At 59.9% G+C, this 57,443-nt stretch carries 49 protein-coding genes (1 of these 49 running past the window's edge); 18 read left to right on the top strand and 31 right to left on the bottom strand.

The features are described from left to right. The 3 genes from AACY50_RS12280 to AACY50_RS12270 all read right to left on the bottom strand — a co-directional run. Positions 1 to 237, bottom strand: partial view of a response regulator transcription factor gene (locus tag AACY50_RS12280; protein ID WP_339431224.1) — the start only. 423 nt of this gene lie to the left of the window's left edge; only the first 237 of its 660 coding nucleotides appear in the window; its start codon is at positions 235 to 237; its stop codon lies beyond the left edge, outside the window. Next, positions 234 to 1,127, bottom strand: coding sequence for a sensor histidine kinase (locus tag AACY50_RS12275; protein WP_339431275.1), 894 nt, complete (start codon positions 1,125 to 1,127; stop codon positions 234 to 236). Before AACY50_RS12275 ends, AACY50_RS12280 begins: the two co-directional genes overlap by 4 nt. 475 nt (positions 1,128 to 1,602) lie before the next feature. Further along, on the bottom strand, positions 1,603 to 2,073 hold the full coding sequence (locus AACY50_RS12270; protein WP_339431225.1) for a hypothetical protein: 471 nt from the start codon (positions 2,071 to 2,073) through the stop codon (positions 1,603 to 1,605). 453 nt (positions 2,074 to 2,526) lie between these two features. On the opposite strand from AACY50_RS12270, the gene AACY50_RS12265 reads away from it, so the two are divergent. After that, positions 2,527 to 3,462 (top strand): chemotaxis protein CheV, encoded by a 936-nt coding sequence (locus AACY50_RS12265; RefSeq protein ID WP_339431226.1) that lies wholly within the window; start codon positions 2,527 to 2,529, stop codon positions 3,460 to 3,462. Between the two features lie 91 nt (positions 3,463 to 3,553). Further along, positions 3,554 to 4,360, top strand: coding sequence for an MOSC domain-containing protein (locus AACY50_RS12260; protein ID WP_339495688.1), 807 nt, complete (start codon positions 3,554 to 3,556; stop codon positions 4,358 to 4,360). Between the two features lie 74 nt (positions 4,361 to 4,434). Here the strand turns inward: AACY50_RS12260 and ppnP are convergent, their stop codons facing one another. The 8 genes from ppnP to AACY50_RS12220 form a co-directional block, all read right to left on the bottom strand. Then, positions 4,435 to 4,719 (bottom strand): pyrimidine/purine nucleoside phosphorylase, encoded by a 285-nt coding sequence (gene ppnP, locus AACY50_RS12255; RefSeq protein ID WP_221729165.1) that lies wholly within the window; start codon positions 4,717 to 4,719, stop codon positions 4,435 to 4,437. A 71-nt stretch (positions 4,720 to 4,790) separates the two neighbouring features. Continuing rightward, positions 4,791 to 5,333: an exonuclease domain-containing protein gene (locus AACY50_RS12250; RefSeq protein WP_339431228.1), complete on the bottom strand. Its 543-nt coding sequence runs from the start codon at positions 5,331 to 5,333 to the stop codon at positions 4,791 to 4,793. Between the two features lie 70 nt (positions 5,334 to 5,403). Further along, a complete protein-coding gene (locus tag AACY50_RS12245) occupies positions 5,404 to 7,365 on the bottom strand; it encodes an acetyl/propionyl/methylcrotonyl-CoA carboxylase subunit alpha (protein ID WP_339538616.1) in 1,962 nt (653 codons plus the stop codon). Between the two features lie 52 nt (positions 7,366 to 7,417). Then, positions 7,418 to 8,215: an enoyl-CoA hydratase/isomerase family protein gene (locus AACY50_RS12240; protein ID WP_339538615.1), complete on the bottom strand. Its 798-nt coding sequence runs from the start codon at positions 8,213 to 8,215 to the stop codon at positions 7,418 to 7,420. Continuing rightward, positions 8,212 to 9,369, bottom strand: a complete 1,158-nt coding sequence (gene atuD, locus AACY50_RS12235; RefSeq protein WP_339538614.1) for a citronellyl-CoA dehydrogenase — start codon at positions 9,367 to 9,369, stop codon at positions 8,212 to 8,214. Before atuD ends, AACY50_RS12240 begins: the two co-directional genes overlap by 4 nt. A 30-nt stretch (positions 9,370 to 9,399) precedes the next feature. Then, the gene (gene atuC, locus AACY50_RS12230; RefSeq protein ID WP_339431232.1) at positions 9,400 to 11,016 is read right to left on the bottom strand and encodes a geranyl-CoA carboxylase subunit beta; all 1,617 of its coding nucleotides are present in this window, start codon (positions 11,014 to 11,016) and stop codon (positions 9,400 to 9,402) included. A 3-nt stretch (positions 11,017 to 11,019) separates the two neighbouring features. Then, positions 11,020 to 11,889: an SDR family oxidoreductase gene (locus tag AACY50_RS12225; RefSeq protein ID WP_339431233.1), complete on the bottom strand. Its 870-nt coding sequence runs from the start codon at positions 11,887 to 11,889 to the stop codon at positions 11,020 to 11,022. Positions 11,890 to 11,901: 12 nt separating this feature from the next. Then, entirely contained in the window at positions 11,902 to 13,692 is a 1,791-nt protein-coding gene (locus tag AACY50_RS12220; protein ID WP_339538613.1) for an acyclic terpene utilization AtuA family protein, read from the bottom strand. Positions 13,693 to 13,876: 184 nt separating this feature from the next. Here AACY50_RS12220 and AACY50_RS12215 point away from each other — a divergent pair, with 184 nt between their 5' ends. The 3 genes from AACY50_RS12215 to AACY50_RS12205 all read left to right on the top strand — a co-directional run bounded on the left by AACY50_RS12215 (position 13,877) and on the right by AACY50_RS12205 (position 16,490). After that, positions 13,877 to 14,500: a TetR/AcrR family transcriptional regulator gene (locus tag AACY50_RS12215; protein WP_221729157.1), complete on the top strand. Its 624-nt coding sequence runs from the start codon at positions 13,877 to 13,879 to the stop codon at positions 14,498 to 14,500. 92 nt (positions 14,501 to 14,592) lie between these two features. After that, positions 14,593 to 15,390 (top strand): substrate-binding periplasmic protein, encoded by a 798-nt coding sequence (locus AACY50_RS12210; RefSeq protein ID WP_339538612.1) that lies wholly within the window; start codon positions 14,593 to 14,595, stop codon positions 15,388 to 15,390. A gap of 86 nt (positions 15,391 to 15,476) precedes the next feature. Next, entirely contained in the window at positions 15,477 to 16,490 is a 1,014-nt protein-coding gene (locus AACY50_RS12205; RefSeq protein ID WP_339495689.1) for a GNAT family N-acetyltransferase, read from the top strand. Positions 16,491 to 16,627: 137 nt separating this feature from the next. Here the strand turns inward: AACY50_RS12205 and AACY50_RS12200 are convergent, their stop codons facing one another. Beyond that, complete coding sequence (locus AACY50_RS12200; RefSeq protein ID WP_339431237.1) at positions 16,628 to 17,182, bottom strand: RNA polymerase factor sigma-70; 555 nt, start codon at positions 17,180 to 17,182, stop codon at positions 16,628 to 16,630. 366 nt (positions 17,183 to 17,548) lie between these two features. Here AACY50_RS12200 and AACY50_RS12195 point away from each other — a divergent pair, with 366 nt between their 5' ends. Both AACY50_RS12195 and AACY50_RS12190 read left to right on the top strand, forming a co-directional pair. Further along, complete coding sequence (locus AACY50_RS12195) at positions 17,549 to 30,547, top strand: non-ribosomal peptide synthetase (RefSeq protein ID WP_339538611.1); 12,999 nt, start codon at positions 17,549 to 17,551, stop codon at positions 30,545 to 30,547. 121 nt (positions 30,548 to 30,668) lie between these two features. Then, positions 30,669 to 31,484, top strand: a complete 816-nt coding sequence (locus AACY50_RS12190; protein WP_339431239.1) for an alpha/beta fold hydrolase — start codon at positions 30,669 to 30,671, stop codon at positions 31,482 to 31,484. A 108-nt stretch (positions 31,485 to 31,592) separates the two neighbouring features. Here AACY50_RS12190 and dsbG read toward each other — a convergent pair whose 3' ends face one another. The 5 genes from dsbG to AACY50_RS12165 all read right to left on the bottom strand — a co-directional run bounded on the left by dsbG (position 31,593) and on the right by AACY50_RS12165 (position 36,494). Further along, on the bottom strand, positions 31,593 to 32,363 hold the full coding sequence (dsbG, locus tag AACY50_RS12185) for a thiol:disulfide interchange protein DsbG (protein WP_221729151.1): 771 nt from the start codon (positions 32,361 to 32,363) through the stop codon (positions 31,593 to 31,595). Continuing rightward, positions 32,339 to 33,208, bottom strand: a complete 870-nt coding sequence (locus AACY50_RS12180) for a TlpA disulfide reductase family protein (protein WP_339538610.1) — start codon at positions 33,206 to 33,208, stop codon at positions 32,339 to 32,341. The genes dsbG and AACY50_RS12180 overlap by 25 nt, the downstream gene beginning before the upstream one ends. After that, complete coding sequence (dsbD, locus tag AACY50_RS12175) at positions 33,208 to 34,941, bottom strand: protein-disulfide reductase DsbD (protein ID WP_339464779.1); 1,734 nt, start codon at positions 34,939 to 34,941, stop codon at positions 33,208 to 33,210. The genes AACY50_RS12180 and dsbD overlap by 1 nt, the downstream gene beginning before the upstream one ends. 91 nt (positions 34,942 to 35,032) lie before the next feature. Further along, positions 35,033 to 35,725, bottom strand: a complete 693-nt coding sequence (locus AACY50_RS12170) for a hypothetical protein (protein WP_339431242.1) — start codon at positions 35,723 to 35,725, stop codon at positions 35,033 to 35,035. 76 nt (positions 35,726 to 35,801) lie between these two features. After that, positions 35,802 to 36,494, bottom strand: a complete 693-nt coding sequence (locus AACY50_RS12165) for a hypothetical protein (RefSeq protein WP_339431243.1) — start codon at positions 36,492 to 36,494, stop codon at positions 35,802 to 35,804. A 270-nt stretch (positions 36,495 to 36,764) separates the two neighbouring features. On the opposite strand from AACY50_RS12165, the gene AACY50_RS12160 reads away from it, so the two are divergent. The 5 genes from AACY50_RS12160 (at position 36,765) to AACY50_RS12140 (ending at position 41,246) form a co-directional block, all read left to right on the top strand. Further along, on the top strand, positions 36,765 to 37,445 hold the full coding sequence (locus AACY50_RS12160) for a response regulator (protein WP_221729146.1): 681 nt from the start codon (positions 36,765 to 36,767) through the stop codon (positions 37,443 to 37,445). Next, complete coding sequence (locus AACY50_RS12155; protein ID WP_339431244.1) at positions 37,445 to 38,767, top strand: ATP-binding protein; 1,323 nt, start codon at positions 37,445 to 37,447, stop codon at positions 38,765 to 38,767. The genes AACY50_RS12160 and AACY50_RS12155 overlap by 1 nt, the downstream gene beginning before the upstream one ends. 129 nt (positions 38,768 to 38,896) lie before the next feature. Continuing rightward, positions 38,897 to 39,382: a GNAT family N-acetyltransferase gene (locus AACY50_RS12150; protein ID WP_339431245.1), complete on the top strand. Its 486-nt coding sequence runs from the start codon at positions 38,897 to 38,899 to the stop codon at positions 39,380 to 39,382. A gap of 143 nt (positions 39,383 to 39,525) precedes the next feature. Further along, complete coding sequence (locus AACY50_RS12145; RefSeq protein WP_339495694.1) at positions 39,526 to 40,938, top strand: aspartate aminotransferase family protein; 1,413 nt, start codon at positions 39,526 to 39,528, stop codon at positions 40,936 to 40,938. Between the two features lie 83 nt (positions 40,939 to 41,021). After that, entirely contained in the window at positions 41,022 to 41,246 is a 225-nt protein-coding gene (locus AACY50_RS12140; protein ID WP_221729142.1) for an MbtH family protein, read from the top strand. Between the two features lie 82 nt (positions 41,247 to 41,328). On the opposite strand, the gene AACY50_RS12135 is transcribed toward AACY50_RS12140, so the two are convergent. The 10 genes from AACY50_RS12135 to soxR form a co-directional block, all read right to left on the bottom strand. After that, complete coding sequence (locus AACY50_RS12135) at positions 41,329 to 42,243, bottom strand: metal ABC transporter substrate-binding protein (protein ID WP_339538609.1); 915 nt, start codon at positions 42,241 to 42,243, stop codon at positions 41,329 to 41,331. Beyond that, on the bottom strand, positions 42,244 to 43,143 hold the full coding sequence (locus AACY50_RS12130; RefSeq protein WP_339431248.1) for a metal ABC transporter permease: 900 nt from the start codon (positions 43,141 to 43,143) through the stop codon (positions 42,244 to 42,246). Further along, positions 43,143 to 43,922 (bottom strand): metal ABC transporter ATP-binding protein, encoded by a 780-nt coding sequence (locus AACY50_RS12125; protein ID WP_339431249.1) that lies wholly within the window; start codon positions 43,920 to 43,922, stop codon positions 43,143 to 43,145. The genes AACY50_RS12130 and AACY50_RS12125 overlap by 1 nt, the downstream gene beginning before the upstream one ends. Then, the gene (locus AACY50_RS12120; protein WP_339431250.1) at positions 43,919 to 44,848 is read right to left on the bottom strand and encodes a metal ABC transporter substrate-binding protein; all 930 of its coding nucleotides are present in this window, start codon (positions 44,846 to 44,848) and stop codon (positions 43,919 to 43,921) included. Before AACY50_RS12120 ends, AACY50_RS12125 begins: the two co-directional genes overlap by 4 nt. A gap of 35 nt (positions 44,849 to 44,883) precedes the next feature. After that, positions 44,884 to 45,459, bottom strand: coding sequence for a DUF6162 family protein (locus AACY50_RS12115; protein WP_339464773.1), 576 nt, complete (start codon positions 45,457 to 45,459; stop codon positions 44,884 to 44,886). Continuing rightward, the gene (locus tag AACY50_RS12110) at positions 45,456 to 45,797 is read right to left on the bottom strand and encodes a hypothetical protein (RefSeq protein ID WP_339431252.1); all 342 of its coding nucleotides are present in this window, start codon (positions 45,795 to 45,797) and stop codon (positions 45,456 to 45,458) included. Before AACY50_RS12110 ends, AACY50_RS12115 begins: the two co-directional genes overlap by 4 nt. Next, entirely contained in the window at positions 45,794 to 46,336 is a 543-nt protein-coding gene (locus AACY50_RS12105; RefSeq protein WP_339431253.1) for a thiamine pyrophosphate-binding protein, read from the bottom strand. Before AACY50_RS12105 ends, AACY50_RS12110 begins: the two co-directional genes overlap by 4 nt. Continuing rightward, positions 46,333 to 47,532, bottom strand: a complete 1,200-nt coding sequence (locus tag AACY50_RS12100) for a PepSY-associated TM helix domain-containing protein (protein WP_339538608.1) — start codon at positions 47,530 to 47,532, stop codon at positions 46,333 to 46,335. The genes AACY50_RS12105 and AACY50_RS12100 overlap by 4 nt, the downstream gene beginning before the upstream one ends. A 294-nt stretch (positions 47,533 to 47,826) precedes the next feature. Next, positions 47,827 to 48,285: a VOC family protein gene (locus AACY50_RS12095; protein WP_339431255.1), complete on the bottom strand. Its 459-nt coding sequence runs from the start codon at positions 48,283 to 48,285 to the stop codon at positions 47,827 to 47,829. A gap of 119 nt (positions 48,286 to 48,404) precedes the next feature. Continuing rightward, on the bottom strand, positions 48,405 to 48,851 hold the full coding sequence (gene soxR / locus AACY50_RS12090) for a redox-sensitive transcriptional activator SoxR (RefSeq protein WP_339431256.1): 447 nt from the start codon (positions 48,849 to 48,851) through the stop codon (positions 48,405 to 48,407). A 93-nt stretch (positions 48,852 to 48,944) separates the two neighbouring features. On the opposite strand from soxR, the gene AACY50_RS12085 reads away from it, so the two are divergent. The 5 genes from AACY50_RS12085 (at position 48,945) to AACY50_RS12065 (ending at position 53,669) form a co-directional block, all read left to right on the top strand. After that, the gene (locus AACY50_RS12085; protein ID WP_339431257.1) at positions 48,945 to 49,310 is read left to right on the top strand and encodes an antibiotic biosynthesis monooxygenase; all 366 of its coding nucleotides are present in this window, start codon (positions 48,945 to 48,947) and stop codon (positions 49,308 to 49,310) included. A gap of 137 nt (positions 49,311 to 49,447) precedes the next feature. Next, positions 49,448 to 49,717: a hypothetical protein gene (locus tag AACY50_RS12080; RefSeq protein ID WP_339431258.1), complete on the top strand. Its 270-nt coding sequence runs from the start codon at positions 49,448 to 49,450 to the stop codon at positions 49,715 to 49,717. A gap of 101 nt (positions 49,718 to 49,818) precedes the next feature. Continuing rightward, positions 49,819 to 50,433 carry a LysE family translocator gene (locus AACY50_RS12075; RefSeq protein ID WP_339431259.1) on the top strand — a complete coding sequence of 205 codons (615 nt, stop codon included), beginning with the start codon at positions 49,819 to 49,821 and terminating at the stop codon, positions 50,431 to 50,433. Positions 50,434 to 50,638: 205 nt separating this feature from the next. Then, the gene (locus AACY50_RS12070) at positions 50,639 to 51,805 is read left to right on the top strand and encodes an aminotransferase class V-fold PLP-dependent enzyme (protein ID WP_339431260.1); all 1,167 of its coding nucleotides are present in this window, start codon (positions 50,639 to 50,641) and stop codon (positions 51,803 to 51,805) included. A gap of 55 nt (positions 51,806 to 51,860) precedes the next feature. Continuing rightward, entirely contained in the window at positions 51,861 to 53,669 is a 1,809-nt protein-coding gene (locus AACY50_RS12065; RefSeq protein ID WP_339538607.1) for an aminopeptidase P family protein, read from the top strand. A 48-nt stretch (positions 53,670 to 53,717) separates the two neighbouring features. Here AACY50_RS12065 and AACY50_RS12060 read toward each other — a convergent pair whose 3' ends face one another. Together AACY50_RS12060 and AACY50_RS12055 are read right to left on the bottom strand one after the other, a co-directional pair. After that, a complete protein-coding gene (locus AACY50_RS12060) occupies positions 53,718 to 54,314 on the bottom strand; it encodes a 2-hydroxychromene-2-carboxylate isomerase (protein ID WP_339538633.1) in 597 nt (198 codons plus the stop codon). 35 nt (positions 54,315 to 54,349) lie between these two features. Continuing rightward, positions 54,350 to 55,078: an SDR family oxidoreductase gene (locus AACY50_RS12055; protein WP_339538606.1), complete on the bottom strand. Its 729-nt coding sequence runs from the start codon at positions 55,076 to 55,078 to the stop codon at positions 54,350 to 54,352. 90 nt (positions 55,079 to 55,168) lie between these two features. On the opposite strand from AACY50_RS12055, the gene AACY50_RS12050 reads away from it, so the two are divergent. Further along, the gene (locus AACY50_RS12050; RefSeq protein WP_339431263.1) at positions 55,169 to 55,732 is read left to right on the top strand and encodes a TetR/AcrR family transcriptional regulator; all 564 of its coding nucleotides are present in this window, start codon (positions 55,169 to 55,171) and stop codon (positions 55,730 to 55,732) included. Position 55,733: 1 nt separating this feature from the next. On the opposite strand, the gene AACY50_RS12045 is transcribed toward AACY50_RS12050, so the two are convergent. Both AACY50_RS12045 and rhtA read right to left on the bottom strand, forming a co-directional pair. After that, a complete protein-coding gene (locus AACY50_RS12045; RefSeq protein ID WP_339431264.1) occupies positions 55,734 to 56,015 on the bottom strand; it encodes a hypothetical protein in 282 nt (93 codons plus the stop codon). A 172-nt stretch (positions 56,016 to 56,187) separates the two neighbouring features. After that, on the bottom strand, positions 56,188 to 57,075 hold the full coding sequence (rhtA, locus tag AACY50_RS12040; protein ID WP_339431265.1) for a threonine/homoserine exporter RhtA: 888 nt from the start codon (positions 57,073 to 57,075) through the stop codon (positions 56,188 to 56,190). Between the last annotated feature and the right edge of the window lie 368 nt (positions 57,076 to 57,443).

The raw sequence follows: 57,443 nt of genomic DNA, 5'->3' as shown, positions 1-57,443 counted from the left end.
CACTTTGCTCTGCGCACGCACGCGCTTTAACCGTTGCAAAGCTTCCAGCCCGCCGGTTTCTTTCATGGAAATATCCAGCAGCACGATATCGGGACTCAGTTGCTCGACCATTTCGAGCAATTGCGAGCCGTCATTGGCCTCGCCAATCACCGCGTAACCGGGAATATCCAGCACCAGAGCGCGCACGCCGGCCCTGATCAGCGAGTGGTCATCCACCAGAAGTAAGTTGCAAGTCAACGCATAACCTTATTCGTACTGGCCCGTTCGAGTGCACGGGGGGCCCAGGGGAAAAGTGCTTCGATTCGAGTGCCTTTGCCGGGCTCACTGATAACGTTCAGGGTGCCACCCAATTGCTCGATCCGTTCGGCCATCCCGGCCATGCCTCGCTGTCCTTCACGACCTGGATTGGCGGCAGGGGCAAATCCCCGTCCGTCATCGCTGATCAGCAACGTCAGGCCCTTTGGCAGGCGTTGCACGCGTATCACCAGATTTTTCGCCTGCGCGTGACGCAGGATATTGGTCACCGCCTCCTGGGTGATGCGAAAGGCGGCGACCGCCATTTCTTCCGGGATGCCGTTAAGGCGCTGCTGGCAATCGAGGCTCCAGTGCACGCTTGTATGAGTCAATGTCTTGAGCAGATGTGCTCTCAGGCTGGCTTCAAGGCCAAGGCTGGTCAATTGGCGAGGATTGAGAATGGCCGAAACATCGCGCACCTTGTTGAGCGTTTCCTCAAGGGTTTCGCACAGTGCGGTGCATTGGTCCTGCAAGTCTTCCGGCATCCGCCGTTTGAGCCAGTCGCTCTGCAGCTTGGCGGCGGTCAGCAATTGGCCGATATCATCGTGCAGCTCGCGGCTAAGGCGGTGGCGCTCGTTTTCCTGGACTTCGAGCAGGCGGTCGGCGAGCTCCTGCGGCTGGAATTTGATTGATTTGCGTGACAGCCGATATTGCACCCAGACACAGGTGGTAGCCGCGACCTCAAGCAACAACAGTCCGAGGCCAATGTGTGCGGAAAAGCCATAGGTCAACAGGCTGCCAAGTGTGGCCGCGACACAAAGGATGAGTGTGAACCGGCGGGCGTTTTCCCGAGAGGGTGGCCATGTGGTGATTGACTTGAGACTGGCGTACATAACGGATGGAGCCAATGGATGTTCGCTGCGGGTAGACCGGCCGGTGGCTGGCGGGTCTCTGTCTGAAAATGCTGTCAATTATGTTATTGATTTCAACGCGGTTCAGTGATCGTGTTTGGCTGCCAACTTCGCTGGAGTGCCTATAGGTGGAGTCACTGTGCCATTAACTTGAGAGCAACTAATGGGCGGCATAATACCACTTAAGATACCGTTGGTCGCGCTTGCTATATATGTCCGAGAAGTCAGGAATATGTGTGGTGTCGGGCACAATTGCCATAATGGGAAAAGTCAATCTATTGTGTTCAATAGATATCTGCGTGCCTGAAGTTGAGTTTCAACACACAGGTAAACCCTGAGCCCAGCCGGAAATATCCATGGCTGTCAGGTGTGATGATTTAATTCGATTTGTCGCTGACAGGCATGAACTATTCAATCACGACATTTGGCGGCCTCTTCAGTCATGGCGTGCGCCGGATCAGGCCTGTCGCTCCGAAAAGGCCAGGAGGGGCAAACGTTTGGCGGTGGGGGCTGGCTGAAACCGAGTTTGACCGACTTGAAAGGCGAAGGCATCGATCAGCGAGGCCTGTTCACTTTTATCGAGGCTCAGTTGTCCGGTGCTCTGATCGACCAGTTCAAGTTGCCAGGCCATCAGCGTGAAGCAATCTTTCAAGGCAACCAGGGCCTGTTCGTGCAGGTCGACGTGGTCCTGCACCGGGTTGAGCAAGTCGTAAATGTGCCGTGAGAACTCGGAAATAGCCTCAAGCGCCAGGGCCTCAGCCCTGCTTGCAAGCTTGAGCAGCGTGCTGAGCATGCAGTCGATGGCGTCCTTGTCGTTGCTGATCAGTTGTAGATGGCTGAGGCATTCTTCGGACTTGGCCAGGAGTGTTTCGGCCTCGACCAGAAATTCGGGGAAGCGTTGCGCCCACTCTTTACGGTCGATCGGCATGCTTATCTCCACAACGTCATGTCTGGTGAGGGAGTGCCGTGTGTGACGACGATCATGAATCGTCGGGAGATCGCGCCCAGACGTGCAGGTGCACAGACTGAGAGGTTCCAGAGGGGTTGTTGCCACTGAACTGCGATCGCACACAATAGCCTGACTCCGTTCATGCAATGAGAATGGCGTCACATTAATGGCTATTGGATATTGCGAATATCAGGTTGATCCTGATTGTTACTAGGGGAATCCCTTAGGCGCGGGAACCTACAGTGCAAACCGAGGTCGCGCCGCAAAGAATGTAGCAGATGAAAATCACGGCGCCAGTAAAGCATGATGTTAATGTGACATCAATGGTGCGTTATGGCATTTTGATGGTGAATTTTGCGGGAATCAAGATTCGTCATAGACCGCCGATAACCCCTTTTAGTGAATTCATCAGAACAAGCCCAGGAGTCATTGATGGCCGGCATTCTCGACACGGTAGACCAACGCACGCAACTGGTGGGTGAGAATCGCCTGGAAATTCTCATGTTCCGGCTGGCCGGGCGCCAATTGTTCGCGATCAACGTGTTCAAGGTTCAGGAAGTGCTGCAACTGCCAAAGCTGACCCTGATGCCTCAGCGTCACCCGTTCGTCTGCGGCGTGGTCAACCTGCGTGGGCAGACGTTGCCGGTGATCGACCTGTCGCAAGCAATCGGTATGCGTCCACTGGTACCTGGTCCGAACAGCACCATCATCGTTACCGAGTACAACCGTTCGGTGCAGGCATTCCTCGTTGGTGGTGTGGATCGCATCGTCAACATGAACTGGGAAGCCATTTTGCCGCCGCCGACCAGTGCTGGCCGTCAACACTATCTGACGGCGATCAGCAAAGTCGACGATCAACTGGTGGAAATCATCGATGTCGAGAAAGTGCTTGCCGAGATCGTCCCGTACAACGCCAAGGTCTCGCGTGACAAACTCGACGATCCGGTGCTGGAACGCGCCCGTGATCGCGAAGTCCTGTTGGTGGACGACTCCAACGTGGCGCTCTCGCAATTGCGTGACACCCTCGGCCAGCTCGGCGTGAAAATGCACATTGCCAGCGATGGTCTGAAGGCACTGAACATGCTCAAGGCTTGGGCGGATACCGGCGTGAACATGACGGACAAACTGCTGATGGTATTCACCGATGCGGAAATGCCGGAGATGGACGGCTATCGCCTGACCACCGAAATTCGTAACGATCCACGTCTGCGTGGTCTGTATGTGGTGTTGCACACCTCGTTGTCCGGCAGTTTCAACGAATCGATGGTGAAGAAGGTTGGCTGCGACAATTTCCTCTCCAAGTTCCAGCCGGACAAGCTGGTCGACGTGGTACGCCAGCGTCTGATGCTCGACGAAGTGCCAGCGTGATGGATCTGTTCGAAGGCTGACCTCTCGTCAGCCTTTGATTCGCGGGTGAAGCTCGTATAGGGTGGCGTTTTTGCCCACAAGGGAGTTGGCCATGCTGCGTCTGAGCGCGCTTTATCGTTACCCGTTGAAATCCGGCAAGGCCGAGGTTCTGCAAGGGATCAGCCTGGACAAGCTGGGACTGGAGGGCGATCGACGCTGGATGTTGGTCGACGAAGCCAGCGGCCGTTTCCTGACCCAACGCGCCGAAGCGAAAATGAGCCAGCTGTCCGCGCTTTGGAATGCTCAGGGTGGTCTCACCTTGAGCGCGCCTGAGTATGCTTCAATCGACATCACCTTGCCTGCCAGCGATGCGCAGTTACGTGGCGTGACCATCTGGCGCGACACGTTGCGTGTGCCGGATGCCGGTGACGAAGCGGCAAATTGGGTCAGCGAATTCATCGGTAAACCGACCCGTCTGGTGCAAGTACCGCTGGACCGGGCACGCACGACTCAGGCCGGTTTTGGCAAGGACGACGACCAAGTCGCCTTCGCCGATGGTTTTCCACTGTTGCTGATCGGTGAAGCCTCGTTGCAACACCTGTCGAAACAGGTCGGGCGGCCGTTGGAAATGCTGCGTTTCCGGCCGAATCTGGTGATCGAAGGCAGCGAGGCGTACGCCGAAGACAGCTGGAAGCGTATCCGTATCGGCGATGTCGAATTGCGCGTGGTCAAGTCATGCTCGCGTTGCATTCTGACCACGATTGATCCGCAGACCGGCGAGCGCAGCGCTGATCGTGAACCGCTGGCGACCCTGCAGAAAACCCGTGCCCAGGCCGACGGTGCGATGTTCGGTCAGAATCTGGTCAACGACGGCAATGGTCGTCTGGAAGTCGGGATGGCGGTAGAAATTCTCGAGTAATCGATGCCAGAACGAAAAATGCCCGTGTCCTTGGACACGGGCATTTTTTTTTATCGCGCATGAACCCGCTGGGTTTAGCCGCGGTATTCGCACAGGTAAGCGGTGTCGACCGCGACTTTCAGCTGGAATTTGCTGTTGGCCGGCACGTTGAACTGGCTTCCGGCGGCGAAGGTTTCCCAGTTGTTGCTGTCCGGCAGTTTGACGGTCAGTGCGCCAGACACTACGTGCATGATTTCACGCTGGCTGGTGCCGAATTCGTATTCGCCCGGGGCCATGACGCCGATGGTCGCCGGACCTTCAGCGGTGCCAAAGGCGATCGACTTGACGGTGCCGTCGAAGTACTCGTTGACTTTAAACATGGGCGATTCCTCGAAAAGGGCTAAAAAGTGAGGCGGCCAGTATGCACAAGGCTTTTAACGCCGTCACGCCCCTAAAGCGGCAGAACCAGCGGCAGCAGGCGCGCGGTGTTGCGTGCATCCTCCAGCGCTCGGTGTTGCTGACCACTGAACTGCATCCCGGCCAGTTGCAGCGCACCATTGAGGCCCAGCGGCCGCTCCAGGCGCCGGGCCTTGGCGAAGCGTTGCTTGAGGTTCATGTGCGGCACCCGGCTTAAGGCGCTGTCGAATTGCAGCCGCTGCCATTCCTGAAGTAGTTGTTTGCGGTCGTAATCGCCCCAGCTCACCCAGCCTTCGAGGCGCGTCTGATGCTGACCGAGCCAGCGTTCGAAGGCCGGCCAAACCTCGGTCAACGGCAGCGCCGCGTCGATATTGGCTTGAGTGATGTGTGTGAGTTCGCGACAGAACGGCGTCAGCAAGGGCCGTCGCGTCGGTTTGACGAAGCGCTGGAAGTGATCCTGCTCGCGTCCGGTACGATCAACCAGCGTGGCGCCGATCTCGATAATTTCCATTTCGGTGACCGGCCAGCCACCCTCGTCGGTGGTGGCTTCCAGATCTATGACCAGCCAGTGAGGCATCGCAGGGTTCCTGATTTCCGCGTCCTGATTCATCAGAGCGTAGTCAAACCCTGCGTTTGCGCCTGGCGACTCACTCCACTTGCAACAGGATCTGACGATTTTTTACCTGATCGCCGACCTTGACCTGCACCCGCTTGAGCACGCCGTCAATGCCGGCCTTGAGCGGGTGCTCCATTTTCATTGCCTCCAGCACCACCAGCAACTGACCTTTGCTGACTGCGCTGCCTTCGCTGACCAGTACGTCGACGATGGCGCCGTCCATCGGTGCTTTTAGCGTGCCGGAGTTGACGCTGGTCTGACTGCCGATGACCGCGTGAGTTCGATTCTCAAGGTGCAGGTTGCCGGGATGGGTGAACAGCCAGAGTCGCTCAGCATTGAGCCGATAGGCGTGTCGCTGGCGCAAACCGTCGATCTCCAGCGTCAACGCCAGCGGCGTGTGGTCGATGATTTTGAGTTCCAGGGTCTGTTGCGCCACTAGCACCTGGAAGGTGTTTTGCCCGCGCGGGAGTAGTTGCAGCATCCAGTCCTGCGAATCGAGCCCGAGGCGATAGTGCAGCGGCACATTGGCATTGTTGCGCCAACCCGCCAATGCCGTGCGGTGGAGGCGGGCGCCTGCCTGATAGAACAGCACCGCGGCGATTGCCAGTTGTTCGGCACTGGGCACATAGCTGTGCAGGCTTTCGTGATCCGAAAAGTGCTGGGCAATGAACGCCGTGCTGAACGCACCCCTGACAAATTGCGCCTGCTGCAGCAGGCTGACCAGCAAACGCTGATTGCTTTGCACACCCAGCAACACCGTGTCCTGCACGGCACGCAACAGTTTGCGCCGCGCCTCTTCGCGGGTGGCACCGTGGGCAATCAGTTTGCCGAGCATCGGGTCGTAGAACGGGCTGATCGTTTGACCTTCGAGCAGGCCATGATCGATGCGTGCGCCGTGCAAAAGCGCTGGCTCCCAGGCTTCAATGCGCCCGGTTTGCGGCACAAAGTCCTGTGCCGGGTCTTCGGCATAGAGCCGCACTTCCATGGCATGGCCATTGAGTTGCACCTGATCCTGAGTCAACGGCAGTGGCTGTCCTTCGGCGACCAACAGTTGCCAGGCGACCAGGTCCAGCCCGGTAACCAACTCAGTCACCGGGTGCTCCACTTGCAGGCGCGTGTTCATTTCCAGGAAGTAGAATTGCCCGCGGGCATCGAGCAGAAACTCCACGGTACCGGCGCCGACGTAGTTCACTGCACGTCCGGCCTTGAGCGCGGCCTCACCCATGGCCTGGCGCAGTTCGGCGGTCATCACCGGGCAGGGTGCTTCTTCGATGACTTTCTGATGACGACGCTGGATCGAGCAGTCGCGTTCGCCAAGGTAGATAAGGTTGCCGTGCTGATCGCCGAACAGTTGCACTTCAACGTGGCGCGGTTCGATCAGCGCTTGTTCGAGGATCAATTCGTCACTGCCGAATCCGTTCAACGCTTCCGAACGTGCGGTACGCAATTGCGCCGGCAATTGCGACGCGTTGTGCACCAGACGCATGCCGCGTCCGCCTCCGCCTGCGCTGGCTTTGATCATCAATGGATAGCCGATGCGTTCGGCTTCGCGCAGCAATGTGCTGTCGTCCTGTTCTGCACCTTGGTAGCCGGCGATGCACGGCACGCCGGCTTCGAGCATGGCGATTTTCGACAGACGTTTGCTGCCCATCAGTTCGATGGCGTCGGCACTTGGTCCGATGAAGGTCAAACCAGCCTGTTCGCAGGCGCGGGCGAATGCGGCGTTTTCCGAAAGAAAACCATAGCCGGGGTGGACGGCATCGGCGCCGCTGCGGCGGGCGGCATCGAGAATGGCCGGGATGTTCAGGTAGGACTGCTGCACTGGCGCCGGGCCGATGGGCACGGCTTGATCAGCCATTTTTACGTGCAGCGCATCGGCGTCGGCTTCACTGAACACCGCGACGGTGCGATAGCCCAGGGCCTGTGCGGTGCGCTGGATACGGCAGGCGATTTCACCGCGGTTGGCGATCAGGATTTTCTGAATGGCGGGCATGGGCTGTTCCCTCGAAAGTTGCGGTGTATGTGCTGGCCTGCTCGCGAAGCTTTTAGGTGGCCCACCCGGGTTTGCGTTTTTGCATGAACGCCATGGTGCCCTCGATGCCTTCAGTACTCGTCACCGCTTCGCTGAACCACTGCGCCGCTTCATCGAGTAATTCACTTGACGGTTGCCCGGCACTGGCCAGCAGCAATTTCTTCGTCGCAGCATTCGCCTCCGGCGCGCAACACAGGACATGCTGCAGCACCTCATCCAGGCGCTCGGCCAGGGCCTGCGCATCCTGCTCGACAAAATGCACCAGCCCCAAACGGCGTGCCTGATGGCCGTCGAAACGTGCTGCTGTCAGCGCCAGTCGACGGGTTTCAGTCAGGCCGATGCGTTGCAATACAAACGGTGCGATCTGCGAGGGGATCAGGCCCAGGCTGGTTTCCGGCAAACCGAATTGCGCTTGGTGATCGGCAATCGCGATATCGCTGACACACGCCAGTCCGAAACCGCCGCCCATCACGGCGCCTTGCAGCACGCAAATCAGCACTTGCGGCGCGTGTTGTGCTTCTTCCAGCAATGCCCCGAACGCACGGTTCAAGTGGCGGTAGGCATCTGCACCCTGAGTGCGGGCGTTGGCCATGTCCTTGATGTCGCCGCCTGCACAAAAATGTCCACCGGCCCCACTGAGCACCAAGGCTCGAATGGCACGCTCATCGCGAACCGCCGCCAGCACCGCGCGCAGTTCGGCGACCATCTGCAGGCTCATTGCATTGCGGCTTTGCGGGCGATTGAGGGTGACGTGCAGTACGCCGCCGTGCCGCTCCAATAGCAGTGTCTGGCAATCGGGCAGGGGGCTCATCTCTTTTTCCCCGGCAGGATGCCCATCAGTTTGCAGATGATCCCCAGCATGATTTCGTCGGCGCCGCCGCCAATCGACACCAGCCGCACATCGCGGTAAGCGCGGGCCACCGGGTTATCCCACATGAAACCCATGCCGCCCCAATATTGCAGGCAACTGTCGCTGACTTCGCGACCCAGACGCCCGGCCTTGAGCTTGGCCATCGAGGCCAGGCGCGTGACGTCCTGGCCTTTGATGTATTGCTCGGTGGCCTGATAGACCAGTGCCCGCAGGCATTCGATTTCGGTCTGCAATTCGGCGAGGCGAAAGTGGATGACCTGATTGTCGATCAGGGCGTTGCCGAAGGTTTTGCGCTCCTTGCAGTACTCGATGGTGCTGTCGACGCAGTATTCCAGGCCCTTGAGCATGTTCGCCGCACCGAACAGACGTTCTTCCTGAAACTGCAGCATCTGCATCATGAAGCCGGCGCCTTCATGGCCGATGCGGTTGCGCTGCGGGATGCGCACGTTGTCGAAAAACACCTGAGCGGTTTCCGAGCTGCGCATGCCGAGTTTGTCCAGATGCGAACTGAGACTGATCCCGGGTGTGTTCATCGGCACCATGATCAGCGATTTGTTGATGTGCGGCTTGTCGTCGGAGGTATTGGCCAGCAGACAGATGAAATCAGCGCTTGGTGAGTTGGTGATCCACATTTTGCTGCCGTTGATCACGTAGTCGTCGCCATCCTTGCGGGCGTTGGTTTTCAGCCCGGCGACGTCGGAGCCAGCGCCCACTTCCGAGACACCGATACAGCCGACCTGCTCGCCGCTGATGGCCGGGCGCAGGAATGCTTCACGCAGTTCATCGGAGCCGAAGCGGGCCAGCGCCGGGGTGCACATGTCGGTCTGCACGCCGATCGACATCGGAATGCCACCGCAGTGAATGGTGCCGAACTCTTCGGCGGCGACAATCGAATAGCTGTAATCAAGGCCCATGCCGCCGAATTTTTCCGGTTTGGAAATCCCCAGCAAGCCCAGATCGCCTGCCTTGCGGAAAATGTCGTGGATCGGAAAGCGTCCGGCCTTTTCCCATTCGTCGACATGTGGATTGATCTCGTGCTCGACGAATTGGCGGACGGTGCGGCGCAGTGCTTCGTGTTCCGGGGTGAAGATCATTTTTATTGTTCTCCGTAAGATCCGTGGCGATCAGAACCGGCTGACGCCGAAGCTGTTGGGTTGCAGGGCGCGGAGGTCGGCTTCGTGGCAAATATCCAGCAAGTAGCCCAGCAGGGTGCGCGTATCGCGGGGGTCGATCAGCCCGTCGTCCCACAGGTTGGCGCTGCCGTAGAGGGCGGTGGATTGGCTGTCGAGTTTCTGTGCGGTGGCCTGTTCGAGCATGTCGAGCATTTTCGGATCAGGCGTCAGGCCGTCCTTGAGCTGCTTGGCTTGGGTGACGATGCGCAGGACTTTACCCGCCTGAGCCCCACCCATCACGGCCGTGCGGCTGTTGGGCCAGGCGAAAATGAAGCGCGGATCGAGACCGCGCCCGCACATCGCGTAGTTGCCGGCGCCGTAGGAGCCGCCCACGACAATCGTCAGTTTAGGCACCCTGGCATTGGCCACGGCTTGAATGAGTTTCGAGCCGTGTTTGATCACGCCTTGCTGCTCCGACTCGGTGCCGACCATGAAGCCTGTGGTGTTGTGGAAGAACAGCAGCGGTGTCTGGCTCTGATCGCACAGTTGAATGAATTGCGCCGCTTTGCTCGCGCCGTTGGGGGTGATCGGGCCGTTGTTGCCGATGAACCCGCAGGCGCGCCCCTGAATTTTCAATTGGCCGCAAAGGGTTTGCTGATCGAATTCGCCTTTGAATTCGAGGAAGCAGGATTCGTCAGCGATGCGCGCGATGATTTCGCGCACGTCGTAGGGCTTTTTCGGGTCGTCCGGTATCAGCCCCAGCAACTCGTCGATGGGGTAGAGCGGCTCTTTATATTGCGGTTCCGGCAACCACGGCAGTTGCTCGTTCCACGGCAGCATGCGCAGGATTTCGCGCACCTGGCGTACCCCGTCGGCATCGTTTTCGGCCAGGTATTCGGCAGTCCCGGCAACTTGCGCGTGCATCTCGGCGCCGCCCAATTCTTCATCCGTGGCCACCTCGCCTGTGGCGGCTTTAAGCAAAGGGGGGCCGGCAAGAAACAGCTTGGCCTTGCCGCGCACCACCACCACGTAATCCGACAACCCCGGTTGGTACGCGCCGCCAGCCGTGGCCGAGCCGTGTACGACGGTAATCTGCGGTAAACCCATGGCCGACATCCGCGCCTGATTGGCAAAACTGCGTGCGCCTTCGACGAAAATCTCCGCGGCATAATTGAGGTTGGCGCCACCGCTTTCGGCGAGGGTGATGACCGGCAGTTTGTTCTCCTGAGCGATCTGTTGCAGGCGCAGGGATTTTTTCAGACCGCTGGGTGAGATCGTGCCGCCCTTGATCGCACTGTTGTTCGCCACCACCAGCGCACGAATGCCAGACACGTAACCGATGCCGGCAATCAAGCCGCCACCGGCCGCGCTGCCATCCTTGTCGTCGTGCAGTTTGTAACCGGCGAGGCTGGCCAGTTCGAGAAACGGCGCGCCGGGGTCGAGCAGCAGGTTCAGGCGTTCTCGGGGCAGCAGTTGGCCGCGCTTGTCGAATTTCGGCTTGGCTTCGGCGGCCTTGTTCAACAGGTTCTGTTCCAGTTGCTGGACGTGTTCGATGGCGGCGAGCATTGCTGCGCGGTTGCGGGCGAATGCCTCGCTGTGCGGGTCGAGTTGGGACTGGATCTGCGCCATGGCTTACTCCTTGTCCTGCAAAACGTCGGGAAGGTAAGCGCGGTGGAAACCGTTGAATGAGTCACTGTGGGTCGCCTTGTGCAACGGCCATGCACGGCAGCCGATGCTGGCGGCACCATCGATTTTCAGCGTGCTGCCACTGATGAATGCCGCTGCCGGGCTTAGCAGAAACACAATCGCCGCGCTGACTTCCGATTCGGTGCCGATGCGCTTGAGCGGCACATGTTCACGCAGGGTCGGGATCACCGCTTTGAACGCCCCTTCGTAGGTGTCCATGCCACTGGAGGCGATCCAGCCCGGCGCGACCGCGTTGACTCGCACCCCGGCGTATCCCCACTCGAAGGCGGCAGTTTTGGTGAAGTTGTCCATGCCTGAACGCGCGGCGCCCGAGTGGCCCATGCCGGGCATGCCGCCCCACATGTCGGCGAGCATGTTGACGATGTTGCCACCGTGTTTGCTCATCGACTGGTTGAACACTTCCCGGGCCATCAGGAAACCGCCGACCAGATTGGTGCGTAGCACGGTTTCGAAACCTTTCTGATTGATCGACGCCAGCGGTGACGGGTACTGACCGCCGGCATTGTTGACCAAACCGTGGATCGGCCCGTGCTCGGCGATCAGCACCTTGACCAATTCCTTCACCGCCTCTTCATCGCGAATATCGCAAGCCTTGCAGTGTGCACGGCCACCGTCCTCGGCGATTTCGGCGGCCACCTTCTGCAGCTTTTCAGGTTTGCGTCCGACCAGCAGCACCTTGGCACCGAGCGCCGCCAGTTCATGGGCGGTGCAGCGACCGATGCCGCTGCCGCCGCCAGTGACGATGATGGTTTGGCCGCTGAACAGATCGGCTCTGAAAATCGACGCGTAAGCCATGCAAACAATCCTCTAGTCGAGCTGTTCGGCGATGCTCTGCGGCACCGGGATCTGGATTTCCAGCAGTTGCTGGGCGAAGGCTTTGCCTTGCGGATCGATACGCAGACTGGCCACGCCACCGCCGCCGAGAGCGTTTTCCAGGAGAAAATTCAAACTGTGGGTGCCCGGCAGGTACCAGCGTTCGACCCGACCGTGGAGCGGGTCGAGGACGTGGCTCATCCAGTCGACGATGACCGCTGGGGTCAGCGCTTCAGCGATCCATGGCAGGTATTCAGGCTTGCGCGGCATCACACCGATGTTGCTGTGGTTGCCCTTGTCGCCAGAGCGCGCCACGGCGAGTTTCACCAACGCGACGCTGGCGTCGGCGCGGCCCTCAGGTTTTGGTGGTTGATCGGCGATGGGCAGGTTCTGGCTGTCGAGAGCAATCAATGCGGGCAGGGCGCAGGGGTGTCGCTCACCGGCCTGGTCGATTTGCAGGGTGCAGGCACTTTTATCGATCAGGAACGAGAACAGACGAATGACCGGGTACACCGTCGGCCGGCCACCGACGATGCCGGTGAGCCCCGGCGCCATGCCCGTGGCAGCCTGGGCGATCTCCCGGGAGAACAGGATCAGCGCTTGCTTGTTCGGATGGCGTACAGCCAGTTTGATCACCACCTCTCGCGTGTCGCGACGCTGGCCATGGGGGCCATAAGTGGCTTCACTGCCGAGCAGTTCGAGGCTGGTTTCGCTGTAGGGCATCCAGCCACGCTGGCTGAACATCTGCGCAGTCTTGTCGATAATGGCCTGACCGATGCGGCGTGCCTTTGCCACCGCGTCAATGCCGGCGATCAGGCAACTGGCGGTGCAGCGAAAACCGTCCGGGTACGTGGCACTGACTTTGTATTTGTCACTGGGCGGCAGGCCTTTGGCACCCTGTACATGCACCCCGTTTTTGCCCTGCTGCTGTAGTTTGACCTGACTGAAATTGCAGACCACATCGGGCAACAGATACGCCTGTGGATCGCCGATTTCATAGAGCAACTGTTCGCCGACGGTCAGCGGCGTGACCAGTCCGCCGGAGCCCTCGGGCTTGCTGACGATGAATTGGCTGTCGGCGCTGACCTCTACGATCGGGAAGCCGATGTGCTCGTAATCCGGAACATCGCGCCAATCGGTGAAATTACCGCCGGTACATTGCGCACCGCATTCGATGATATGCCCGGCCAGCGCGGCTTGGGCGAGTTTGTCGTAGTCATGCCACGACCAGCCGAACTCGTGCACCAGCGCTGCACTGACCACGGCACTGTCGACCACCCGCCCGGTGATGACGATGTCGGCGCCCAGGCGCAGTGCCTCGACAATGCCCGGTGCGCCGAGGTAGGCGTTGGTCGACACGCACATTGGTGGCAGCGGGGCGCCGCTGAACATCTCGGTGATGCCTTGGCCGGTGAGTGACTTGAGTTGCGGTTGCAGGTCATCGCCCAGCAGCACGGCGATTTTCAGCGCAGTGCCAGCCTTGTCACAGGCGGCTTGCAGGGCGGCGGCGCAAGCCAGCGGGTTGACCCCGCCGGCATTACTGATGACACGGATTTTCTGCTCGGCCAGTTGCGGCAGTAGCGGCGTCAGCACGTCGATGAAGTCGCTGGCGAATCCGGTCTGTGGGTCTTTCATGCGTGCGCCAGCCATGATCGACAGGGTGATCTCGGCCAGGTAATCGAACACCAGATAATCCAGGCGTCCTCCTGCCACAAGCTGAGCGGCGGCGGTCGACGTGTCACCCCAGAAGGCACTGGCGCATCCGATGCGGACGGTGGTTGGCATTTTTATCTCCGACTCAGGAACCTGCGACAGAAGTGTCTGGAGGCTACCAAGCAAGCGCTTGGTTTGTAAACACTTGAAACTATCTTCTGCCCGAGCGCTTGCTTGGTCGTCGCCAGCGGCTTAAATTGCGCGCAACCCTGCGGTTTCAGGGGGCAACAGACTGATCGACTGTAGGAGAGAACGGGTGGACGAGCAAAAAGCCCTCAGGGTCATGCGCGAATTGGTCGATGCAGGCCAGTTGACCGACCCGGACAGCGCTCGCGGCAAACTGCTGCAGGTGGCGGCTCATCTGTTCCGCAATAAAGGCTATGAACGCACCACGGTGCGCGATCTGGCCGGCGCGGTGGGGATTCAGTCGGGCAGCATTTTTCATCACTTCAAAAGCAAAGATGAAATTCTCCGTGCCGTGATGGAAGAAACCATTCGTTACAACACCGCGTTGATGCGCGCAGCGCTCGCCGAAGCGACCAGCGTGCGTGAGCGGGTGTTGGCGCTGATCCGTTGCGAGTTGCAGTCGATCATGGGCGGCAGCGGCGAAGCGATGGCGGTGCTGGTCTATGAATGGCGCTCTTTGTCCGAGGAAGGTCAGGCCAAGGTTCTCGCGTTGCGCGATGTCTATGAAGACATCTGGCTGCAAGTGCTCGGTGAGGCCAAGGACGCCGGGTTTATCCGCGGCGATGTTTTTATTACCCGACGTTTCCTCACTGGCGCACTGTCCTGGACGACCACTTGGTTTCGCGCGGGTGGCAGTTTGAGCCTTGATCAGTTGGCGGATGAAGCCCTGATTCTGGTCCTCGAAGAGCGTTGAGGCGCTTTCTATCCGTCCGGGAAACTGGCTAACTGGGCAAAACCGCCTAGCTTGAATGCATTGATCGATATTTTTTCGGGGAGTGGGGTGTTTTGAAGTTTTCGCCAATTCGGACAGTCGCGGGGTTAGCGCTCGCAGTGCTGGCTGCACTATGGGTATTGCCCGCTCAGGCAGCGCAATTGGTTCGGGTCGGCGCGGCGCATTTTCCGCCTTACACCGTTCGCCCGGAAAACGGTGCCGATACCGGTCTGTTACCCCAGTTGGTTGAGGCGCTTAATCGCCTGCAAAGCGACTATCAGTTCGTGCTTGTGCCGACGTCGATTCCCCGACGTTTCGGCGATTTCAAGCAAGGCCGGATCGACATGGCAATCTTCGAGAACCCTGATTGGGGCTGGAAGGAGATTCCCCACACCGACGTCGACATGGGCCTTGAAGATGCCGAGATCTTCGTCGCGCAGCGCGAGGAGGGTCGCCAGCAGAACTACTTTGCCGACCTCACCGGCAAACGCCTGGCGTTGTTCAGTGGTTATCACTACGAATTTGCCAACTTCAACGCCGACCAAAAATTCCTCACGCAGCATTTCAACGCCACGCTCACCTATTCCCACGACAGCAACCTGCTGATGGTGCTGCGCGGGCGGGCGGATATCGCGCTGGTGACCCGCTCCTATTTGAGTGATTACCTGCTGCGTAACGAAAAGGTGCGCGATGAGTTGTTGGTGTCGCAACGCATTGATCAGGTCTATCACCACTACGCCATTCTTCGCCCGACCGCGCCGATCAGTGGCGAAGCGTTCGGCAAGCTGCTACAGGGTTTGCGCGACAACGGCGAGATGCTGAAGATTTTCCAGCCGTACCAGATTGCCGTGGTGCCAGTGCCTCATCACTGAGGCACTGATTGACCTCCAAACCTAAATTTCCCCTCTTGGCTCACGTTCCATCGTTTAACTGTCAACGATTACCGTGAGCCCGACCCATGTCCAATCTGAATGACCTGACTGCCCTGGCCTTGCCATCGGGCAGCCAATTGGTAGCCGATGCAACCGAAAGCCGTCTGAGCCTGAGTCTGGACGGGCAACCGTTGATTCGCCTGCGTCTGGATCGCGAGGCCAAGGGGCCGATCCAGATCGATGAGCGTTTTGCCCTGCCGCCAGGCCAGGCGCTGTGGGCTGCCTGTTACTGGCTGTTCGCGCGGGACCCGCAGTGCCAGCAATTGACTTGGCAACTGGATCAGCCACCGACGCAGGCCTTGCTCAGCGGTTTGCTGGTGAGCACCGACGTGGCGGGTGAATACCGCTGCGAACGCACGCTGTTCTGGCAACTGCCGCAACCGTGGCTCGGCGCTTCGCTGACTGGCAGCTATCCGCAGCAAATGGTTGTCAGCGCTGGCAAGCGCCATCCGTTGCGACCGGTGAAGCCGCGCGGCGAGGTTTATCGGCGTTTTGATGCGCGTCTGGGCGCTTGGATTTCCCTGCGTACCGTCGAAATCGAAGCAGACCTGCCGCGCTTCAATCGCTGGCAGAACAGTCCGCGGGTGGCCAGTTTCTGGCAGGAAGAGGGCAGCCTTGAACAGCATCGCGACTACCTGACCAAGCTTGACACCGACCCGCACACCCTGACCCTGATCGGTTGTTTCGATGATCAGCCGTTTGCCTATTTCGAAGCCTATTGGGCCAAGGAGGATCGCATTGCACCGTTCTACGACGCGGACAATTACGATCGCGGCATTCACATGCTGGTAGGGGAGGAAGATCACCGTGGCCCGCACAAAGTGGCGAGTTGGTTATCGGCGCTGGTGCATTACCTGTTTCTCGATGATCCGCGCACTCAACGGGTGGTCGCTGAACCCCGTGCAGACAACGCGAAGATGATCGGCCATATGCAGAACCAGTGCTTTCATTGCGAGAAAGAGTTCGACTTCCCGCACAAACGCGCAGCGCTGATGATTCTGGGGCGTGAGCGGTTTTTTGATCGGTGCACATTGGCTTGATGATCGGGCCTCAGGATCTGAGTGATCCAGAGGCCGCCTTCGTGAGCAGGCTCGCGTCCACATGGGTTTGATGAACAAGACAAATCCAGTATGGAAGCTAGCCTGCTCGCGATTGGGAGCGCTGAAAACTCTGCGGGTTAGCGACGACCCACCGCCACGGCATCCCGACGACTGCCCGAGACCTTGCGGCAGTGCACCAGCGCATCACGAATCATGAAGTTGACCAGGGTCGGCGAAACGCCGAGTTCCTTGGCGATGTCCTTTTGCGGCACACCGTGCAAGCGGTACATCTCGAACGCATAGCGAGTGCGGCTGGGCAGCTCGGTCAGGGCGTCGGCGATGTGTTCCAGGGTCGAGAAGTTGATGTGCGAGATTTCTGGCGAAGCACCCTGAATGACTACGTTCAGCCCTTCCTCTTCAGGGCCGGAATACTTCTGCTCCAACGCCTGTTTGCGGTAGTGATCGATGGCCAGGTTGCGCACGATCTGGAACAGGTAGCTCAGTTGAGCCTTGATCGACGAGGTGATCTGTGGCGCCGATTGCAGTCGGAAAAACGCATCCTGCACCACGTCTTCGGCCCGCGATCGGCAGCCGGTAATGCGCGCTGCAATTTTGACCAGAATCAGTCGGTTGTCGACAAAGGCCTGAAGTAGCGGTGAATCGCACCTGCCTGTGGATACTTGTTCCGTCATGGAAATCACCTTGCTGCCAATAGGTTAGTGGGGCGCCTGGGGGAGGGGCGTCCTACACATCGAGCGACAAATTATGTTGAATGATAATGATTGTCAATTGAGAAAGAGAATTAATGATCCATGAGGGTGCGGTCTGGGAGGTGCGACACGCCGCCGCACCCCGGCGCCATTGGCTAGCCCGCTTGGCGACTAATTATTTCAAGACGTCGTCCGTTCTCATTGGTGAATGGTTGCGGGGTCACCACCCCGGCCAGACAGTATTCCCATGCCTTGCGTGGTCGGCGTAGACCGCGCCCTGCATGCCCTCGAAGGGCGTGACGCAGCAACCCGATTCCACTAGCAAGCCGAATTCAGGCAGGACACCCAATGACCGACGCGTTCGAACTCCCTAGCACCCTGGTCCACGCCCTCCAGCGCCGCGCGGCCCTGACGCCGGATCGACTGGCCTTGCGTTTTCTCGCCGAAAACGAAGAGCAGGCTGTGGTGCTCAGTTATCGCGAACTCGATCAGCGTGCACGCAGCATTGCTGCCGCGTTGCAGGCCGAAGCCGGGTTCGGTGATCGTGCGGTACTGTTGTTTCCCAGCGGCCCGGATTACGTCGCGGCGTTCTTTGGTTGTCTGTACGCGGGGGTGATCGCGGTACCGGCCTATCCACCGGAGTCTGCCCGTCGTCACCATCAGGCGCGATTGCTGTCGATCATCGCCGACGCCGAACCGCGTCTGTTGCTGACCAGCGCAGATCTGCGTGACGCCTTGCAGCAGATCGAAGGGGCGCCGCCGTTGCTGTGCGTCGACACCCTCGACAACACTCTGGCCGAGCGTTGGGTTGAACCGACCCTGTCGCCGGATCACATCGCCTTCCTGCAATACACCTCCGGCTCCACCGCGTTGCCCAAAGGCGTGCAAGTCAGTCACGGCAATCTGGTGGCCAACGAATTGCTGATCCGACACGGTTTTGGCATCGACGTGAACCCCGACGACGTGATCGTCAGTTGGCTGCCGCTGTACCACGACATGGGGCTGATTGGCGGTTTGCTCCAGCCGATTTTCAGCGGTGTGCCGTGCATCCTGATGTCGCCGGCGTACTTCCTCGGCCGGCCGTTGCGCTGGCTCGAAGCGATCAGCCAATACGGCGGCACCATCAGCGGCGGGCCGGATTTCGCTTACCGCTTGTGCAGCGAACGGGTCAGCGAATCGGCGCTTGAGCGTCTCGACCTGAGCCGCTGGCGTGTGGCGTATTCCGGCTCCGAGCCGATCCGCCTCGACACCCTGCAACGTTTCGCCGAAAAGTTCACCGTGTGCGGTTTCAGTGAAGACAGTTTCATGGCCTCGTACGGCCTGGCCGAAGCCACACTGTTTGTCGCCGGCACACCGCGCGGCACGGGCATTGCTGCGCTGCGCGTGGACGATCAGGCGCTGGCACAAAACCGCGCCGAGCCGGGTGACGGCAGCCCGATCATGAGTTGTGGCATCAGTCAGCCGGAACATGCGGTGCTGATCGTCGACCCCGCCCGTCTTGAAGCACTTGCCGATAACGCCGTCGGTGAAGTCTGGGCGGCCGGCCCGAGCATTGCTCAGGGCTATTGGCGCAACCCCGAGGCCAGTGCCAAGACCTTCGTTCAGCACGCCGGTCGCACCTGGCTGCGCACGGGTGACCTGGGTTTCATCCGCGACGGTGAGCTGTTCATCACCGGTCGTTTGAAAGACATGCTGATCGTGCGCGGTCACAACCTGTATCCGCAGGACATTGAGCAAATCGTCGAGCGCGAAGTGGAAGTGGTGCGCAAGGGGCGCGTGGCCGCGTTTGCGGTCAGCCAGGATGGCGAAGAGGGCATCGGCATTGCCGCAGAAATCAGCCGCAGCGTGCAGAAAGTCCTGGCGCCCGAAGCGCTGATCAACGCGATTCGCCAAGCGGTGGCCGAGGCTTGTCAGCAAGCACCGAGCGTGGTGGTGCTGCTCAATCCGGGCGCGTTGCCGAAGACGTCCAGCGGCAAACTTCAGCGCTCGGCCTGCCGCCTTCGTCTGGCCGATGGCAGCCTCGACAGCTACGCGGTGTTCCCTTCGGCTGCAGCCTCAAGCACCGAACCGGCCGTGCCAACCACTGACCTGCAAGCCCTGATCGGCCACATCTGGGCCGAGCAATTGAACGTCAAACAGGTCAACAACGACGATCACTTCTTCCTGCTCGGCGGTAACTCCATCGCCGCCACCCAAGTGATCGCCCGTGTTCGCGAAGCACTCGGCCTGGAACTGAACCTGCGCCTGCTGTTTGAAGCGCCGACCCTGTCTGCTTTTGCCGCCGCCGTGGCGCAACAGCAAGAAGATGGCGGCCACGCTCAGGGCGCAATCGCCGTTGTGCCGCGCACTGAGCCGATGGCGCAATCGCTGGCACAAAATCGTTTGTGGATCACCTGGCAACTGGACCCGCAAAGCAGCGCTTACACCATTCCCGGTGCCTTGCGTTTGCGCGGTGAGCTGGACGAAGACGCCTTGCGCCGCAGCTTTGAGCAACTGATCGAACGCCACGAATCCCTGCGCACGCGCTTCTTCGAACGTGACGGCGTGGCCCTGCAGCAAGTCGATGTGACGGCTCAATTCAACCTGCAACGGATCGACATCAGCGATCTGCCATTGCATGCGCGTGAAACCCGTGCGCAACAAATCCGCGAGGACGAAGCGCGCACTCCCTTTGATCTGCAAAAAGGTCCGTTGCTGTGGGTGAAGCTGATTCGTCTCGATGACGAAGACCACCAACTGCTGGTGACGATGCATCACATCATCGCTGATGGCTGGTCGCTGAACGTGCTGATCGATGAGTTCTCGCGCCTGTATGCCGCCGCCTCCCAAGGTGCTACCGCCCGTCTCGCGTCGTTGCCTACTCAGTACGCCGACTACGGCAGTTGGCAGCGTCAATGGCTGGCGCAAGGCGAGGGCGAGCGGCAACTGGCGTACTGGAAAGCGCAGTTGGGCGATGAGCATCCGACCCTGGCACTGGCCACCGATCATCCGCGCTCGGCTCAGCAACTTCATAGCGCCGCACGACACACGGTGCGTCTGAGCGTCAGCCTCAGCGAAGCGATCCGCAACACCGCGCAGGCGCACGAAGCGACGCCGTTCATGCTGCTGCTCTCGGCCTTCCAGAGTCTGTTGCACCGCTACAGCGGCCAGCGTGATATTCGCATCGGCGTGCCCAATGCCAACCGTCCGCGCCTGGAAACCCAGGGCCTGATTGGCTTCTTCATCAACACCCAAGTGCTGCGCGCGGAAGTCGATTCGCGCTCGTCGTTTGTCCAATTGCTGGCCCAGACCCGCCACGCCGTACTCGGTGCCCAGGCCCATCAGGATCTGCCGTTCGAACAACTGCTCGAAGCCTTCCCGCAGGCCCGTGAGCAAGGCCTGTTCCAGGTCATGTTCAACCACCAGCAACGCGATCTGAGTGCGCTCAAACGTCTGCCGGGTCTGCTCGCCGAGGAACTGCCGTGGCACAGCCGCGAAGCCAAGTTCGACCTGCAACTGCACAGCGAAGAAGACCGCAACGGGCGCCTGACCCTGTCCTTCGACTACGCCAATGAGCTGTTTGACGCCGCGACCATCGAGCGTCTGGCCGAGCATTTCAGCAACGTGTTGCGTGAGGTCTGTGAACGTCCGCAACAAGCCATCGGCGACCTGCAACTGTTGGCTGCCGCCGAGCACGATCAACAGCAACAGTGGAGCATTGCGCCGTGTACTGCGGCGCAACAATGGCTGCCGGAACTGCTCAATGAACAGGCACGCCAGACCCCCGAGCGCAGCGCACTGATCTGGGACGGTGGCAGCCTCGACTTTGCCCAGTTGCACACACAAGCCAACCGCCTTGCGCATTACCTGCGCGATAAAGGCGTTGGCCCGGATGTCTGCGTGGCCATCGCCGCCGAGCGTTCGCCGCAACTGTTGATCGGCCTGCTGGCGATCATCAAGGCAGGCGGCGCCTACGTGCCGCTGGACCCGGATTATCCGGCCGATCGCTTGGCCTACATGCTCAGCGACAGCGGCGTTGAACTGCTGCTGACCCAGACCGCACTGCTCGACCGCTTGCCGGCCAGCGAGGGTGTCAGCGTCATCGCCATGGACGCGCTGCATTTGGAGAACTGGCCAAGCCAGGCACCGGGTCTGTGCCTGCACGGCGACAACCTTGCCTACGTGATTTACACCTCCGGTTCCACCGGCCAACCCAAAGGCGTCGGCAACACCCACGCGGCGCTCGCTGAACGTTTGCAGTGGATGCAGAACAGCTATCGCCTCAACGAAACCGACGTGCTGATGCACAAAGCGCCGATCAGTTTCGACGTGTCGGTGTGGGAGTGCTTCTGGCCGCTGATCACCGGTGCCCGTTTGCTGATCGCCGGCCCCGGCGAGCACCGCGATCCGCATCGCATCGCCCAACTGGTCCAGCAGTACGGCGTGACCACGCTGCACTTCGTGCCGCCGCTGCTGGCGTTGTTTATCGACGAGCCACTCAGCGCCGAGTGCACCAGCCTGCGCCGGGTCTTCTCTGGCGGTGAAGCCTTGCCGGCGGAGCTGCGCAACCGCGTGCTCGCGCAATGGCCGGCGGTGCAACTGCACAACCGTTATGGCCCGACCGAAACCGCGATCAACGTCACCCATTGGCATTGCACCCGCGCCGATGGCGAGCGCTCGCCGATTGGCCGACCGCTGGGCAATGTGGTCTGCCGTGTGCTCGACGCCGATCTCAATCCAGTACCGGCCGGTGTACCCGGTGAACTGTGCATCAGCGGTAGCGGTCTGGCCCGTGGTTATCTCGCCCGCCCGGCACTGACCGCCGAACGTTTCGTGGCCGATCCATTGGGCGAGCAGGGCGCGCGGCTGTACCGCACTGGCGACCGCGCTCGCTGGACGTCGGATGGAGTGATCGAATACCTCGGCCGTCTCGATCAGCAGGTCAAACTGCGCGGTTTTCGCGTAGAACCGGAAGAAATCGAAGCGCGTCTGCTCGCTCAGGACGGCGTTGCCCAAGCCGTGGTGCAGGTGCGCGAGACCGCCGCCGGTGCGCAACTGATTGGCTATTTCACGGCCCTTGATGGCCGCGAAAAGCAGGACGCGCAGATCATTCGCCTGAAAACCGCATTGGCCGCCGAACTGCCGCAATACATGGTTCCGGCGCAACTGATGCGTCTGGACGAAATGCCCCTGAGCCCAAGCGGCAAACTCGATCGCCGCGCCTTGCCAGCGCCGCAATGGCAAGTGCGCGAACACGTCGAACCGGTCTCTGCGCTTGAGCAACAGATCGCCGGCATTTGGCGCGAAGTGCTCTGTCTGGCGAAAATCGGTCTGCGCGACGATTTCTTCGCCCTCGGCGGCCACTCGTTGCTGGCCACGCAAATCATCTCGCGTACTCGTCAGGCCTGCGACGTCGAACTGCCGTTGCGCGCCTTGTTCGAACACAGCGAACTCGGCGATTTCGCCGAGCAGATTCGCCTGATCCAGGTCAGTGGCCGCACCAACCGACAACCGCCGATTGCTGAAGTTGATCGCCGTCAGTCGGTGCCGCTGTCCTACTCACAGCAACGCATGTGGTTCCTCTGGCAAATGGAACCGGACAGCCCGGCGTACAACGTCGGCGGCATGGCTCGCCTGCGGGGCGTGTTGCATGTCGAGCATTTCGAGGCGGCATTGCAGGCGCTGATCCTGCGCCACGAAACCCTGCGCACCACGTTCCCCAGCGTCGACGGCGTGGCCCGTCAGCAAGTGCATGCCCAAACCGGTGTACGCATGGGCTGGAAGGATTTCTCCCAACTCGCCGCTGAGGTGCGTGAGCAAAACGTCCAGCTACTGGCCGACGCAGAGGCGCACCTGCCGTTCGACCTGGAAACCGGTCCGTTGCTGCGCGCCTGCCTGGTCAAGACTGCCGATCAGGAACATTACTTCGTCCTGACCCTGCACCACATTGTCACCGAAGGCTGGGCGATGGACATCTTTGCCCGCGAACTCAGCGCGTTGTACGAGGCGTTCGTCGATGACCGCGATTCGCCGCTCGAGCCGCTGCCGGTGCAATACCTCGACTACAGCGTCTGGCAGCGCGACTGGCTGGAGTCCGGCGAGCGTCAGCGCCAACTCGACTACTGGACGGCGCAATTGGGCCGCGAACATCCGCTGCTGGAATTGCCGGGCGACCGTCCGCGCCCGCCAGTGCAAAGCCATCAGGGTGAACTGTTTCGCTTCGATCTGAGCGACGGTCTCGCCGCTCGGGTTCGGGCGTTCAATGCGCAAAACGGTCTGACCCTGTTCATGACCATGACCGCCGCCCTCGCCACGCTGCTCTACCGCTACAGCGGCCAGACCGATCTGCGCATCGGCGCGCCGGTTGCCAACCGTATTCGTCCGGAAAGCGAAGGGCTGATCGGTGCGTTCCTCAACACGCAGGTGCTGCGGTGCCAGCTCGACGGGCAGATGTCGGTCGGCGAGTTGTTCGACCAGGTTCGCCATACGGTGATCGAAGGCCAGTCGCATCAGGACCTGCCGTTCGATCATCTGGTCGAGGCCTTGCAGCCACCGCGCAGCGCCGCGTACAACCCGCTGTTCCAGGTGATGTGCAACGTGCAGCGCTGGGAGTTCCAACAGAGCCGCACGCTCGCCGGCATGACTGTCGAGTACCTGGCCAACGATGCACGGGCGACCAAGTTCGACCTCAATCTGGAAGTCACCGATCTGGACCATCGCCTCGGTTGCTGCCTGACCTACAGCACGGATTTGTTCGATGAGCCGACCATCGCACGCATGGCCAGACATTGGTGCAACCTGCTCGAAGCACTGATCGCCGATCCGCAACAACGCCTCAGCGAACTGCCGCTACTCGATCAACCTGAACGCCAGCGATTGCTCGACAGCCTCGGCGTGGAGCCGGGCGAGCATCGCCTTGATCAGTGCATCCATCACCTGTTCGCCGAAAAGGCTTTGGCGCGAAAAGACGCACCGGCCCTGACTTTCGCCGGACAGACCCTGAGCTACAGCGAACTCGATGCCCGCGCCAATCGTCTGGCCTGGGCGCTGCGTGAGCGCGGCGTCGGGCCGCAAGTGCGGGTTGGTCTGGCGCTGGAGCGTTCGCTGGAAATGGTCATCGGCCTGCTGGCGATCCTCAAGGCCGGCGGCGCTTATGTGCCGCTGGACCCGGAATACCCGCTCGATCGTCTGCATTACATGATCGAAGACAGCCGCATCGGGCTGCTGCTCAGTGACCGCGCCCTGTTCAAAGCCCTGGGCTCATTGCCGTCGAGCGTGGCGCGCTGGTGCCTGGAGGATGATCGCGCCGCACTGGCCGATTACCCGGCCACCGAGCTGCCCTTCATTAGCCTGCCGCAACATCAGGCGTACCTGATTTACACCTCGGGCTCGACCGGCAAACCGAAAGGCGTAGTGGTCAGTCACGGTGAAATTGTCATGCACTGCCTCGCGGTAATCGAGCGTTTTGGCATGCGTGCGGATGACTGCGAGCTGCACTTCTATTCGATCAACTTCGACGCCGCCACCGAGCGTCTGCTGGTGCCGTTGCTCAGCGGTGCGCACGTTGTGCTGCGGGCGCAAGGGCAGTGGGATGCGCAAGAAATCTGCGGGCTGATTCGCCGTCATCGCATCAACGTTCTTGGCTTTACCCCCAGCTATGGCAGCCAGTTGGCGCAATGGCTGGCGACGCAAAACGACATCCTCCCGGTGCGCATGATCATCACCGGTGGCGAAGCGTTGACCGGCGAACACCTGCAGCGCATTCGTGCAGCGTTCAAACCGAGCCTGTTCTTCAACGCTTATGGCCCGACCGAAACCGTGGTCATGCCGCTGGCGAGTCTCGCTCCCCAGGTGCTGGAAGAAGGCGCCGGCAGCGTGCCGATCGGCAGCGTGATCGGCGCGCGCGTCGCTTACATTCTCGACGCCGGTCTGGCGCTGGTGCCGCAAGGCGCGACGGGTGAATTGTTCGTTGGCGGCGCGGGACTGGCTCAGGCCTATCACGACCGTGCGGGCATCACCGCCGAACGCTTTGTCGCTGATCCGTTTGCGACCGATGGCGCACGCATGTACCGCACCGGCGACCTGGTGCGCCAGCGCTCCGACGGTCTGGTGGAGTACTTGGGGCGCATCGACCATCAGGTGAAAATCCGTGGTTTCCGTATCGAGTTGGGCGAAATCGAAACGCGCTTGCTCGATCACGACGCGATCCGTGAAGCGGTGGTGCTGGCACTGGACACACCGAGCGGTCAGCAATTGGTGGCCTATCTGGTGACGGCGCTTGCCGATCAAGTCGAAGCCAGACAGGCCGAACTGCGTGAAGCCCTCAAGTCGCATCTGAAGGCAAAACTGCCGGATTACATGGTGCCGACGCACCTGATTCTGCTGGCAAGCATGCCGCTGACGGCCAATGGCAAACTCGACCGCCGCGCCTTGCCGGCGCCGGATCCGGAGCTCAATCGTCAGGACTACGTCGCCCCCAACAGTGAACTGGAGCAGACCCTGGCACAGATCTGGTGCGACGTGCTCAACGTCGAACGGGTCGGTCTCAACGACAACTTCTTCGAACTCGGCGGCGACTCGATCCTGTCGATTCAAGTGGTCAGTCGTGCGCGACAGCAGGGTATTCATTTCAGCCCGCGTGATCTGTTCCAGCACCAGACCGTGCAGACGCTGGCCGCTGTGGCCAGTCGCACGCAGCAGGTGACGGCCGAACAAGGTCGGGTTGTTGGCGAGTCGCCAATGACGCCAATCCAGCACTGGTTTTTCGACACGGACATCCCTGAGCGTCAGCACTGGAACCAGGCGTTGTTGCTGGAACCGACCGTGAGGCTGGAACCTCATCGTCTGGAGCAGGCACTGTGGGCAGTGATTGAACAGCACGATGCCTTGCGCCTGCGTTTCAGCCAAGTCGCAGGCGAGTGGCAAGCGACGCATCAGCCCGTGTCTGAAGCGGTCGTGTTGTGGCAGGTGCGTGTCACGTCGATGGACAAGTGTGAAGCACTGTTCGCCGATGCCCAGCGCCGTCTCGATCTGCAAAACGGCCCGTTGCTGCGCGCTTTGCTGGTCGACGGCCCGCAAGGGCAGCAACGTCTGTTTATTGCTATCCATCACCTGGTGGTTGACGGTGTGTCGTGGCGGGTATTGCTCGACGATCTGCAAACCGTGTATAGCCAACTCGACAACGGGCAGTCGCTGAAACTGCCGGCGAAAACCAGCGCCTTCAAGGACTGGGCGGCACGCTTGCAGGCTTACGCGGGCAGCGAGTCCCTGCGTGAAGAATTGAGTTGGTGGCAGTCGCAACTGGCCGGCCCGAACGCTGACCTGCCGTGCGAAAACCCGCAGGGCGACCAACACCATCGTCACGCGCAAACCGTCAGCGTGCGACTCGATGCCGAGCGCACTCAACAACTGCTGCAAGCGGCGCCGCGTGCCTATCGCACTCAGGTCAACGACCTGCTGCTGACTGCGTTGGCCCGCGTCTTGTGCCGCTGGAGCGGTCAGCCGTCGGCGCTGATTCAACTCGAAGGCCACGGCCGCGAAACCCTGTTCGACGAGATCGACCTGACCCGCACCGTCGGCTGGTTCACCAGCGCCTATCCATTACGCCTGACCCCGCACAATATCGAAGAGGCTGCCGGGCAGGGCGCTTCGATCAAGGCGATCAAGGAACAACTGCGCGCCGTGCCGCACAAAGGTCTGGGCTATGGTGTGCTGCGTTATCTGGCCGATGACGTCTGCCAGCGCAGCATGGCGGCGTTACCGAATGCGCCGGTCACCTTCAATTACCTCGGTCAGTTCGACCAGAGTTTCGGCAGTCATGCGCTGTTCCGTCCGCTGGACGAGCCGGTCGGTGCCGCCCACGATCCACAGGCGCCGCTGCCGAACGAGTTGAGCATCGACAGTCAGGTCTATGGCGGTGAACTGCTGCTGCGCTGGACCTTCAGCGACGAGCGTTACAACGCGCAGACCATCAATGAGCTGGCCGCTGCCTACCTCGGCGAACTGCAAAGCCTGATCGCTCACTGCGTGCAAAGCGAGGCCGGCGGCCTGACGCCGTCGGACTTCCCGCTGGCCAAACTGACCCAGGCACAACTCGATGCCTTGCCGGTGCCGGCCGCGCACATCGAAGACGTCTATCCGCTGACCCCAATGCAGGAAGGCATGCTCCTGCACACCTTGCTCGAACCGGGCACCGGTCTGTACTACATGCAGGATCGTTATCGCATCAACAGCGAACTCGACCCCGAGCGTTTCGCTCAGGCCTGGCAAGCGGTGGTCGCCCGTCACGAAGCGTTGCGTGCGTCGTTCTGCTGGAACGTCGGCGAAGACATGCTGCAAGTGATCCACACCCCGGGGCGCACGCCGATCGAATATCTGGACTGGAGCGCCATCGCCGACACCGAGCAGGAACCCAAGCTGCAAGCGCTGCTCAAAAGCGAGCGCGAGGCCGGCTTCGATCTGCTCGATCAGGCACCGTTCCACCTGCGTCTGATCAAGGTTGGCGCGGCGCGTTACTGGTTCATGATGAGCAACCACCACATCCTTATCGATGCCTGGTGCCGTTCGTTGTTGATGAACGACTTCTTCGAGATCTACACCGCCCTCGGCGAGGGCCGCGAAGCACAGTTGTCGGTGCCGCCGCGCTATCGCGATTACATCGCTTGGTTGCAACGCCAGAGCCTGGCCGAGGCGCGGCAGTGGTGGCAGCAGAATCTGCAAGGGTTCGAACGCACCACGCCGATCCCCAGCGACCGGCCGTTCCTGCGTGAACACGCCGGTGACAGCGGCGGCATGATCGTCGGCGACCGCTACACCCGTCTCAATGTCGAGGACGGTGCACGTCTGCGTGAGCTGGCGCAGGCCCACCAACTGACCATCAACACCTTCGCCCAAGCGGCGTGGGCACTGGTGCTGCGACGCCTGAGCGGTGATCGTGACGTGCTGTTTGGTGTCACCGTGGCCGGGCGTCCGGTGGACATGCCGCAGATGCAACGCACCGTTGGCCTGTTCATTAACAGTGTCGCGCTGCGGGTGCAGATGCCGGCGGACGATCAGCGCTGTGGCGTGCGCCAGTGGCTCAGTGGTTTGCTCGACAGCAACATGCAACTGCGCGAGTACGAATACCTGCCGCTGGTGAACATTCAGGAACAGAGCGAATTGCCCAAAGGCCAGCCGCTGTTCGACAGCCTGTTCGTGTTTGAAAACGCCCCGGTGGAAGTCTCGGTGCTGGACCGGGCGCAGAGCCTGAATGCAACCTCGGATTCGGGCCGCACCCACACCAACTTCCCGCTGACGGCGGTGTGCTACCCGGGCGATGACCTCGGTCTGCACCTGTCTTATGACCAGCGTTATTTCGACGAATCGACGGTCGAGCGCATGCTCGGCGAGTTCAAGCGACTGCTGCTGGCGCTGATCGACGGCTTCCATGGTGACATGGCCGATTTGCCGCTGCTGGGTCGCGAAGAACAAGATTTTCTGCTGCACGGCTGCAACCAGAGCGCTCACGACTATCCGTTGGAGCACAGCTACGTGTCGCTGTTCGAAGCGCAGGTTGCGCAACATCCGCAACGCATCGCCGCCCGTTATCTCGATCAGCAATTGAGCTACGAGGCGCTGAACCACAACGCCAACCGCCTTGGTCATGCACTGGTTGCGGCCGGCGTGCAGATGGATCAACCGGTGGCGTTGCTGGCCGAACGTAACCTCGATCTGCTGGGCATGATCATCGGCAGCTTCAAGGCCGGTGCCGGTTACCTGCCGCTGGACCCGGGCCTGCCGAGTCAGCGTCTGCAACGGATCATCGAACTGAGCCGCACGCCGGTGCTGGTGTGCAGCGAGGCGTGCCGTGAACAGGCGCAGGTCTTGCTGGACGAATTCAGTTGCGCCAACCGCCCACGGTTGTTGGTCTGGGAAGAGGTTCAGGCCCTGGCGACGTCGATGGAAAACCCGGGCATTCACAGTGGCCCGGACAACCTCGCTTATGTGATCTACACCTCGGGCTCCACCGGTTTGCCGAAGGGTGTGATGGTCGAACAGCGCGGCATGCTCAACAACCAGTTGAGCAAGCGCCCGTACCTCGATTTGAGCGAGGCCGACGTGATCGCGCAGACCGCTTCGCAAAGCTTCGACATTTCCGTCTGGCAGTTCCTCGCCGCGCCGCTGTTCGGGGCGCGAGTGGACATCGTGCCGAACACCATCGCCCACGATCCGCAAGGTTTGCTGGCGCATGTGCAGGTGCAGGGCATCACTGTGCTGGAGAGCGTGCCGTCACTGATTCAGGGCATGCTGGCCTCGGATCACCTGAGCCTCGACGGTCTGCGCTGGATGCTACCGACCGGCGAGGCGATGCCGCCGGAGCTGGCGCACCAATGGCTGCAGCGTTACCCGCAGATCGGTCTGGTCAACGCTTACGGCCCGGCGGAATGTTCCGATGACGTGGCGTTCTACCGTGTGGACATGGCCTCGACTCGCGGCAGCTATCTGCCGATCGGCACACCCACCGACAACAACGTGCTGTATCTGCTTGATGGCGCGCTGGAACTGGTGCCGTTGGGTGCGGTGGGGGAATTGTGCGTGGCCGGCACCGGGGTCGGGCGCGGTTATGTCAGCGATCCGCTGCGCACTGCGCCGGTGTTTGTACCGAATCCGTTCGGTGCGCCGGGCGAGCGTCTGTATCGCACCGGTGACCTGGCGCGGCGGCGTAGCGATGGCGTGCTGGAATACGTCGGCCGCGTCGATCATCAGGTGAAGATTCGCGGTTACCGGATCGAATTGGGTGAGATCGAAGCGCGTCTGCACGAACAACCGCAATTGCGCGATGCGGCGGTCGGGGTGCAGGAGGGCGTCAACGGCAAGCACTTGGTCGGCTATCTGGTTGCGGCGGATTGCGCGCTCAACCCCGACGAACGTCTGGAGCGCATCAAACAACGCCTGCGCAGCGAATTGCCGGAGTACATGGTGCCGCTGCACTGGTTGTGGCTTGCGCAGTTGCCGCTCAACAGCAACGGCAAACTGGATCGCAAAGCGTTGCCGGCGCTGGAGATCGGTCAGTTGCAGAGCCGCGATTATCGGGCGCCACGCAATGAGCTTGAGCAGACCCTGGCGGGTATTTGGGCTGAGGTGTTGAAGGTCGAGAAGGTCGGCGTGCGCGACAACTTCTTCGAGCTGGGCGGGCATTCTTTGCTGGCCACGCAGATTGCTTCGCGGGTGCAGAAAACCCTGCAACGCGACGTGCCGCTGCGGGCGATGTTCGAGTGCAGCACGGTCGAGGCGCTGGCCGAATACATTGAGGGGCTGGCGGCCAGCGATATCACCGAGGAGAAGGTGGATCGCTTGAATGATCTGATGGCGCAGCTGGAGGGTTTGTAGTCTCCGGCATCATTGAACTCAACACACTTCAACCGCCACATTCGAGTACATTTTCAAGGTTGACGACCCCGAACCGGCAGCTCAGTCTGCCGGTTCACTTTTTTACCGCGCAGGTGAATCGATGCCCTTTTTCACGGTGGACGGACAAGCACTTCATTACATTGATCAAGGCACAGGCCCCGCCGTGTTGCTGGCCGGCAGCTATTTGTGGGACCAGGCCATGTGGGCGCCGCAGATCGCCGCGTTATCGCCGCACTATCGAGTGATTGCGCTGGATCTGTGGGGCCATGGCGAATCCGGGCGGCTGCCCGATGGCACTCAGTCGCTGGATGACATTGCCCGTCAGGCGCAGGCGTTGCTCGATCATCTGGGCATCGACAAGGTCACGCTGGTCGGGCTGTCGGTGGGTGGCATGTGGGGCGTGCGTCTGGCGCTGTCGGCACCGCAGCGGCTCAAGGGGCTGGTGCTGATGGACACTTACGTTGGCGTCGAACCCGAACCCACCCGTCAGTACTACTTCTCGCTGTTTAAACAGATCGAGGAAACCGGGGAAATCTCTGAACAGTTGCTCGACATCGTCGTGCCGATCTTCTTCCGGCCGGGCATTGATCCGCAGTCGGCGTTGTATCAGGGTTTTCGCGCAAAACTCGCGGCTTACACTGCTGACCGGCTACGCGAAAGCATCGTGCCGATGGGGCGCATCACCTTTGGTCGTGATGACCTGTTGCCGCGTTTGGGTGAGCTGAATGCAGCGACCACACTGGTGCTGTGCGGCGATCAGGACAAACCACGGCCACCGTCGGAAGCGCAGGAAATGGCAGAGCTGATCGGTTGCCCGTGGGTACTGGTGCCAGAGGCGGGGCATATCTCCAATCTGGAGAATCCGGCGTTTGTGACTCAAGTGCTGTTCAACTTCCTGAGTGAGCGCAACGGTTAGACCGCGTCATCGTTCTTCGCGAGCGAGCCCGCGCCCACAGAAGGATGGCATTCCACTGTGGGAGCGGGCTCGTTTGCGAAGGGGCAGTAGCCTCAACAATGTCCAGTGTTATTTAGGCCCAAGAATCTTCGCCAACTTGTCCGGCGTCGGCGCGCCTTGTTGCTGTTGCAGTTCGCCCTTGTCGTCCATATAGAAAATCGCTGGCGTGGCTTGCAGGTCCAGGTCTTCCATCAACTGCATGTTTGCCGCCAGTTTGGTCTGCACCGCCGCCGGGATGTCTTTCAACGCCTTGAGCGAACTGCCTTTGCCTGCCTTTTCGTGGTCTTGCAGGGCCTTTGCCGGATCCTTGGCGGCCAGCAGCGCAGCAGATTTACCCGGGCTGTCTTCGCGAATGATCCCGACCATGATGTGCCGTAATTGCACCTTGCCGGAGTTGACCCACGGCCGTGCCTGTTCCCAGAACATGTTGCAATACGGGCAGTTCGGGTCGCTGAACAGGTACACCGTGCGGGGTGCATCCTTGTTGCCGTCCTGAATCCAGTTGCTCGCTTCAAACTTGGCCCAGACTTCCTTGGCCATCGGCGCGTAGACCAGTTTTTGCAGCGGTTCGCTGCTCAGGTCCTTGCCGTCGGCGTCGTACAGGTTGCCCAGCAAAACGTGTTGACCGTCCGGGGTCAGGTACAGCGCCATGCCACGGTTCTGGTATTGCGCGGCATAACCACGCAAGCCGTCCGGGGCGTCGAACTGGCCGACGATTTTTGCGCCTTTGGCTTCGATCTTTTTGATCGCGGCCGGTAACTCTTCAGCGGCCTGAACGGACGGCAGGTGGAGCAGGGCTGTGCCCAGGGTCAGCGTCAGCAGGTGGCGGAGGCGGTGCATGGCAGTTTCCTTGCAGAGGTGGCCGGGCCTGTGGCTCGGTTCGGGGCGTCGAAGTTTTCCAGGGCGCGGGCCAGACTGGCGTTGGACAGTTCGCCCAGATGACTGGCCAACAGCCGGCCGTCAGGGCTATAGAACAGGGTAGTGGGTAATGCCATGGAACCCACGGCCTGACCCAGGCGGCCGCCACGGTCGAACAACACGTTGCTCAGGCTCAGACCCTGGGTTTCGAGAAACGTCGCCACGCTCTGCATGCTTTCGGCCTGATTGACGAACAGGAAGGTCAAATCGGGGCGTTGCTGTTGGGCACTTTCCAGTACCGGCATCTCCCGCCGGCAGGGCGGGCACCAGGTCGCCCACAGGTTGATCACCAGTGGCCCGCCCTGATAGTCGCTGAGTTTGATGGTCTCCCCGGCCGCGTTGCGCAGAGAGATGTCCGGCAAGCGGGTACCTTGTTCGTAGATATTCAACGACAAGGTCGCCAGCAGCCAGAAGGCCACGCCGCTGGCGACGCCGAACCCCAGCGGTCGACGCCCCCCCGGGCGACGCCAGCCACGATACAGCGCCGCCAACAGCAATACGATCACCCCCGGCCAGGCAAGAAAACCACCATCGCGCAGGTCGATGATCTGCCACGGATCATTGCGATAGTGGCTCCAGTACATGGCGACAAATGCGATGCGGGCCGCGAGTATGCCGAGCAGAAACAGGCAGAACAACGCTGACTCGGGGTTATCGCCACCACGCTTGGCCACCCGCCAGCCAACAAAGGTTGCCAGTGCCAATGCACTGATCAGCAGCAGGTGATTAAGTGCGATGGCAAACGTGCCGAGGGTGAAGGTCAGCATCAGTTGGCGTCTCGGGTGGCGGTCCAGCGTTGCAGGAACGTATCGGCATCGACTTCACCGGTAATGCGCTGGCTACGGCGTTCCTCGCCGTCGGCGCCGATCCACACGAAGCTGGGTGGTCCCGGTACTTTGTAGCGACCGAGCAGTTCACGGCTGGCGGCGTTGTCGGCGGTGACATCCAGTCGCAGCAGGCGCACATCGCTCAGTGCCTGCATCACCTTGTCCTTGCCGAACACCTGCTTTTCCATGACTTTGCACGACACGCACCAGTCGGCGTAGTAATCGAGCAGCACCCACTGGCCCTGGGCCTTGGCGGTATCCAGTTCGCGTTGCAGTGCCGCCGGATCCTTGAGAGTGGTGAACGCGTCATGGCCACTCGTTGCGGCGTTGGTGACACGGCCGGCGCTGTAGACCTGCAACGGCTGGTACGGATCGTCGCTGCCGCCAGCGGCGCCGATCACCAGCAAACTGCCCCACAACCCGAGCAGCAAGGACGTGGCACCGAACATCTGGGCAACCCGGCCATAACCGTCGGATTGTTTCCAGGCGCTATAAGCGGCGATCAACAACAGGGCACCGCACAAACCCTGCCACAAAGACGGATCCAGCACCGGGCGCAACATCAACAATGCGGTGGCGAGGAACAGGAAGCCGAACACGCCTTTGAGCAGGTTCATCCAGTCACCGGGTTTTGGCAGGAAGCGATTGCCGACCGTCACCAGCAGCAACAGCGGTACGCCAATGCCGATCCCCAGCGCGAACAGAATCAGACCGCCATGCAGGGCGTTACCGCTCTGTGCGATGTACAGCAGCGCACCGGCCAGTGGCGCGGTCATGCAGGGGCCCACCAGCAAACCGGACAGCGCGCCGAGTACACCCGCGCCAATCAGGCTGCCACCGGTGCGGCTGCGCGAAGCGTGTTCCAGTCGGTCCCGCAGCGCGACCGGCAATTGCAGTTCAAAGAAACCGAACATCGGCAATGCCAGCACCACGAACACGGCGGCGAAGGCACCCAGCAGCCAAGGATTTTGCAACCAGGCCTGCAGGTTCGCCCCCAGCAGTGCGGCGATCACGCCCATCGCGGCATACACCAGTGCCATGCAGATCACATAACTGCTGGCCAGCGCGAAACCGCGACGTGGCGTCGCGCCACTGCCGACAATCATCCCGGCCAGGATGGGCAGCATCGGCAATGTGCAAGGGGTGAACGCCAATAGCAGGCCAAGGCCGAAAAACACCAGCAGGCTCCAGCCCAGCGCCCGTTGTTGCAGGCTGCTGGCCAGGGCTTGATCCGGTGCCTCGGCGCTCGCATTGGTTTGCGCTTCGCCCCCGAGGTCGATGACCCGGGTTTGCGGCGGATAACACAAGCCCGCATCGGCACAGCCCTGGTAGCTGACTTTGATTTGACCGGTGGCCGCCGCAGGAATTTTTACCTCCAGCCCTTGGCGATACACCGGTTGTTCACCGAAAAACTCGTCGCTGTGGGATTCGCCCTCGGGCAGTGCCGGCTGCTGCTCGGCCGTCAGCCCGTCGAATTTCAGGCGTTTCTGGTACAGGTAGTAGCCGTCTGTAATTTGCCAGAATAGCTGGGTTTCACCGGATTCCAGGCGTTCGGACGTGAGCGCGAACGCCTGGTCGACCGGTAGAAACTCGGGTTTTGTTTCAAATGGATTGTTTCCTGCCTGGGCCAGACTCGAAATCAGAAGCGCAAACAGTAGAAAGAAATGACGCATGTAGGAGCCTTGTCCCTGTGCAAGTGAAGCGCAGAATGGGCGGTGGCGATTAACCGATGATTAACCGCGCCCTGTGAAGCCTCTTGGCGAGTCAGTCACGCAACAGTCCTGGCCAGGTACCGTCATTGACCGACATTGGGCCGTACGTTAGTGAATTGTCCATGTCGTATCTCAGGTACTCGTGGTTGGTCAGGAAAATGTAAAGCACTGAGCTGTCCGATGTACGATCATTTTGTGCAACGGAAATCATTCGATGTTTATAGCGCGACAAGCCCGGCCAATTATTCTCGTTGATCGTTCTGTGACTGATCGTGTCGCGTGCCAGGTTTAAGCTGAGGGTAGTGCCATCGCTTAACAGAAACCGGAAATATTTGTCTTTTGCGAGAATCGGCCACCAGGTACCTCCGATAATTCGCTCAAAGTACGGTTTCAGGCGGTGCCACATTGAATGTTCGAGGAGCTGGTGGCCCATGACTTTGTCGGTATCCTGGTTGTACCACGTCACCACCGGAGTTTTATCCTGATAAGAGAACAACCACAGAATATCGCGGTCATCGAAGAATACTTTCTCCCGAGGGATTCCGGTTGTAGTGAAGCCGAAACGCAGGTTTTTTACGTCATTGAGAGTGTCCCAGCGACCCTTGACAGGTGTGGGGTAACCCTCCGGTACTTCATTGTCACCAATGTTGAAGCGTGAGTAGGTGTTGGTGTCTTTGAAGAAAAAATAAATCCGGTCTTCTCCTGCGCGCCAGTCCACAGCGACAAAATTTTTTAATTCAGGCATGTCTGATTCCATTCATATAAAAGCGGTAAGTTTGCTGCTTTAAGGTTTGTTTGTACGGCGGCTGTCACACAATGGCTCAGTCGCGCAGCAGCCCCGGCCAATTGGTTTCATTGATGTTGTGCGGGCCGGATACGAGCCGGTCTGTCAGTATGTTGTAAACAAGGTATTGGTTGCCGGTCAGGAAGATATACCAATAGCTGTCTGCGAAAGTCCGATCATTTTGTGCGCCGGTGATGATCCGGTTTTTATAAGGAACAAGGGCGCCCAGCCTATGCTGGCCCAACGCATTGCGGGTCAGTGTTTTTGCTCTGAAGTCGAACGTCAGGTAATGCCCGTCATTGAGGATGAATCTGAACAGGAAAGAATGGCCCGTAATCTCTGCCCATGTACCGGTAATGATCTTGTCAAAGTAAGGAAGTATCGGCTTCCAGAGCGTGTCGGCCAATTTGTAAATGCCCGATACTTTGTCTTCGTCCTGGTTGTACTTGCAGACTGTCGGCGTGTCGCCGTTGTAGAAGAACAGCCAGGCGATATCTTCGTCGCTGCCGGCGTTAAACCCCAGTGACGTGGTGGTGAAGCCGAAGCGCAAGTGTTTGGTGTACGGGTCGAACTTGTCCCAGCTGCCTTTAGTGGGGCCGGGATAGCCGTCCGGCACTTGTCGGTCGCCGATATCGAATCGAGAATAGGTGTCGGTGTCTTTGAAAAAGAAGTAAATGCGATCGGGGCCAGAGCGCCAGTCGACGGCGACGAAGTTTTTTAATTGACGCATGTTTTAAGTCCATTTAATCAGGGTTGTTTTTGTGAGGCGTGTTCAAACTATCTGGAAAAGTTATTTGTATGTAGTGAAAAGGTGTGGTTTTTTATTTCTGGAAGCGCTGGATGGACATGATCTAGCGCAACATCCGACTATTGGAGTGGGCGATCACAGGGTGCTGGCCCGCTCGATTGTTCGCTGTGCTTTGCGTCACACGCGGGGATCGCCATAATTGCGGCTTAATCCTCACTTGCTTCACTCACGTCTTTTGCTCAGGGAGCTGCCATGCACGTACTGGTTTGTGAAGACGATGAGTTGATCGCCAGCGGTATCGTCGCCGGTCTCACTGCCCAGGGCTTGACTGTGGAGCACGTCAACACCGCGTCCAAGGCGCGGGCGATACTCAAGGTCGCCGAGTTTGACGTGATGGTGCTTGATCTCGGCCTGCCCGACGAAGATGGCCTCAAACTGTTGCAGCAGCTACGCCAACAAGGCCTGGAGATTCCCGTGCTGATTCTGACTGCACGCGATTCGGTCACCGACCGCGTCAACGGCTTGCAGGCCGGCGCTGACGATTACTTGCTCAAACCGTTTGATCTGCGTGAGCTTTTTGCGCGTCTGCAAACCCTGCTGCGTCGAGTGGCCGGGCGCAGCGTCAACCTGATTGAACACGGTGCGCTGACCTACGACCCGAGCAGCCGTGAAACCACCCTGGCCGGGCAGCCGGTGGATTTGTCGCGACGCGAACAATCGCTGCTCCAAGCCCTCCTGCACAACCGGGGCCGAGTGCTTTCCACCGAACAATTGAAAGACAGCGTCTACGGTTTCAATGATGAGCTGGAAAGCAACGCGCTGAACGTGCATATCCATCACCTGCGCAGCAAACTGGGCAAAGGCATTGTCGAGACTGTGCGAGGGCTGGGCTATCGCCTCGGGCCGGCCGATGGTGGAGATCAGAACAAGTGATGAGTCTGCGATTGCGCCTGAGCCTGACCCTCGGCGCTGCGTTTGCGCTGATCTGGGCGCTGGCAGCGGCGTGGATGCTCAGCGATCTGCGCAATCAGATGATGTTTTCCCTCGATCAGCGTCTGGTGGCTTCAGCACGCATGGTTGCCGGGCTGCTGGAGCAACTGCCGGCCTTGCCGAGCAAAGGAGAGGGCACTCATTTCAGTGCCGAGCAACTGAACATTCCCGGCGGCATGGCCTGTCAGGTCAGTTCGCTGCGCGGGGAGATTCTCGCCCGCAGTCACAACCATCCTGAACAAGCGCTGGAGGCCGAGAAAATGGGCTTCCACGACCAGATGATCGACGGCGCGCCGTGGCGCAGTTTCACCCTCGCCCGGGGCGATGTGCGGATCACCACGGCGGACCGGCAGATTGAACGCGAAGCCCTGAACATGTCGATCCTGCTGGCGGCGTCGGTGCCGGTGGGGGTGGCGTTACTCGGATGTCTGTGCCTGCTGTGGCTGGGGATCGGCCAAGGGCTGGCGCCGCTCAACCGTCTGCGCGAAGCTTTGATGCGGCGTAATGCCGATTCGCTTGAGCCGTTGCAGTTGCAGTCGTTTCCCAGCGAACTGAAGCCTTTGCTCGACACCCAGAATCAGTTGTTCCAGCGCATCGGCAAGACCATCGAACGTGAACGTCGCCTGACCGGTGACGCCGCCCACGAACTGCGCAGCCCGCTGACGGCGATCAAGACGCACCTGCAAGTGGCACGCATGACCGACGGCAGTGCCCGCGATCAGTCGCTGGCACGGGCCGAGGAGGGCGCCGACCGTCTGCATCGCACGCTTGAGCAGTTGCTGTTGCTGGCGCGGGTTGAGGGCAGTCTCTCGTTTGATGACGGTTCGCAATGCAGCGCCGAACAAGTGGCCAGACTCGCCATTCAGGACGCCACGGGTGGTGAACGTCAGCGGATCGAATTGCAGGTGCCGGCCAATCTCTCGGCCGCGCCATTGCAAATGCCAGCGGTGCTGTCGATTGCCGCGCTGCGCAATTTGCTCGACAACGCCCTGCGCCACACGCCCGAGGACTGTGCGGTCGAGGTGAGCCTGGAAACCATCGGCAACCGCGTACGCTTTGTCGTGCGTGACCACGGCCCCGGCATTGCGCAGGACGATCTGCAGCATCTGACCCAGCGCTTCTGGCGCAATGGCCAGAGCACGGGCTGCGGCCTGGGCCTGGCGATTGTTCAGGCAATCGTCCAGCGTTGCGACTGCGCGCTGCATTTCGACAGCCGCCCGGACGGGTTGCGGGTTGAACTGACCATGCCGTTGCAACCGGCCTGAATCCAGCATGAATCCCACAAAGGATCAGTGTTTTGGCTCATCAAATGTAACTTCTCGGCGTTCGCTATCCGGCTGGCTTGGGGTTAAGGTCACCCAAGCTTTGACTCAATGGATTGAGGGAACTGCGCCATGGAAGCACCCATCTGCATTCGTCCGGCCATTCTGGCCGACGTCGGAATCATCAGCCGTATCATCGAACATTCGATCCGTTTCGGTTGTGCGCTCGATCATCGCAATGACCCGCTGCTCGTCAGTGGCTGGACCCGACAGCATAGCGCTGACGCCATCAGTGCCCGGCTCGCCGATCCGCACTTCTACTTGAGTATCGCTTTGCAGGCGGACAAGCCGGTCGGTGTCGGCATGGCCCGGGTCAGCGGCGACATTGTGTTCTGCTATGTACAGCCGCAATCCTTTCGCCGTGGCGTGGGGCGGGCGCTGATGAATGATCTTGAAGGCTGGTTGCGGGTTCGGGGGGCGCTTCACGCCCACCTCAACAGCACTTGCACCGGTGAAGCCTTTTATCGTCATCTGGGGTATCACGAATCCGAACCATCCCTGGCACACCAAGGCTTGCAGGTCCTGCCCATGTACAAGCCGTTGCCGTTGACCGGATGACGAGTCGATCAAGGGCCTAAATCCTCACCTCGCTTAAGCGTTTCCAGAACAGGAAAACCTGCAAGTGCGCGCCGTGACTGGAATGCGTAATTGTCGGGTGTGCTGTTTTGGTCGCTATCCATAGCCAATTGAGGGGTCGAGAGATGTCAGTCGCCACCAGCCTTATCGAAGCGTCGTCGGCCCGGGTCATCTCGGCGCCAGCGGAAACCCTGTATCAGTTCAATGAATCGCCATTGCTGGCCCGTCAGGCCCGGCAGGAATCCAATGCCCGCAGCTATCCACGCCGCATTCCGCTGGCACTCAAGCGCGCCAGGGGCTTGTATGTCGAAGACGTCGAGGGGCGTACTTTCATCGACTGCCTGGCCGGTGCCGGCACGTTGGCGCTGGGGCATAACCATCCGGTGGTGATCGAGGCGATCCAGCAGGTGCTGGCCGATGAATTGCCGCTGCATACGCTGGACCTGACCACCCCGGTCAAGGATCAGTTTGTCCAGGATCTGTTCGGCCTGCTGCCCCCGGCGCTGGCGGCGCAAGCGAAAATCCAGTTCTGCGGCCCGACCGGCACTGATGCAGTGGAAGCGGCGTTGAAACTGGTGCGCACCGCCACCGGGCGCAGTACGGTGCTGTCGTTCTCCGGCGGTTATCACGGCATGAGCCAGGGGGCATTGAGCCTGATGGGCAGCCTGGGGCCGAAAAAACCGCTGGGGGCTTTGCTCAGCAGCGGCGTGCAGTTCATGCCATTCCCGTATGACTACCGTTGCCCGTTTGGCCTCGGTGGCGCGGCGGGGGTGAAGGCAAACCTGAGCTATCTGGAAAACCTGCTGAACGATCCTGAAGCGGGCGTGCAATTGCCTGCGGCGGTGATCGTCGAGGCGGTGCAGGGCGAGGGCGGTGTGATCCCCGCCGATATCGAATGGCTGCGCGGTTTGCGCAGGATCACCGAGAAGGCTGGTGTGGCGCTGATTGTCGATGAGATCCAGAGCGGTTTCGCCCGTACCGGCAAGATGTTCGCCTTTGAACACGCCGGCATCACCCCGGACGTGGTGGTGCTGTCCAAAGCCATCGGCGGCAGTCTGCCGCTGGCGGTGGTGGTCTATCGCGACTGGCTCGACACCTGGCAACCGGGCGCCCACGCCGGTACCTTCCGGGGCAATCAGATGGCGATGGCTGCAGGCTCTGCGGTCATGCGGTATCTGGTCGAACACAGGGTGTGCGAACACGCCGCCGCCATGGGCGAGCGTTTGAGTGAGCACCTGCGCATCCTGCAACGGGATTTCCCGCAACTGGGCGATGTTCGTGGTCGCGGTTTGATGCTTGGTGTCGAGTTGGTCGATCCGAATGGCGCCCCGGATGCGCTCGGCCATCCACCGTCGTTTGCGCGACTGGCGCCACTGGTGCAGCGCGAATGCCTCAAGCGTGGCTTGATTCTGGAACTGGGTGGCCGTCATGGCGCGGTGGTGCGTTTCCTGCCGCCGCTGGTGATCACCGCTGCCGAGATCGACCGTGTTGCCGAGATTTTCGGTCGCGCCCTGGGCGCGGCCATCGCGGCACTCTAAATTTTTCACCACGCCGAACGTTCTTTCTACATACCCGGCTGCACCCTTCGAGCAGCCCACCCTTACAACGATGGAGAATCAGCATGACGTCAGTATTCGACCGCGAGGACATCCTCTTTCAGGTCGTGGTCAACCACGAAGAGCAGTACTCGATCTGGCCGGATTACAAAGCCGTGCCAGAGGGTTGGCGCACCGTGGGCAAGAGCGGCTTGAAGAAGGAATGCCTGGCCTACATCGAGGAAGTCTGGACTGACATGCGTCCGCTGAGCCTGCGCCAGAAGATGGAAGGTCTGACAGCCGCTCAATAAGCGGCCAGGCAAAAAAAGAAACCCGCTGGACTGGATGCAGTCAGCGGGTTTTGTCATTTCCGGGATTTGATCATGTAGAGCGTTAATGCGCTGTAACTGCACTCAACCCCTTGAGCAACTCGTCGACATTGCCTTCCAGTTCAGCCACCGGGTCCGCCGCATCTGTACTCAACACCAACAGCCGACTACCCGATTCAGCAATCGCCGCTTTTACCGCCTCCGACGGCTGTCGATGGTGCAACACCAGCGCCACCTCATTGTCTTTTAGCGTCGCCGTCAGTTGCTTCAGATCTTCAGGTGCCCAGTCAGCATCAGGGCGTGGGTCCTGACCGATCAGCTCCAGGTTCAGGCTGCCGATCAGATACCCGAAGTGATCGCTCAAGCTCATCACACTCAGATTATCGGTACTGGCCAGACGCGCTTCGCTGTCGGCGCTGAGCTTGAGCAAGCGCTGTTTCAACGCCGCCAGATTCGCCTCGATCCTCGTCTTGGCGGTCGGTGCCAAACGCACCAGATCGGCGGCCATCACGTCGGCCATGCGTCCCATGTTGTTACTCGCCAGCCATGGCTGACTGTTCAAACCATCGACCTTCAACCCCGGTTGCACAGCGATGCCGGGCAGGGCGCCGTCGACCGGGCGGGCAGCATCGACTTCAACGATACGGATGTTGCTGCGGCGGGCGATCGGGTACAGCGGATCATCGGCCCACAGCGAGCGCACACCGATCACCGCATCGGCGCCGGTTGCCAGTTTGCTCAACGCCGGCGCGCCGCGCCCGGTGAAGTAGGCGGTCTGGCGACTGCCCGGCAGGTTGGCCGGTGCCGCACGTTCCAGGCTGACGTCGGTGCCTTTGAGCAGCACCTCGCCCAGGCCATAGGTGATTGGCAGCGAGGCGAGCACTCGCAGGGTTTTGGCGCTTTCGGCGGCCATCAAAGGCGTTGCGACCACGCCGCACAGGGCCATGGCCAACGTCAGGTTGCGCAATGAAAAAGCCATTTATCCAAGGTTCCCTTTCAGACTGGGGATGACACCGCGCGCGATGGCGGCGAGGGCGAAGGCGATGCCGGCGACCAGAATGATCGCGGCGCCGGACGGAATCGGCAGATCAAACACGATCGGCGCGAGAATTCCGCACAGGGTGCTGACGGTGGCAATCAATACCGAACACCCGAAAAAGCCCTTGAGCGACTGGCTGAGCAAACGCGCCGCCGCCGCCGGAATCACCAGCAGGGCGCCCACCAGAATTGCGCCGATGACTTTCACGGCCGCGACGGTGATCAGTGTCACCAGAATCACGAACAGGTAATCCAGAGTCTTTACGGCCACGCCGCGCACGGCGGCCAGTTGCGGGTTGAAACTGGCGAGCATGATGCGGTTGTACAGCGGCAGGGCCAGCGCCATGACCAGCGAACCGACGATGGCCAGCACTGCAAGATCGTTGCCGTTGACGGTCAGCACCGAACCGAACAGCACGTTCTCCAGAATGTGCACGTTGATCTTGCCCGCCAGAATCAGCAGCAGACTCGCGCCCAATGCCAGCGACACTGACAGGAACACGCCGATCAGGGTGTCGGGTGCCAGACCGGTGCGGTTGCGCAGGTAATTGAGCAGGATGCCGAACAGCAGGCAGTAACCGAACAGGCTGCCGTAAGGTCCGGTGTAGGGTTCGCCGAGCAGGATGCCGATGGCCACGCCGGTCAGCGCCGCATGGCCCACCGCCTCCGAGAAAAACGCGAAGCGCTTGACCACCACCAGCGTGCCGAGGCCACCGAGTACCGGGCCGATCAACAGACCGGCAAGCAATGCATTGACCACAAAACCATAGGCCAGCGCTTCGGGCAGGTAACCGGAGGAGGCCCAGCCCTGGACCATCAGACGAAAGGCTTCATAACTCATCAGGCAACGCTCCGTGGATGGGTCGAAAACAAACTCAGCAGGCGTTCCGGAGTCAATGCCTGTTGCGGTGTGGCGTCGAACAGCACGCGACGGTTGAGACCGGTGACGCGATCGGCCAGACGCCCGACCGCGTCCAGATCATGTTCGATCCACAGCACGGTGATGCCCGCTGCGCGCCAGTCGCCGAGCAGGCGTTCGAATACCTGGATCCCGGCTTCGTCCAGAGCCGACATGGGTTCGTCGAGCACCAGCAGTTGCGGCGCCGGGATCAGCCCTTGCGCGAGGAGCACTCGCTGACGTTCACCGCCGGACAGCGCGCCCATGCGGCGTTTGCGTTTGTCCTGCATGCCGACGCGCTCCAGTGCCGCACCGATGGCGCCGGCGTAGCGCTTGCTCAATCCGAGAAACGCCGGCCGGCGCTGGCACATGGCGGCCATGAAATCGTCGACTGTCATCGGCAAACCGCGATCGAATTCCAGCGCCTGCGGGACGTAGCCGATGGTGCCGGGCATGCCGGGCCATTGCAGGCTCAACTGCCCCTGATGCGGCATTTGCCCCAGCAACGTCTTGATCAGCGAGCTCTTGCCACCCCCGTTGGGGCCGACCAGTGCATGCACGCTGCCGGGCTGTACCTCAAAGGTTACGTTGTCGAGAATCGTGGTGCGCCCCAGCGTCAGACTGACTTCGGCAAAATCCAGCGTCGGCCCCGAAACCTGCGCGAGCAAGCTCGCTCTCACAGCGGATCTGGATGCGTCAGAAAGGGTTTGTTTTACCGTCATGCGCCGGACTCCTGAATCGCCCGAACCACGGTGTTGAGGTTGCCGGTCATTTCCTTTTCGTACTTGTCTGCCGCGTATTCACCGTAAGAAATGTGCGACAGCGGGTACAGCTTCACGCCTGACTCACGCTCAATGGTGTCGACATACGTGGATGGGAAGTCCATTTCCGAAAAAATCACTTTTACGTCCAGTTCGCGCAACTGGTCGATGGTCTTTTTCAACTGGCTCGGGCTCGGTTCAATACCGTGGGCCGGTTCAACCACCGCGGTCACTTCCAGGCCGAATTCGCGCAGCAGGTAGTCATAAGCGGCGTGAACCGTGGCGACGCGCAATTGGGCGTTGGGTGCCTGGGTCAGTTTGGCGAGCGCATCGGCACGCATCTGCCGCAGGCGTTTGCCGTAGGCGCGGGCATTTTGGGTGTAGGTCTTGGCGTTGTCCGGATCGAGTTTGCCCAGCTCGCGAGCGATGTTGTTGACCTGCGCGATAGAGGCGCTGATCGACAGGAACGTATGCGGATTCACGACTTTGCCGGCACCGCGTGCGGCGACCCCGGTGGCGGCCAGCAGCGGCACGTTTTCGTTGGCTTCGATGGTGTTGACGTTTGGCGTTTCGCTGGCCGCGATCATGCGGTCGGCGAAATCATCATGGCCGACACCGTTGAGCACGATCACATCCAGACCGCTGATGCGTTTGATGTCCTCGGCCCGGGGTTCGTAGGCGTGCGGATTGAAACCCGCAGGAATCAGCGGCACGACCTCAGCCTTGTCGCCGACGATGTTCGCCACATAGCTGTAATAAGGATGCAAGGTGATGCCGATACGCAGGCGTTTGGCCGGATCGGCGCTCGCTAGCGGGCTCAGCAGGCAGGCGCAAAGGCCCGCTAGAAACAAACGTAACAACGGACGGCGAGGCGATGAAATAGACATGGGCAAGCGGTCTTCTCTCGAATAAGGGCGAGGAATCAATGACGATGTTCGCGGGTAACCCCGGCATCGTATTGCGCGACGATCTGTTTCCACCCGGCGGCGGACAGGGCGGTGTCGGTCAGTTTCGGTGGCGCTTGCAGACCCGCATCACGATTGAGCCAGATATCCGGTGCAGCCTTGTCATCGGCGGTTACGCGCATCAGAAACGAACCGGCGACGGCGGGTGTCTGGCTATGGCCGAAGTAGGCGCTGTCCGCGAGTATTTGCCAGGCATGGCCGCCACGGCTGATCGCGCTGACGTCCTGAGCAAACGGGGCGAAACCTTCATCGGCCAGGCCTTGTGGGGACGGCAGGGTTTTCTGTTCTTCGCGCAGCAACTGGATTTCGTCCAGCGTCACGCGCAGATCGGCATAAATGCCCTGCTCGGCGGCGCTGAGGTCGCGCCGGGCATCGAACTGATGGCTGGCAACGGGCTCCGGTTCGTGGGAAACCCTGCGCCATGCCACCACGGAACCTGCTATCGCGAGGATCAGCAGGCACAGCAGCAAGACGTTGAGGGTTTCATGGCCGGCTCCAGCCGGGCGCACAACTTGGGTGGTTGGCGTACTCATGGTGCCTCGATGTCCGCTTGGTCGATTTCCACGACGTGCCCCGGACCGGCATCGAACAGTACGTAGAACTCGGTGCCGGGTTTCTTGAAGGTCAGGGTCGAGTCGCTACCGAGTTTGCCCGGCACCAGAATCGTCTCGTCGTAGCCGATCACGTCGAGGGTTACCCCCGGCGCGCCGCTGCCGTCGGAGAAACCGCCGGTGCATTTGATCTGCTCGGCATCAATGGCTTTGCACTCGCACATCGGGTTGTGCGCCAGGGCGCCGGCGCTGAAGCCGGCGCACAGTACCAGCAGCGCGGCCCTCAGTCGCAGACGGGAAGGGCGTTGAGCGGGGCTCATGGGTTGGCTCCTTGTTTGTTCAGCCAGGCAATGGTGGCGGGGGAGGCCTGGCTCAGGGGAATCGAGGCCTGATGCATGCTGCCGTCCCAGCCCTCCAGGGTGATCCACAGTTCGGCGTCAGCTTTGGTTTTTTCCGGGATCGGCAGTTGTGTGCCCATTCGGTAAGGCGTACCGAAGAAGATCACGCCGGCTGCACGCAGGCTGCGCGGCTTGCCGATGCGCAGATAGGTGGCCTTGACCTGTTCGATACAGGTCTCGCAGAGGGCCGCGCTAAAACTCTTCATATAGCCGGCCGGCCCCGTGAGGATGGGGGCTTCATTGCGAAGTTCGGCCAATCGCAGGCTCCAGGGCCCGACCTGGATATCACCGATCTCGTGCTGACCCAGGCCACTGTCGCCGCGAAACAATGAGGCATCGGCGAAGTATTTGGGCATGAAGCCCAGGGGGATCAACAACAGCAGAACATTGATGTGAAACCGCCACTTGTGCCAGAAGCGAGACAGTCGGGATGGCCGCTTGATCAAGGTTGACTTGCTCACAGGCTGGCCTGCGAAGGTTCACGGCTCATGGCCGCTTGCGCCTTGATGCGGGTTTTCTTGTCCTCGCGCTTCAGCGCGTTGGCGGTCGCCAGCGCGGTACGCTTGGTCCAGATCAGCAGGCCACTGAGCACCATCATGCTCAGTAGCAGGCCGAAGAAAAACCAGATCAGCTTGATCCAGATTCCGCCGAAGTCACCGGTGTGCAGCGGGCGCATGGATTCGGTTACGAACTCCAGCGAGGAGCGATCGGACAGTAACCGTAAAGCGGCCAGGTCACCGTTGTACGGGTTGAGCGTCGCGGTCTGGAACATCAATGGATACCAGCCGCGACCGCCGACGCTCATGTGGCTGTAGGCGTTACCCGGCAGGCTGACAAAACTGGCTTGCAGCCCCGGAATCTTCTGTTGAGCGATCTCGATGGCGTGATCCAGGCTGATATGTGGCGGCGGCGTGCCTGTTGCTGAAACGGGTACGCTTTCTCGGGACATGGCCGGGATGATCGGTTCGCTGGAGATGGAAATCTGGTTATCAAACAGAATCGCCCGGATCAGGAACCAGATGCCGGTAATGGAAATGACCGCAATGAACCAGATCGACCAGATGCCGCACAGTCGATGGAAGTCGCCCCAGAAGATGCGTGCTCCGTGGCGCACACGCAGGGTCGGACGCAGAAAACCTTTCCAGAAGCGCTTGTAGACCACCAGTCCGGTCATCAACGAGACCAGCATGGGCACGCCCAGAAACGACACCAGATACCACCCCCAACTGAAACCGTTGGTGAATGGCACCAGCCACCAGCCATGCAGGGCGCGGGTGAAAGCCTTGAAGTCGAAGGCGGGCGCAGTGCCCTGAATGACGCCGGTGTACGGGTTGACGTAGACCGTCAGTGAGCGCCCGTCGGGGTAGCTGACTTCGACATCAAGGGCAAAGTGTGATTCGTCCGGACGGCTGATGCTTTGCACCAGTGTCTGGGGCTCGGCCTTTTTGATCGCAGCCAGAATCTGGTCGTAGCTGAGCAGCGGGGCATCGTTTGAGGGCTGGCTGGCGCGCATTTGCGGGTTGGCCAGCCAGACAATCTCCTGGCTGACGACCGCCAGCGTGCCTGTGACACAGACGATCAGGACAAAAAACCAGATGGGCAATGCAAGCCAGCTATGTGCCAGGAACCACAGTTTGGAGCGGGATTTCTTCGACATGATTACGCGTCTTGATTCGGTGAAAGGTCGCGTGACTACGGGCTTCGTAGTTGGCGTCCCTGAAAGGCGCAGTCGTGGCTTTTGCCTACGCGAAAGGCCTGTATCCCTATAAGACGGATGAGCGAAGCAAATCCCGATAAACGATATGAAAGTAAATGTTTCGCAATTCTCCGGATGATCCAGAACTGCTCTTGGGGATCTCGGTAAGTAGCGCTGGCAGGTGAAGCAACCGCGCCAAACAACCCTGTGAGAGCGGGCTTACTCGTGAGGAGGCCAGACCTGCCACGCAAAAATCTAACCCTGACTGAACATCTCCATTGCCCGCTGCCTGATTTGCTCCTCTGTCAGATCCTCCTTGCGTGTGGCCAGAAACCACAAATGCCCATAGGGATCCTTCAACGTGCCGCTGCGATCACCGTAAAACTGGTCCTTGACCTCGGACACCGTCGTCGCCCCGGCGTCCAGCGCCCGTTGAAATGATTTGTCGACATCAGTCACATACAGATGCAAACCGACCGATACCGCTTTGTCGGGGCTGCTCAGTGGCCCTTGATCACACGGCGAGCCGAGCATGATTGCGCTGTCGCCGATACGCAGTTCCGCGTGGCCGATGCCGCCATCGGGCATGGCCAGGCGCATGACTTCGGTGGCACCGAAGGCTTTCTTATAGAAATCGATGGCCTCGGCGGCCTTTTGGATGCCCAGGTATGGGGTAATGCTGTGATACCCCTCCGGGATGGGTTTGACGCTCATGACGTTCTCCCTGATTTTTATTCGAAGAGATGTGGCTCCACCCCACAGGTGGAAAATTCACTATAGAACTGTCCTTGCGGCGAGGATTTTTGCCCGACGAGCAGCACCCCATATCCGTATTAGAGAAAGTGCGGCCCGGGGCCTTGTTCTCCCAGCACATCGCCCTGATTGCGCAGCGGACAAGCCTCCATCGACAGGCAGCCACAACCAATGCAGCCATTGAGTCGGTCGCGCAGCAGCGTCAGTTGGTTGATCCGCTCATCCAGTTCGCGCTGCCACTGCTGCGACAGGATCTTCCAGTCCGCCGCGGTCGGGGCACGATCATCCGGCAGGATTTTCAATGCCTCGCCAATCTCCGCCAGCGTAATGCCCAGGCGCTGTGCAACCTTGATCAGCGCTACCCGCCGTAGCACTGCGCGTGGATAACGCCGCTGATTTCCGCCATTGCGCTGGCTTTTGATCAACCCCTTGGCTTCATAAAAGTGCAGGGCGGTGACTGCAACGCCGCTGCGGGCCGCGACTTCACCCACGCTTAATGGCTTGTGTAGGTTTTCTTTGGTGATCATCTGAAACAGCTCTTGACCTTGACTTAACTAGAGGTTTTACCCTGCGATCCTTCGAGTCGCAAGATTCGTCATACAGATACGAGGGGGCTTTTCATGCAAGCATCAGCGAAAAATCGTAGCTTCACCCAGTTGATCGAATTCGAGATCGAACCTCGGCAGCAAACGGCACTGGTCTTGGCGTTGTCGGTGCAAACCGAGCGTCTGGCCCTGCGCTACGAGGGGTTTGTCAGCGCCAGTGTGCAGGCCAGCGACGATGGCCGGCGGGTGTTGAGTTTTCTGCAATGGCAGAGCCGCGAGGCCGGGGAGGCGGCATTCAGCAGTTTCGAGAATGGTGAGCAGGATTTTTGGCAGTTGATCCGCGCCCATCAAGCGAAAACCGTCACGTTCAATTCGTTCCAGGTGCTGAGCAGCATCGCCCGCAGTCATGACGATGCACTGCACTGCCATCTGGTCGGGTAGATCGAAAACCGGATCAGCCATTTGCGGGGAAATGGTCAAATTCTGATAGCCACTATCGAGAGCGTTGATTTTTGCTCGAGCGCGGCCGGGCGTAGCCTTTGTCCATCGACTCCACACTGCTTGCCAGGACGCTCCCCATGAATCGTTTACTGACCCTTTCGCTGTTGCTCGTGGTTTCCGTGCTTGCCGGATGTGCCACCCATGTCTCCCCGGAACAACGTCCCTACACCCCCGAAGAAACCCGTGAGTTGGCGATGGAGGCCCTCAATCGCAGTGGTTTGTCCTTTGACGAATATCACGCGAAAAAAGCCTTGTTGCTTGGCCAGTCACCCAAAGCATTTGGTTTCGATAAACAAGGCGAAATGAGCGCCGAGCGTGCCGTACAGCTGCATGGCCGCTCAAGCTGAAAGGCAACTGTACTGCTTGAAGTTTTACCTAACTGTCCGTGGGTTTACTGGGCTGCGTGGGATAGGGTCAACATCTGAATGACCTTGATGGATTGCCCACCATGACCCTCTCGCTTGATCTTCTGCTGGGCTTTGCCCTGTTTGCCCTTGTCACCTCGATTACGCCGGGGCCGAACAACACCATGTTGCTGGCATCGGGGGTAAATTTCGGTTTCAACCGTACTATCCCGCACATGCTCGGCATCACCTGCGGCTTCTTTGTTCTGGTGGTGGCGGTGGGTTTTGGTTTGGGCGCGGTATTTCAGAACTATCCGATTCTTTATACGGTGCTGCGCTACGTCGGTGCCGTATATCTGCTGTATCTGGCGTGGAAAATCGCGCGCTCCGGGCCTGTCGGTGACAGCGCGCAAGGCGAAGGCAAGCCGATCAGCTATCTGGGTGCTGCAGCGTTCCAGTGGGTCAATCCCAAGGCGTGGATCATGGCCATCGGTGCCATCAGTACCTACACGCCGATGCAGGGTTATTTCACCAATGTGCTGGTGATCGCCGCCGTGTTCGCCATCATCAATCTACCGAGCGTCGGCGTCTGGGCCGCGTGCGGTACGCTATTGCGCAATGTGCTGAAGGATCCGCGCTGGTTGCGTGTTTTCAACTGGGGAATGGCCACGTTGCTGTTGATTTCGCTGTACCCGTTACTTCTCGAAAGCTTTAGCTGACGCATTGCTTCAATCGCCGGCCCGATGCCTGTTAAGCTCGGCTTCAGGAGCGTTCCTACGCACTTTTAAATGAAGTTGTTCTTCTTTAACGGCATCCGATCAGGTATTGATGACGCTCTCCAACCGACGCGCAGCTCACGAGGCTGCGCTGTGCCGTTTGCAGACACGAGCCTCCTGATCCCGGAACACGCTCTGCGAGTCTTTTATGAACACACGTCCGTTGTATTTCGATTACGCCGCCACCACACCGGTGGACGAGCGTGTCATCCAGGTGATGATCGAATGTCTGGGGTTTCACGGTAACTTCGGCAACCCGGCTTCCAGCTCCCACGCGTTCGGCCAGCAGGCCCGGAAAACGGTCGAGCAGGCTCGCCGGCAAGTCGCCGAACTGGTGGGTGCGCAAGCCGGACAGATCGTCTGGACCTCCGGTGCCACCGAGTCCAATAACCTCGCCCTCAAAGGCGTGGCCCAAGCGCGCGGTGTGCCGGGCGGCCACATCATTACCAGCCAGATCGAACACAAAGCCGTCCTCGATACCGCCCGCCAATTGCAGGACGCCGGCATCGCCGTGACCTATCTTGTGCCGGACACCGACGGCCTGATCACGCCGCAGGCTGTCAGCGAAGCGATGCGCGATGACACCTTTCTGGTGTCACTGATGCTGGTCAACAACGAACTCGGCACGGTCAACGACATCCCCGCCATCGGCGAGGTCGTGCGTGGCCGCCAAGCACTGTTCCATGTCGATGCGGCTCAAGGTGCCGGAAAAGTGGCAATCGATCTGGCGCAGTGGCCGGTCGATCTGATGTCGTTTTCGGCGCACAAGCTATACGGTCCCAAAGGCATCGGCGCCCTGTATGTCGGCCCGCGGGCGCAGCAACGTTTGCAGGCGCAGATCCATGGCGGCGGCCACGAGGGAGGGCTTCGTTCCGGGACTCTGGCGACCCACCAGATTGCCGGTATGGGCGCGGCGTTTGCCTTGGCTGCAGCCTCCTTTGATGAAGAGAAGACGTCCATCGTCGCGCTGCGCGAGCGTCTGCTCGAACCACTGCTGAGCTTGCCGGGCGTCAATCTCAACGGCAGCGCGAGCCACCGTATCCCGCACACCTTGAGCCTGACCTTCGGCGAAGGCGAGTTCAACAGCGCGGCGCTGAGCCATTCGATGGCGTTTTCCGCAACCTCGGCCTGCAACTCGGCAAGCAACGCGCCGTCCCATGTGCTGTTGGCGTTGGGGCATGACGCACGTCTAGCCGAACGCACTATTCGCTTGAGCCTTGGCCGTTTTACAACGGCCGAGGATATCGACAAGGCCGTAGAATTGATCAAAACCGCCTGCGCCAGTGCTCCGGCATTCTGGGCGACAGGTCTTTAACCAGCCGACCTAACGGCTACGAATAATAACGATGAAGTGATTGGCAGGAGACATGATGAGTAACCAGACCTCGACCGAAGGATCGGTGCCCCAGCGCCTTGCGCAGACCCGCGAACTGATGCGCCGCGAAGGCATTCATGCGTTGTTGGTGCCGTCGGCCGACCCGCATTTGTCGGAATATCTGCCGGGTTACTGGCAAGGCCGGCAATGGCTTTCTGGCTTCCACGGCTCGGTCGGGACTTTGATTGTCACCGCAGATTTCGCCGGCGTCTGGGCTGACAGTCGTTACTGGGAGCAGGCGACCAAGGAACTCAAGGGTAGCGGTATCGAACTGGTCAAGTTGCAACCGGGTCAGCCGAGTCCGTTGGACTGGCTGGCCGAGCAGACGCCGCAAGGTAGTGTGGTTGCCGTCGATGGTGCAGTAATGGCTGTGGCTTCGGCGCGCACCTTGAGCTGTAAACTTGAAGCACGCGGCGCTCGACTGCGTACCGATATCGATTTGCTGAAGGAAGTCTGGAGCGATCGGCCGAGTCTGCCGAATGCCCCGATCTATCAGCATCTGCCGCCACAGGCGACTGTCAGCCGTGTCGACAAGCTGGGCAAACTTCGCGAAACCATGCAGGAGCGCGGAGCAGACTGGCATTTCATCGCCACCCTCGACGACATTGCATGGTTGTTTAATCTGCGTGGCGGCGATGTTTCGTTCAACCCGGTGTTTGTTTCCTTCGCGTTGATCAATCAACAGCAAGCCACGCTGTTCGTGGCCTTGAGCAAGGTTGATGCAGGTTTGCGCGCAGTGCTCGAAAAAGATGGCGTGACGCTGCGCGATTACAGCGAAGTGGCTGACGCCTTGCGCGCTGTGCCGAATGGCGCCAGCCTGCTGGTGGATCCGGCGCGAGTCACCAGCGGTCTGCTGGATAACCTCGACAGCGGCGTGAAACTGGTCGAAGGCTTGAACCCGACCACGCTGGCCAAATCGCAAAAAAGCGAAGCCGATGCTCAGCACATTCGCAAAGCAATGGAGCAGGATGGCGCAGCGTTGTGCGAATTTTTCGCCTGGCTGGAGTCGGCCTGGGGCCGAGAACGCATCACCGAATTGACCATCGACGAGAAACTCACCGCTGCCCGTGAACGTCGTCCTGATTATGTTTCGCTGAGTTTCAACACCATTGCTGCGTTCAATGCCAATGGCGCGATGCCGCATTATCACGCCACCGAAGAAGAACACGCGGTGATCGAGGGCGATGGTCTGCTGCTGATCGACTCCGGTGGTCAGTACCTGGGCGGCACGACCGATATCACAAGGATGGTGCCGGTCGGTACGCCGACTGAAGAACAGAAACGCGATTGCACGCGCGTTTTGAAAGGCGTGATTGCACTGTCGCGAGCGCAGTTTCCGAAAGGCATTCTGTCGCCGCTGCTTGATGCCATCGCTCGTGCGCCAATCTGGGCTGAGAGCGTGGATTACGGTCATGGTACCGGTCACGGCGTAGGCTATTTCCTAAACGTTCACGAGGGCCCGCAAGTCATTGCCTATCAAGCGGCGCCGGCACCGCAGACGGCGATGCAGCCAGGGATGATCACGTCCATCGAGCCTGGCACTTATCGTCCGGGTCGTTGGGGCGTGCGTATCGAGAACCTGGCGATGAACCGTGAGGCGGGCAGCAGTGAATTCGGCGAATTCCTCAAGTTTGAAACCTTGACGCTGTGCCCGATCGACACTCGGTGCCTGGAGCCTGCGTTGCTGACGCAGGAAGAGAAACAGTGGTTCAACACCTATCATGCCCAAGTGCGTGAGCGTCTGAGCCCGTTGCTCGATGGTGCGGCGCTGGAATGGCTGAACACTCGCACTATCGCTATCTGATCGACCGCAACTCAGGCGCTGATACCAGCGCCTGAGTCACAGCTTCCTCTAGGGTTGGCGCAGCACTTCTTCGACAAAGTCGAGGCGATCCTGGCCAAAGAACATCTGATTGCCAATAAACATGCTCGGCGCGCCGAAAACTCCGCGCTTAACCGCTGTTTCCGTATTTTCCTTAAGAACGGCTTTGACGGTTTCGTCGTTGGTCAGCGCCAGTACTTCTTGTGGATCGAAACCGTGTTCGCTCAACACCGCTGCGACAGTTGCTGGTTCATCCAGGCTGCGGCCTTCTACCCAAAGTGCGCAAAACAGGCAATCAATTAAGGCCTGGAAACGATTTGGCTGACGCAGTTGAACACCTGTCACGGCGCGCATCAGTGTCAGCGTATTGATGGGGAAGTGTGGGTTGAACCTCAGGGCGACACCATAGCGTTTGGCATAGCGATCCAGATCCTGAAACATATAGCGACCTTTTGCCGGAATCATTGCCGGGGAGTCGTTACCGGTGGCTTTGAATACGCCGCCCAGCAGCATAGGGGTGTAGATCAGCTCACTGTTGGTCGCGGCGCATATCTTCGGCAACTGGGTATAGGCGAGGTAAGTGGCAGGGCTGCCGAGGTCAAAATAGAACTCCACGGTTTTGCTCATCATCGCTGAACGCTCTTTATTGTTATGGAGGGGGATTACCAGCGCTCGTTCCAAGGGCGCAGGTCCAGCTCAAACGTCCACGCATCCCGTGGCTGACTGTGCAGATACCAATAGTTTTCGGCAATGTGTTCGGGGTTGAGAATACCGTCCTGATCCTTGGAGGCGTACTTCTCGGGAAAGCTGTTGCGGATGAAATCGGTATCGATGGCGCCATCGACCACTACATGCGTGACGTGAATGTTCATCGGCCCCAATTCACGCGCCATGCTCTGTGCCAGAGCGCGGATACCGTGTTTGGCACCCGCGAACGCGGCGAAACCCGACGCCCCGCGAAGTCCGGCGGTCGCGCCCGTGAAGAGAATGCTGCCACGTTGACGGGTAACCATGCGTTTGGCCACTTCGCGAGCATTGAGGAAACCTGAAAAACAGGCCATTTCCCAGATCTTGAAGTACTTGCGAGCGGTTTCCTCGAGGATGCTGCACGGCACGTTCGCGCCGATGTTGAATACGAAGGCTTCAATCGGACCGACGCGAGTTTCGATGTCTTCGATCAGTGCAATGACGTCTTCCTCCTTGCGCGCGTCGCAGCCGAAGCCGTGGGCTTCGCCACCCTCGGCCCGAATGGCCTCCACCAACGGCTGCAATTTATCGGCGTTGCGCCGCGTGACGCAGGCGATGAGTCCTTCCCTGGCAAAGCGCTTTGCAATCGCGCCGCCCGTCGCATCGCCAGCGCCGACAACCAATACGACCTTCTTGTTATTCATGGGTAGCCCCTTTATTAAACGATCGTTAAGTGAACGAACGTTATGCTAGGATCCAGGCAACGTCAAGGCAGCCAGTTCGAGAGCAAACATATGCGTTACTCCGCCAGTCACAAACTGCAAACCCGGGAAAAACTATTGCAGAGCAGTGCGCTGTCAGCCAAGCGATCCGGGTTTTCCACGGTTGGCGTCGATGGCTTGATGAAAGCCATTGGCTTGAGTGGTGCGGCGTTTTACAGCCACTTCTCGTCCAAGGATGCGTTGTTCTCTGCCATCGTCGAGCGAGAGTTGGGTCAGAGCCTTGAGCGACTGGGCGGGCAGGGCACGCAGGATCGTGAGCGACTGGAACGCTGTCTCAAGCACTATTTGAGTATGGCCCACGTTGAACAGCCAGAATCCGGCTGTGCCTTGCCTGCGTTAGGGGCGGAAATCGCACGTTCGGATATTCAGGTGCGTGAACAGGCAGAGTTGTGGATATGTCAGCTTCAAGAGCGTTGGGCGCAGATACTTGAGAGCGACAGTCTGGCATGGTCGGTCCTGTCGCAGTGTGTGGGGGCGCTGGTGGTGGCGCGTATGCTGGCCACGCCGGACATTCAGCGAGCGGTGCTCAAGTCCAGTCACAACGAGATTGGACGCCAGATCGCTACACGGCCGTGATCTATTTACAGATGACGATCATGCTGCGACTTGTGTAGCCAGCGGGGTTGAGGCCAAACGGATAGTCGCCTGGCTCTTCCACGGCATCCCCCGATTTGGCGATAACCCTGTAGCCTTTCGGAGCGCAGGAAGTAGCTGCGCTGGTATAGCAACGATCCCAAGAGGACGAGAGTCCCGAACAGTTGATGTGCAGTCCTTTCTTGCCGTGCTTTACCGAAGTTTTCGACGTTGCCGCGCAGCCAGTGACTGCGAGTACGGCTACCAGTATCAAAATTCGCTTCATTACTGTCCTTATAGCTAGCAGCCACGAGTCTCTCGCTCGGGTCTGCCTGTATTCGCTCGCACTCTAAGCGTTTCGATATCCCTATCCGAAAAAATCCATATCTGGCACTGAGTTAAGGGGTTAAACATGGCCTAAATGAACGCCAATTGCCAGACCTTCGTCAAATCCTGTTTCAATCTGCCGCAATGACAGGCTTGGCCGCGCTACCCATAGTCATGGTTGCGCCGACGGAAGCCAGGATAATGCACAGGATCGCCAGCCATTGTGACAGTGTGAGGTATTCCTGCAGGAACAGCAGTCCCGACAACGCTCCGAACGCGGGTTCGATGCTCATTAATGTACCGAAGGTGCGTGCAGGCATACGCGTGAGTGCGACCATTTCCAGCGTGTAGGGAAGGGCGGTGGACAGGATGGCAACGCCAATGGCAATCGGGATCAGCGATGGCGTCAGTAGAGCTGCTCCGGCATGCACGATACCTATGGGGGCCACAAACAGGGCTGCGATCATCACGCCTAACGCAGCGGTTGTAACACCGTTGTCGGCACCGGCCTTCTGACCGAACAGGATGTAAAGCGCCCAGCAGACGCCGGCACCTAAAGCATACCCGGCGCCGACCCCATCGATGCCTGCGGTTGTTGCCCCTGTGGGTATCAACAGCAGCAGTCCGGTTGCTGCCAGGCCGATCCATAGAAAATCGATGGCGCGACGGGATGCATATATGGCTACAGCCAGCGGACCGGTGAATTCGAGAGCAACGGCGATTCCCAGCGGAACTGTGCGCAAAGACATATAGAAGAGGAAGTTCATGCCGCCCAATGCCATGCCGTAGACGATCACTGTGCGCAACGACTTGGTGGTTAGCTTCGCTCGCCATGGGCGTAGCAATAACAACATGATCACGCTCGCGAAGAGCAAGCGCAGGGTGGTTGTTCCTTGGGCGCCAACCACCGGAAACATGCTTTTGGCCAGAGAGGCCCCGGACTGGATCGATGCCATGGCTATCAAAAGCAGGCCAACCGGGAACAGCATGGAGGCAAGAGAGCGGGGTTGGTCGTTCATCGTGCGGCATCGTCCAAAGTGAGAGCGGGGGTATTGTTTTAGGTGTTGGGCAATATACTGCGCATTCACTGTCGCTTCGTCTATATATAAGCGGCTCTTTCCGTCAACCTATAGAAAAGCGAAATTAATGGTTGACGGCGAATTCCAGACGTCTATAATGCGCCCCACTTCCGGCGCAGTCGAAACGGAAAACTCCTTGAGATTCAACGAGTTATGAGGTTTTCGGCAGCAAGCTGCTTCGGTTCATCGAAGCCAGAAAGAAGTTGAAAAAGAGGTGTTGACAGCAGCGTGTAACGCTGTAGAATTCGCCTCCCGCTGACGAGAGATCGAAGGCGCAAGTGGTTGAAGTTGTTGAAGAATTCTTCGAA

The sequence above is a fragment of the Pseudomonas sp. RA_15y_Pfl2_54 genome, assembly GCF_963971015.1.
In the GTDB taxonomy this organism is placed as follows: domain Bacteria; phylum Pseudomonadota; class Gammaproteobacteria; order Pseudomonadales; family Pseudomonadaceae; genus Aquipseudomonas; species Aquipseudomonas baetica_A.
This window is presented reverse-complemented; position numbering and strand designations above follow the sequence as displayed.

What these genes read in the sequence shown, in the direction of transcription:
- AACY50_RS12220 (WP_339538613.1), bottom strand. Translation starts at nt 13,692, where the DNA reads ATGCCAACCACCGTCCGCATCGGATGCGCCAGTGCCTTCTGGGGTGAC.
- AACY50_RS12245 (WP_339538616.1), bottom strand. Translation starts at nt 7,365, where the DNA reads ATGCCCGCCATTCAGAAAATCCTGATCGCCAACCGCGGTGAAATCGCC.
- AACY50_RS12075 (WP_339431259.1), top strand. Translation starts at nt 49,819, where the DNA reads ATGACCCTCTCGCTTGATCTTCTGCTGGGCTTTGCCCTGTTTGCCCTT.
- AACY50_RS12045 (WP_339431264.1), bottom strand. Translation starts at nt 56,015, where the DNA reads ATGAAGCGAATTTTGATACTGGTAGCCGTACTCGCAGTCACTGGCTGC.
- AACY50_RS12060 (WP_339538633.1), bottom strand. Translation starts at nt 54,314, where the DNA reads ATGAGCAAAACCGTGGAGTTCTATTTTGACCTCGGCAGCCCTGCCACT.
- soxR (WP_339431256.1), bottom strand. Translation starts at nt 48,851, where the DNA reads ATGATCACCAAAGAAAACCTACACAAGCCATTAAGCGTGGGTGAAGTC.
- AACY50_RS12070 (WP_339431260.1), top strand. Translation starts at nt 50,639, where the DNA reads ATGAACACACGTCCGTTGTATTTCGATTACGCCGCCACCACACCGGTG.
- AACY50_RS12050 (WP_339431263.1), top strand. Translation starts at nt 55,169, where the DNA reads ATGCGTTACTCCGCCAGTCACAAACTGCAAACCCGGGAAAAACTATTG.
- AACY50_RS12190 (WP_339431239.1), top strand. Translation starts at nt 30,669, where the DNA reads ATGCCCTTTTTCACGGTGGACGGACAAGCACTTCATTACATTGATCAA.
- AACY50_RS12170 (WP_339431242.1), bottom strand. Translation starts at nt 35,725, where the DNA reads ATGCCTGAATTAAAAAATTTTGTCGCTGTGGACTGGCGCGCAGGAGAA.
- AACY50_RS12125 (WP_339431249.1), bottom strand. Translation starts at nt 43,922, where the DNA reads ATGACGGTAAAACAAACCCTTTCTGACGCATCCAGATCCGCTGTGAGA.
- AACY50_RS12140 (WP_221729142.1), top strand. Translation starts at nt 41,022, where the DNA reads ATGACGTCAGTATTCGACCGCGAGGACATCCTCTTTCAGGTCGTGGTC.
- AACY50_RS12200 (WP_339431237.1), bottom strand. Translation starts at nt 17,182, where the DNA reads ATGACGGAACAAGTATCCACAGGCAGGTGCGATTCACCGCTACTTCAG.
- atuD (WP_339538614.1), bottom strand. Translation starts at nt 9,369, where the DNA reads ATGATCTTCACCCCGGAACACGAAGCACTGCGCCGCACCGTCCGCCAA.
- AACY50_RS12120 (WP_339431250.1), bottom strand. Translation starts at nt 44,848, where the DNA reads ATGTCTATTTCATCGCCTCGCCGTCCGTTGTTACGTTTGTTTCTAGCG.
- atuC (WP_339431232.1), bottom strand. Translation starts at nt 11,016, where the DNA reads ATGGCGCAGATCCAGTCCCAACTCGACCCGCACAGCGAGGCATTCGCC.
- AACY50_RS12180 (WP_339538610.1), bottom strand. Translation starts at nt 33,208, where the DNA reads ATGCTGACCTTCACCCTCGGCACGTTTGCCATCGCACTTAATCACCTG.
- dsbD (WP_339464779.1), bottom strand. Translation starts at nt 34,941, where the DNA reads ATGCGTCATTTCTTTCTACTGTTTGCGCTTCTGATTTCGAGTCTGGCC.
- AACY50_RS12100 (WP_339538608.1), bottom strand. Translation starts at nt 47,532, where the DNA reads ATGTCGAAGAAATCCCGCTCCAAACTGTGGTTCCTGGCACATAGCTGG.
- AACY50_RS12205 (WP_339495689.1), top strand. Translation starts at nt 15,477, where the DNA reads ATGTCCAATCTGAATGACCTGACTGCCCTGGCCTTGCCATCGGGCAGC.
- AACY50_RS12135 (WP_339538609.1), bottom strand. Translation starts at nt 42,243, where the DNA reads ATGGCTTTTTCATTGCGCAACCTGACGTTGGCCATGGCCCTGTGCGGC.
- AACY50_RS12110 (WP_339431252.1), bottom strand. Translation starts at nt 45,797, where the DNA reads ATGAGCCCCGCTCAACGCCCTTCCCGTCTGCGACTGAGGGCCGCGCTG.
- AACY50_RS12240 (WP_339538615.1), bottom strand. Translation starts at nt 8,215, where the DNA reads ATGAGCCCCCTGCCCGATTGCCAGACACTGCTATTGGAGCGGCACGGC.
- AACY50_RS12265 (WP_339431226.1), top strand. Translation starts at nt 2,527, where the DNA reads ATGGCCGGCATTCTCGACACGGTAGACCAACGCACGCAACTGGTGGGT.
- AACY50_RS12195 (WP_339538611.1), top strand. Translation starts at nt 17,549, where the DNA reads ATGACCGACGCGTTCGAACTCCCTAGCACCCTGGTCCACGCCCTCCAG.
- AACY50_RS12085 (WP_339431257.1), top strand. Translation starts at nt 48,945, where the DNA reads ATGCAAGCATCAGCGAAAAATCGTAGCTTCACCCAGTTGATCGAATTC.
- AACY50_RS12270 (WP_339431225.1), bottom strand. Translation starts at nt 2,073, where the DNA reads ATGCCGATCGACCGTAAAGAGTGGGCGCAACGCTTCCCCGAATTTCTG.
- AACY50_RS12155 (WP_339431244.1), top strand. Translation starts at nt 37,445, where the DNA reads ATGAGTCTGCGATTGCGCCTGAGCCTGACCCTCGGCGCTGCGTTTGCG.
- AACY50_RS12095 (WP_339431255.1), bottom strand. Translation starts at nt 48,285, where the DNA reads ATGAGCGTCAAACCCATCCCGGAGGGGTATCACAGCATTACCCCATAC.
- AACY50_RS12145 (WP_339495694.1), top strand. Translation starts at nt 39,526, where the DNA reads ATGTCAGTCGCCACCAGCCTTATCGAAGCGTCGTCGGCCCGGGTCATC.
- AACY50_RS12275 (WP_339431275.1), bottom strand. Translation starts at nt 1,127, where the DNA reads ATGTACGCCAGTCTCAAGTCAATCACCACATGGCCACCCTCTCGGGAA.
- AACY50_RS12080 (WP_339431258.1), top strand. Translation starts at nt 49,448, where the DNA reads ATGAATCGTTTACTGACCCTTTCGCTGTTGCTCGTGGTTTCCGTGCTT.
- AACY50_RS12250 (WP_339431228.1), bottom strand. Translation starts at nt 5,333, where the DNA reads ATGCCTCACTGGCTGGTCATAGATCTGGAAGCCACCACCGACGAGGGT.
- AACY50_RS12065 (WP_339538607.1), top strand. Translation starts at nt 51,861, where the DNA reads ATGAGTAACCAGACCTCGACCGAAGGATCGGTGCCCCAGCGCCTTGCG.
- dsbG (WP_221729151.1), bottom strand. Translation starts at nt 32,363, where the DNA reads ATGCACCGCCTCCGCCACCTGCTGACGCTGACCCTGGGCACAGCCCTG.
- rhtA (WP_339431265.1), bottom strand. Translation starts at nt 57,075, where the DNA reads ATGAACGACCAACCCCGCTCTCTTGCCTCCATGCTGTTCCCGGTTGGC.
- AACY50_RS12165 (WP_339431243.1), bottom strand. Translation starts at nt 36,494, where the DNA reads ATGCGTCAATTAAAAAACTTCGTCGCCGTCGACTGGCGCTCTGGCCCC.
- AACY50_RS12150 (WP_339431245.1), top strand. Translation starts at nt 38,897, where the DNA reads ATGGAAGCACCCATCTGCATTCGTCCGGCCATTCTGGCCGACGTCGGA.
- AACY50_RS12130 (WP_339431248.1), bottom strand. Translation starts at nt 43,143, where the DNA reads ATGAGTTATGAAGCCTTTCGTCTGATGGTCCAGGGCTGGGCCTCCTCC.
- AACY50_RS12225 (WP_339431233.1), bottom strand. Translation starts at nt 11,889, where the DNA reads ATGGCTTACGCGTCGATTTTCAGAGCCGATCTGTTCAGCGGCCAAACC.
- AACY50_RS12260 (WP_339495688.1), top strand. Translation starts at nt 3,554, where the DNA reads ATGCTGCGTCTGAGCGCGCTTTATCGTTACCCGTTGAAATCCGGCAAG.
- AACY50_RS12115 (WP_339464773.1), bottom strand. Translation starts at nt 45,459, where the DNA reads ATGAGTACGCCAACCACCCAAGTTGTGCGCCCGGCTGGAGCCGGCCAT.
- ppnP (WP_221729165.1), bottom strand. Translation starts at nt 4,719, where the DNA reads ATGTTTAAAGTCAACGAGTACTTCGACGGCACCGTCAAGTCGATCGCC.
- AACY50_RS12055 (WP_339538606.1), bottom strand. Translation starts at nt 55,078, where the DNA reads ATGAATAACAAGAAGGTCGTATTGGTTGTCGGCGCTGGCGATGCGACG.
- AACY50_RS12160 (WP_221729146.1), top strand. Translation starts at nt 36,765, where the DNA reads ATGCACGTACTGGTTTGTGAAGACGATGAGTTGATCGCCAGCGGTATC.